At 56.6% G+C, this 56,900-nt stretch carries 53 protein-coding genes and 5 tRNA genes (2 of these 58 running past the window's edge); 38 read left to right on the top strand and 20 right to left on the bottom strand.

All coding sequences use genetic code 11. From position 1 onward, the window contains the following. On the top strand, positions 1-357 hold the 3' portion of the coding sequence (locus tag M3668_RS02925; protein ID WP_251379306.1) for an amino acid ABC transporter ATP-binding protein. The gene continues 405 nt to the left of window position 1, outside the view; 357 of the gene's 762 nt are visible here — the last part of the coding sequence; the start codon falls outside the window, past its left edge; the stop codon is at positions 355-357. A gap of 37 nt (positions 358-394) precedes the next feature. Here M3668_RS02925 and rarD read toward each other — a convergent pair whose 3' ends face one another. Together rarD and M3668_RS02915 are read right to left on the bottom strand one after the other, a co-directional pair. After that, the gene (rarD, locus tag M3668_RS02920; RefSeq protein ID WP_251379305.1) at positions 395-1,312 is read right to left on the bottom strand and encodes an EamA family transporter RarD; all 918 of its coding nucleotides are present in this window, start codon (positions 1,310-1,312) and stop codon (positions 395-397) included. 78 nt (positions 1,313-1,390) lie between these two features. Then, on the bottom strand, positions 1,391-2,728 hold the full coding sequence (locus M3668_RS02915; protein ID WP_251379304.1) for a DUF6882 domain-containing protein: 1,338 nt from the start codon (positions 2,726-2,728) through the stop codon (positions 1,391-1,393). A 200-nt stretch (positions 2,729-2,928) separates the two neighbouring features. Here M3668_RS02915 and M3668_RS02910 point away from each other — a divergent pair, with 200 nt between their 5' ends. Together M3668_RS02910 and M3668_RS02905 are read left to right on the top strand one after the other, a co-directional pair. Next, positions 2,929-4,233 (top strand): SseB family protein, encoded by a 1,305-nt coding sequence (locus M3668_RS02910; RefSeq protein ID WP_251379303.1) that lies wholly within the window; start codon positions 2,929-2,931, stop codon positions 4,231-4,233. Between the two features lie 29 nt (positions 4,234-4,262). After that, positions 4,263-6,722 (top strand): MMPL family transporter, encoded by a 2,460-nt coding sequence (locus M3668_RS02905; RefSeq protein WP_251379302.1) that lies wholly within the window; start codon positions 4,263-4,265, stop codon positions 6,720-6,722. Between the two features lie 69 nt (positions 6,723-6,791). Here M3668_RS02905 and M3668_RS02900 read toward each other — a convergent pair whose 3' ends face one another. Then, positions 6,792-7,319, bottom strand: a complete 528-nt coding sequence (locus M3668_RS02900; RefSeq protein ID WP_251379301.1) for a Fur family transcriptional regulator — start codon at positions 7,317-7,319, stop codon at positions 6,792-6,794. A 901-nt stretch (positions 7,320-8,220) separates the two neighbouring features. On the opposite strand from M3668_RS02900, the gene M3668_RS02895 reads away from it, so the two are divergent. Both M3668_RS02895 and htpX read left to right on the top strand, forming a co-directional pair. Then, complete coding sequence (locus M3668_RS02895) at positions 8,221-10,221, top strand: sigma-70 family RNA polymerase sigma factor (protein ID WP_251379300.1); 2,001 nt, start codon at positions 8,221-8,223, stop codon at positions 10,219-10,221. A gap of 132 nt (positions 10,222-10,353) precedes the next feature. Then, positions 10,354-11,250, top strand: a complete 897-nt coding sequence (gene htpX, locus M3668_RS02890; protein ID WP_345444126.1) for a zinc metalloprotease HtpX — start codon at positions 10,354-10,356, stop codon at positions 11,248-11,250. Between the two features lie 91 nt (positions 11,251-11,341). On the opposite strand, the gene M3668_RS02885 is transcribed toward htpX, so the two are convergent. Then, positions 11,342-11,833, bottom strand: coding sequence for a YajQ family cyclic di-GMP-binding protein (locus M3668_RS02885; protein ID WP_237202342.1), 492 nt, complete (start codon positions 11,831-11,833; stop codon positions 11,342-11,344). A gap of 172 nt (positions 11,834-12,005) precedes the next feature. Here M3668_RS02885 and M3668_RS02880 point away from each other — a divergent pair, with 172 nt between their 5' ends. The 5 genes from M3668_RS02880 (at position 12,006) to trxA (ending at position 15,180) form a co-directional block, all read left to right on the top strand. After that, the gene (locus M3668_RS02880) at positions 12,006-12,362 is read left to right on the top strand and encodes a hypothetical protein (protein ID WP_251379299.1); all 357 of its coding nucleotides are present in this window, start codon (positions 12,006-12,008) and stop codon (positions 12,360-12,362) included. 126 nt (positions 12,363-12,488) lie between these two features. Beyond that, positions 12,489-12,570: transfer RNA gene (locus M3668_RS02875), tRNA-Tyr, on the top strand. Between the two features lie 170 nt (positions 12,571-12,740). Next, the gene (locus tag M3668_RS02870) at positions 12,741-13,160 is read left to right on the top strand and encodes a Fur family transcriptional regulator (RefSeq protein ID WP_251379298.1); all 420 of its coding nucleotides are present in this window, start codon (positions 12,741-12,743) and stop codon (positions 13,158-13,160) included. A 19-nt stretch (positions 13,161-13,179) separates the two neighbouring features. After that, positions 13,180-14,670, top strand: coding sequence for a catalase (locus tag M3668_RS02865; RefSeq protein ID WP_251379297.1), 1,491 nt, complete (start codon positions 13,180-13,182; stop codon positions 14,668-14,670). A 126-nt stretch (positions 14,671-14,796) separates the two neighbouring features. Then, entirely contained in the window at positions 14,797-15,180 is a 384-nt protein-coding gene (gene trxA / locus M3668_RS02860) for a thioredoxin (RefSeq protein ID WP_251379296.1), read from the top strand. Positions 15,181-15,244: 64 nt separating this feature from the next. Here the strand turns inward: trxA and M3668_RS02855 are convergent, their stop codons facing one another. Further along, the gene (locus tag M3668_RS02855) at positions 15,245-16,243 is read right to left on the bottom strand and encodes a DNA-3-methyladenine glycosylase family protein (protein ID WP_251379295.1); all 999 of its coding nucleotides are present in this window, start codon (positions 16,241-16,243) and stop codon (positions 15,245-15,247) included. Between the two features lie 83 nt (positions 16,244-16,326). On the opposite strand from M3668_RS02855, the gene M3668_RS02850 reads away from it, so the two are divergent. The 10 genes from M3668_RS02850 (at position 16,327) to M3668_RS02805 (ending at position 25,183) form a co-directional block, all read left to right on the top strand. Continuing rightward, positions 16,327-17,904 carry a DUF2079 domain-containing protein gene (locus tag M3668_RS02850; protein WP_251379294.1) on the top strand — a complete coding sequence of 526 codons (1,578 nt, stop codon included), beginning with the start codon at positions 16,327-16,329 and terminating at the stop codon, positions 17,902-17,904. Positions 17,905-18,366: 462 nt separating this feature from the next. Then, complete coding sequence (locus tag M3668_RS02845; protein WP_251379293.1) at positions 18,367-20,403, top strand: DEAD/DEAH box helicase; 2,037 nt, start codon at positions 18,367-18,369, stop codon at positions 20,401-20,403. Between the two features lie 181 nt (positions 20,404-20,584). Further along, a tRNA-Thr gene (locus tag M3668_RS02840) sits at positions 20,585-20,656 on the top strand. Positions 20,657-20,702: 46 nt separating this feature from the next. Further along, positions 20,703-20,776: transfer RNA gene (locus M3668_RS02835), tRNA-Met, on the top strand. A gap of 1 nt (position 20,777) precedes the next feature. Beyond that, a tRNA-Thr gene (locus M3668_RS02830) sits at positions 20,778-20,849 on the top strand. A 122-nt stretch (positions 20,850-20,971) separates the two neighbouring features. After that, complete coding sequence (locus tag M3668_RS02825) at positions 20,972-21,418, top strand: MaoC family dehydratase N-terminal domain-containing protein (protein WP_251379292.1); 447 nt, start codon at positions 20,972-20,974, stop codon at positions 21,416-21,418. A 1-nt stretch (position 21,419) separates the two neighbouring features. Next, positions 21,420-21,875: a MaoC family dehydratase gene (locus tag M3668_RS02820; RefSeq protein WP_251379291.1), complete on the top strand. Its 456-nt coding sequence runs from the start codon at positions 21,420-21,422 to the stop codon at positions 21,873-21,875. Positions 21,876-22,339: 464 nt separating this feature from the next. Continuing rightward, positions 22,340-23,590 (top strand): MFS transporter, encoded by a 1,251-nt coding sequence (locus tag M3668_RS02815; protein WP_251379290.1) that lies wholly within the window; start codon positions 22,340-22,342, stop codon positions 23,588-23,590. Positions 23,591-23,677: 87 nt separating this feature from the next. Then, positions 23,678-24,769, top strand: coding sequence for a UDP-N-acetylmuramate dehydrogenase (locus M3668_RS02810; RefSeq protein WP_251379289.1), 1,092 nt, complete (start codon positions 23,678-23,680; stop codon positions 24,767-24,769). Between the two features lie 18 nt (positions 24,770-24,787). After that, positions 24,788-25,183: a PGPGW domain-containing protein gene (locus tag M3668_RS02805; RefSeq protein WP_251379288.1), complete on the top strand. Its 396-nt coding sequence runs from the start codon at positions 24,788-24,790 to the stop codon at positions 25,181-25,183. A gap of 37 nt (positions 25,184-25,220) precedes the next feature. On the opposite strand, the gene M3668_RS02800 is transcribed toward M3668_RS02805, so the two are convergent. From M3668_RS02800 to M3668_RS02765, 8 genes are all read right to left on the bottom strand, one after another. Beyond that, the gene (locus M3668_RS02800; protein ID WP_251379287.1) at positions 25,221-25,682 is read right to left on the bottom strand and encodes a GntR family transcriptional regulator; all 462 of its coding nucleotides are present in this window, start codon (positions 25,680-25,682) and stop codon (positions 25,221-25,223) included. A gap of 9 nt (positions 25,683-25,691) precedes the next feature. After that, entirely contained in the window at positions 25,692-26,831 is a 1,140-nt protein-coding gene (gene asd / locus M3668_RS02795; RefSeq protein WP_251379286.1) for an aspartate-semialdehyde dehydrogenase, read from the bottom strand. A gap of 102 nt (positions 26,832-26,933) precedes the next feature. After that, positions 26,934-27,515, bottom strand: coding sequence for a dihydrofolate reductase (locus M3668_RS02790; protein ID WP_251379285.1), 582 nt, complete (start codon positions 27,513-27,515; stop codon positions 26,934-26,936). Positions 27,516-27,523: 8 nt separating this feature from the next. Further along, a complete protein-coding gene (locus M3668_RS02785) occupies positions 27,524-28,345 on the bottom strand; it encodes a thymidylate synthase (protein ID WP_251379284.1) in 822 nt (273 codons plus the stop codon). Between the two features lie 93 nt (positions 28,346-28,438). Continuing rightward, on the bottom strand, positions 28,439-29,443 hold the full coding sequence (locus M3668_RS02780) for an NUDIX hydrolase (RefSeq protein ID WP_251379283.1): 1,005 nt from the start codon (positions 29,441-29,443) through the stop codon (positions 28,439-28,441). A gap of 103 nt (positions 29,444-29,546) precedes the next feature. Continuing rightward, complete coding sequence (locus tag M3668_RS02775; protein WP_251379282.1) at positions 29,547-31,769, bottom strand: RNA degradosome polyphosphate kinase; 2,223 nt, start codon at positions 31,767-31,769, stop codon at positions 29,547-29,549. A gap of 36 nt (positions 31,770-31,805) precedes the next feature. Further along, complete coding sequence (gene mshD / locus M3668_RS02770; RefSeq protein ID WP_251379281.1) at positions 31,806-32,780, bottom strand: mycothiol synthase; 975 nt, start codon at positions 32,778-32,780, stop codon at positions 31,806-31,808. 109 nt (positions 32,781-32,889) lie between these two features. Further along, the gene (locus M3668_RS02765; protein ID WP_251379280.1) at positions 32,890-33,576 is read right to left on the bottom strand and encodes a response regulator transcription factor; all 687 of its coding nucleotides are present in this window, start codon (positions 33,574-33,576) and stop codon (positions 32,890-32,892) included. A 143-nt stretch (positions 33,577-33,719) separates the two neighbouring features. Between M3668_RS02765 and M3668_RS02760 the strand changes: the two genes are divergently transcribed. The 3 genes from M3668_RS02760 (at position 33,720) to ygfZ (ending at position 36,583) form a co-directional block, all read left to right on the top strand. Then, positions 33,720-34,472: a hypothetical protein gene (locus tag M3668_RS02760; protein WP_251379279.1), complete on the top strand. Its 753-nt coding sequence runs from the start codon at positions 33,720-33,722 to the stop codon at positions 34,470-34,472. A 258-nt stretch (positions 34,473-34,730) separates the two neighbouring features. After that, on the top strand, positions 34,731-35,408 hold the full coding sequence (locus M3668_RS02755; RefSeq protein WP_251379278.1) for a heme-binding beta-barrel domain-containing protein: 678 nt from the start codon (positions 34,731-34,733) through the stop codon (positions 35,406-35,408). A gap of 23 nt (positions 35,409-35,431) precedes the next feature. Next, entirely contained in the window at positions 35,432-36,583 is a 1,152-nt protein-coding gene (gene ygfZ, locus M3668_RS02750; RefSeq protein WP_251379277.1) for a CAF17-like 4Fe-4S cluster assembly/insertion protein YgfZ, read from the top strand. Positions 36,584-36,690: 107 nt separating this feature from the next. On the opposite strand, the gene M3668_RS02745 is transcribed toward ygfZ, so the two are convergent. Together M3668_RS02745 and M3668_RS02740 are read right to left on the bottom strand one after the other, a co-directional pair. Then, positions 36,691-37,722, bottom strand: a complete 1,032-nt coding sequence (locus M3668_RS02745) for a 6-phosphofructokinase (protein ID WP_251379276.1) — start codon at positions 37,720-37,722, stop codon at positions 36,691-36,693. Between the two features lie 398 nt (positions 37,723-38,120). Next, the gene (locus M3668_RS02740) at positions 38,121-39,323 is read right to left on the bottom strand and encodes a pyridoxal phosphate-dependent aminotransferase (protein ID WP_251379275.1); all 1,203 of its coding nucleotides are present in this window, start codon (positions 39,321-39,323) and stop codon (positions 38,121-38,123) included. Positions 39,324-39,589: 266 nt separating this feature from the next. On the opposite strand from M3668_RS02740, the gene M3668_RS02735 reads away from it, so the two are divergent. The 12 genes from M3668_RS02735 (at position 39,590) to M3668_RS02680 (ending at position 50,151) form a co-directional block, all read left to right on the top strand. Continuing rightward, a tRNA-Trp gene (locus M3668_RS02735) sits at positions 39,590-39,662 on the top strand. Between the two features lie 74 nt (positions 39,663-39,736). Next, positions 39,737-40,000, top strand: coding sequence for a preprotein translocase subunit SecE (gene secE, locus M3668_RS02730; RefSeq protein ID WP_251379274.1), 264 nt, complete (start codon positions 39,737-39,739; stop codon positions 39,998-40,000). A gap of 100 nt (positions 40,001-40,100) precedes the next feature. Further along, positions 40,101-40,847, top strand: coding sequence for a transcription termination/antitermination protein NusG (nusG, locus tag M3668_RS02725; protein ID WP_251379273.1), 747 nt, complete (start codon positions 40,101-40,103; stop codon positions 40,845-40,847). A gap of 245 nt (positions 40,848-41,092) precedes the next feature. Continuing rightward, positions 41,093-41,521 (top strand): 50S ribosomal protein L11, encoded by a 429-nt coding sequence (gene rplK, locus M3668_RS02720; RefSeq protein WP_251379272.1) that lies wholly within the window; start codon positions 41,093-41,095, stop codon positions 41,519-41,521. Positions 41,522-41,658: 137 nt separating this feature from the next. Next, positions 41,659-42,354, top strand: coding sequence for a 50S ribosomal protein L1 (gene rplA / locus M3668_RS02715; protein WP_251379271.1), 696 nt, complete (start codon positions 41,659-41,661; stop codon positions 42,352-42,354). Positions 42,355-42,511: 157 nt separating this feature from the next. After that, complete coding sequence (locus M3668_RS02710) at positions 42,512-43,519, top strand: ABC transporter ATP-binding protein (protein ID WP_251379270.1); 1,008 nt, start codon at positions 42,512-42,514, stop codon at positions 43,517-43,519. Between the two features lie 263 nt (positions 43,520-43,782). Next, positions 43,783-44,292, top strand: a complete 510-nt coding sequence (rplJ, locus tag M3668_RS02705) for a 50S ribosomal protein L10 (protein WP_251379269.1) — start codon at positions 43,783-43,785, stop codon at positions 44,290-44,292. Positions 44,293-44,411: 119 nt separating this feature from the next. Then, complete coding sequence (gene rplL, locus M3668_RS02700) at positions 44,412-44,789, top strand: 50S ribosomal protein L7/L12 (RefSeq protein ID WP_251379268.1); 378 nt, start codon at positions 44,412-44,414, stop codon at positions 44,787-44,789. Positions 44,790-44,996: 207 nt separating this feature from the next. After that, positions 44,997-46,472, top strand: a complete 1,476-nt coding sequence (locus M3668_RS02695; protein WP_251379267.1) for a glycoside hydrolase family 32 protein — start codon at positions 44,997-44,999, stop codon at positions 46,470-46,472. A 147-nt stretch (positions 46,473-46,619) separates the two neighbouring features. Continuing rightward, a complete protein-coding gene (locus tag M3668_RS02690; RefSeq protein WP_251379266.1) occupies positions 46,620-47,180 on the top strand; it encodes a PTS sugar transporter subunit IIA in 561 nt (186 codons plus the stop codon). Between the two features lie 212 nt (positions 47,181-47,392). Then, positions 47,393-49,339, top strand: coding sequence for a sucrose-specific PTS transporter subunit IIBC (locus M3668_RS02685; protein ID WP_251379265.1), 1,947 nt, complete (start codon positions 47,393-47,395; stop codon positions 49,337-49,339). Between the two features lie 167 nt (positions 49,340-49,506). Next, a complete protein-coding gene (locus tag M3668_RS02680) occupies positions 49,507-50,151 on the top strand; it encodes a GNAT family N-acetyltransferase (RefSeq protein ID WP_251379264.1) in 645 nt (214 codons plus the stop codon). A 4-nt stretch (positions 50,152-50,155) separates the two neighbouring features. Here the strand turns inward: M3668_RS02680 and M3668_RS02675 are convergent, their stop codons facing one another. From M3668_RS02675 to moaA, 5 genes are all read right to left on the bottom strand, one after another. After that, a complete protein-coding gene (locus tag M3668_RS02675) occupies positions 50,156-51,166 on the bottom strand; it encodes a LacI family DNA-binding transcriptional regulator (protein WP_251379263.1) in 1,011 nt (336 codons plus the stop codon). A gap of 89 nt (positions 51,167-51,255) precedes the next feature. Next, positions 51,256-52,488 (bottom strand): molybdopterin molybdotransferase MoeA, encoded by a 1,233-nt coding sequence (locus M3668_RS02670; RefSeq protein WP_251379262.1) that lies wholly within the window; start codon positions 52,486-52,488, stop codon positions 51,256-51,258. 24 nt (positions 52,489-52,512) lie between these two features. Continuing rightward, the gene (gene mobA / locus M3668_RS02665) at positions 52,513-53,109 is read right to left on the bottom strand and encodes a molybdenum cofactor guanylyltransferase (protein WP_251379261.1); all 597 of its coding nucleotides are present in this window, start codon (positions 53,107-53,109) and stop codon (positions 52,513-52,515) included. Between the two features lie 2 nt (positions 53,110-53,111). Beyond that, positions 53,112-53,378 (bottom strand): MoaD/ThiS family protein, encoded by a 267-nt coding sequence (locus M3668_RS02660; RefSeq protein WP_251379260.1) that lies wholly within the window; start codon positions 53,376-53,378, stop codon positions 53,112-53,114. 1 nt (position 53,379) lies between these two features. Beyond that, positions 53,380-54,543: a GTP 3',8-cyclase MoaA gene (gene moaA / locus M3668_RS02655; protein WP_251379259.1), complete on the bottom strand. Its 1,164-nt coding sequence runs from the start codon at positions 54,541-54,543 to the stop codon at positions 53,380-53,382. A 133-nt stretch (positions 54,544-54,676) separates the two neighbouring features. Here moaA and modA point away from each other — a divergent pair, with 133 nt between their 5' ends. The 3 genes in view from modA to M3668_RS02640 are tightly spaced (at most 9 nt apart) and all read left to right on the top strand, a layout consistent with a single transcriptional unit that may run on beyond the window. Further along, positions 54,677-55,480, top strand: a complete 804-nt coding sequence (modA, locus tag M3668_RS02650) for a molybdate ABC transporter substrate-binding protein (RefSeq protein ID WP_346923597.1) — start codon at positions 54,677-54,679, stop codon at positions 55,478-55,480. A 9-nt stretch (positions 55,481-55,489) separates the two neighbouring features. Continuing rightward, entirely contained in the window at positions 55,490-56,320 is an 831-nt protein-coding gene (locus M3668_RS02645) for an ABC transporter permease (RefSeq protein ID WP_251379258.1), read from the top strand. Further along, a protein-coding gene (locus tag M3668_RS02640; RefSeq protein ID WP_251379257.1) for a molybdopterin molybdotransferase MoeA crosses the window boundary here: on the top strand, positions 56,317-56,900 show its start. 772 nt of this gene lie beyond the right edge of the window; 584 of the gene's 1,356 nt are visible here — the first part of the coding sequence; it begins with the start codon at positions 56,317-56,319; the stop codon falls past the right edge of the window. The genes M3668_RS02645 and M3668_RS02640 overlap by 4 nt, the downstream gene beginning before the upstream one ends.

Raw genomic sequence — 56,900 nt, 5'->3', positions numbered from 1 at the left:
GACAAGGCAGGCCGCCACCCCGATCAGCTCTCGGGCGGTCAGCAGCAGCGCGTGGCTATCGCCCGTGCCCTGTCCATGGACCCCCAACTCATGCTCTTTGACGAACCGACCAGCGCCCTGGACCCCGAAACCGTGGGGGATGTACTCAGCATTATGCGCCAGCTCGCCGCCGAGGGGATGACCATGATTGTGGTGACCCACGAAATGGCCTTCGCCCGCGACGTCGCTGACCGCGTGGTCTTTATGGACGGTGGTGTTGTTGTTGAAGAGGGTCCCGCCCATGAGGTCATCGGCAACCCCCAGCATCAGCGCACTCAGCTTTTCCTCTCGCGCGTACTCAACCCCACCGCCCAGTAAAAAGCGGGGCACACGCCCTGAAACCTCCCAGCGCCGGCTAGATTTTTCTCAGCCGGCGCTGTGCTTTTAGGACCTGTACCGAATCAGCGATAAAGAAGGCGGCAGCCACCCAGATCAGTATGAAGCCAGCCCAGCGGCCAGTATTGAGCGTCTCGTGAGTAACGAAAAGAGCCAGCACGAACTGCATGGTGGGGGTCAGATATTGAACCATGCCAAGCATCGAGAGTGGCACCCGGGAAGCTGCCCCGGCAAACATTAAGAGGGGGACGGCGGTGACCAAGCCTGAGGCTGCAAGAATCCAGAAGTGGGCGGTTCCCTGCGTGAAGAGAGTGAGCTGATCGGTGGCTGCGAAATGCCAGATAATAAAAATGGCAAGGGGTGAGAGCAGTAGAGTCTCAACGGTCAGTGAGACAACCGCTGGAACGTTTCCAGCCTGTTTTTTTAGCAGACCATACAGACCGAAGCTAAAAGCCAGCCCCAATCCCAGCCAGGGCACAGACCCGTAGAAGAAACACATGACGAGCACTGCTAGAGCTGCTATAGCGATACCGGCCCACTGCAACGTCCTCAGCTTTTCGCCTAGAATTACTACCCCCAGAGCTACCGAGACGATGGGGTTGATGTAGTAGCCCAAAGATGCTTCCATGACATTTCCACTGGTGGTTGCAATGATGTAGAGCAACCAGTTAGCAAAAATAAGCAGCCCCGCAATTCCCAGTAAGAGAAGGGTGCGCGGTCTGGCTAGCACCCTGCGAAGCGCTGGGTACTGGCGGGTGAGCGGCACCAAAATTGCGCAGAAAAGCAGGCTAAAGAGCACTCTCTCCGCCACGATTTCAAAGGGTGTGGCTGGGGCAGTCAGTAAGAAATAGAGTGGGAAAACACCCCAAATAAGGTAGCAAAGAAAAACATAGATTACCCCGCGGTTTGCAGGCTCTTTGCTCTCTGGGTGCGTCATGATTCCTGGTCTTACGCGGGGCAGAGAAGGGGCGGTAACACCTGTGTAGTGCTACCGCCCCATCTGGATGGTGGTGGTTTAGAGACCGAAGAAGCGGCTGAAGAAGCCCTTCTTCTCTTCCTTAGGCTGAGGCTTAGTTGCAGCCTCAGCGCGTTCGGCTTCAAAGTCAGGTGCTGCGCCTGCCAGGCGAATGTCGCCACCTGCCTGCTCCGTAGCCTGATCCTGGTTTGTTTCAAGATCGCCAGCAGCCAGCGAACCTGCGGTCTGCTCGGTCTGAACGGACTCTCCCTCGGAAGTCAGCAGCTCATTATCTTCATCTTCGGTTGCGGTGACGATGTCCTCATCAGCAATGGTGCTGGTAGTGACACGGCCGGGCTGAGCATCCTCGGTGGGCTCTTGATCAAAGGGCTGGTCAGCGTTGGGGTAGACGCGGTCGGTTGATACCGTACCCTCCACCTCTTCAGCCTTCGCCTTTTCTGCTGCACGAGCTTCAGCCTCAGCAAGTGCCTGCAGACGAGCTTCTTCAGCTGCCAGTTCCTCAGCCTCGGCTAGACGGGCAGCCTCGGCACGGGCCTCGTCTTCACGGGCGGCTTCTTCAGCAGCTGCCTGAGCCTGCGCTTCGCGTGCAGCCATTTGCTCAGCTGCTTCAGCTGCAGCTAGGCGCTCAACCTCGTCACGCTCGGCGACGAGCTGTTCCCTCTGGTCCTGAGCGGCTATAGCCAAGCGGGCCAATTCATCTGCTCCAACGGTAGGCTCGGCAGCTTCAATCCCTGAGATCTTGCCTTGATCAAACCAGAGGCGCAGCGCGCCGTCGGTAGCAGTAATGACAGCAGTTGCTTCGGTGTCCCACGCAATGTGGGCACCGCGTAGCTTGGCATAGGAATCTACGGCGCGCAGGTGGTTCACAGCAGTACCAGTTTGTAGAGCCTGCGCCATGACCTGACCCATACGGTTAACGGTGGGGGCATCGAGTTCTAGCTGTGACCCCTCTAGGAGAATCCAGGCACGCACACCTGCACCGGCGGTAACCGGGTAGTGCGCGTAAGCCCCGGTCAGGGTCTTAGCTGCCAGAGTGAGCTTACGAGCCAGACCCTCGTCCAAGGGGAGCTCATCGGTGGTCAGTTCGGAAATACCGTGTTGTGCGCCGCCAGTACGAGTCTGCACTGCCGCTGAGACCACGCGCTCGGGGAAATGCCCGAGCTCCTGCCAGGACCAAATCCAGGAACCGCGGTTCTCTGACTCTGTGCCGAGCAGATAGGGGGTCAGGGTGACGGAGTCATCAGACTGGAGGGTGAATGACGGTGCAGAGAAATCCACCGTCCATTCTGCGCCTCCTGAAATTTCAGCAAGGCGGGCCTGGTATTCGGTGGAAATAAAGATTGAATCGTCAATCAGATCCTGCAGTGTTGTAGTCATAGCCTTAAGGCTAACAACTGTTGCCGGGTTGGTGCACATTTTCTGCTACAAGACGTCCACTATTTACTACTTTCTTTATCTGCTCAGTAGTGAGCTGTGAGAAGAGCCAAAGACCTGGTGCTTACTTTCTTGGTTTAATGGGAGGTAAGAAGTGAAGAGCGGGCTTCACGAGAACCCCGCAAACCAAGGAACAGGTACTGATGAGTATGTCTGAAACCCGCCCCTGCTATAGACCAGAAGATCGCCCCGCCATGGTGCAGGAGGCCTTAAACGGTATTGGTAGCTGGATGCTGGGTGCGGCACGGCTGGAACCGGGCTGGGATGAGCTGACGCTAGATATAAAACCCTTATCTGACGCTATTTTTGTGAGAATCACCGAGTCGAGGGGCGGTCAAGATTACGTAGGGTCTACAGGGCCGGTGAAGCAAGACAGCCCGGTGGTCGCTGATATTGAAAAACTTCAGCATGCTGCTTTCGTTGAGGGGCAGGGCAGCTGGTTCACCGCATCGGTAGTGGTGATTGCTACCGGTTGGCCCTCGCCCCAGTATCAGATTGGGGCCTCCTATGATTACTCCCATGAACCTCAGGACTGGGGTGGTGAAGGAGGCCTGACCGGCAGGGATATTCGTTCCCACCTTAAGACCTTCCCTCGTTCCGAAGGTCAGCTGCCGCAGTGGGCAGCCACCCGTCTAGCCGGACGTCGCGGTTTGGGGATAGCTGATGCCCCCGCTGCATCCGGGGTAGACGAAGTGAACCCTTACCTCAACTCGGCCCTACAAGCATTTGCTGCCCAGCGCAGCGAGGCAGCGCTCGCTAACGTGGTAAGGGCATGCGAGGGCGGCAACGTCGTTATGGATATCTCGCAGAGCACTACGTCGGATAACGGTGCTCTCCAGGTGCGCTACCAGGTATTGAGCTTAACGAACGGCTTGAAAGCTCTCACGGCCTACTCCTCACCTGAACAGGCGAAGAACGCTGCTGCAAGGTTGGGTGGGGGAGACCTGCGGCTACAGGTAGAGCCTGCCATGAAAGTTTTCTTGCAGGTAGTCCATGATGAGGCCATTGATGTGCTGGTGCTTGACCCCCAAACACCGCAGGAGTGCTTTATTGAAAAAGCTCAGCTCCAGTGGGCAGTGAGCACCCCGCACAACGAGCCGGCCAAGAGGGCGCTGGTTGAAGGTGATATGCGCAGTCTGCTCACCGCTTTAGGGGCCCCTGCCTCAGTTCTTCTCATGGGAGTGCGTCAAGGTGATACCGCTGGCCGCCCCGTGGTGATGCGCAATGATGGCGCTGAGGAAGGAAAAACGGCTTTGGTCTTTACCTCAGCCACCGAAATAGCTGCCTTGGATCCCTCACTTGAAGTGCGCACCGCCCCGGCGATGGAGGTATTGAAACTGCTCGCAGCGGGTGATGCTGATCGGGTGCGCATCAACGCGCTTAACCCGCATGCAACTCTGCCTATGCAGCAGGTTCGAGAACTTATTTCAATAGTAGAATCTCAGTAGTTCATGATGCTTTTGGTCAGGAGTCTCTCATGACTGGTGCCCTGCGTGCCCTCGGCTTTTTTGTTGCTCGGCATGCCCGAGCGACGGTGTCAGTATGGCTGCTCCTTTTAGTGTTGGCCGGTGTTGGAGCACTGACCCTGTCCAAAGGCGCCACTGCCCAGTACACAATTCCCGGTGCAGCTTTTACAACGGTCCAAGAGGATTTACAGGCTAAGATTCCTGAAAAAGGAGTCGCTAGAGGCCAAATCATCATTGAATCGTCCACAGGCTTTTCACCGAATCAGCGCGAAGCGGTTGCAGATGCGCTTACCTCAGCCGCTGAATTGCCCGATATCGCCGGTGTGCTTGACCCCTTCATTACTGCTGAGAAAAGAGCTGACGCCGAGGAGGGCCTGGAGGCCGCCCGGCCTCAGCTTGCGGAAGCTCAGACCCAGCTAGAGCAGGGTAAGGCTGCTGCTGCCGTAGCTCGCTCAGCATTGCCGGAAGGGCTCAGCGAAGAGGCTATCGCAGACATTGCCCCGGAATTGCTGGCCCAGGAAAAGGAACTTGAGCGGGCGGAAGTCAATCTCAAACGGGAAGAAGACAGCCTAGTAACGGGCGAGCGTGAGCTAGCCCTCGCCGGTGAAACAGATACCATCAGCGCTGATGGTACAGCTGCCCTCGTTACCCTCGCTTTGAGTAAGGACCCTAACTCGCTGACTCCCCAAGAGCGAGAAAATATCTTTGCGGCCTTTAATGTTCTTGAAGATCAGGGGATGACGGTCAACTACAGCTATGAACTGGCTTCGGATGTTTCTGGTGTGGTTGGAGCCTCAGAAGCACTCGGCCTAACGGTCGCTTTCTTGGTTCTGCTCGTTACACTCGGAACGGTTCTAGCGGCAGGTTTGCCTCTGATTCTCGCGCTTGTAGGTGCGGGCGTGGGAGTTGGGTTCGTCTATGCCAGTACAGCTTTTGTGGGAATGACAGCGACTGACCCGGTGCTAGCTCTGATGCTAGGGCTGGGCGTAGGCATTGACTATGCCCTGCTCATCCTTTACCGCTTCCGCGAGGAACTCATATCGGGCAAGGGCGTACAAGAGGCGGTTGCAGATGCCAACTCAACTGCGGGGCATTCGGTGCTTTTTGCGGGTCTCACCAACATTATTGCGCTTGCGGCCCTGACCCTTACAGGCCTACCTTTTCTCTCCATCATGGGATTGGCCGGAGCCTTCGCTGTAGCCCTGGTTATTACTTCTTCTCTTACACTCGTTCCCGCTGTACTCTCGCTTCTGGGCTACCGTGTACTCACTAAAAAACAGCGGGAGACCGCGAGCTGTTCCCAACCAGCTCACAAGGACACTCAGCATCTGCCCCAAAATCGTAGGGAGGCAATTGCCCAGCTAGAGAGTGCCCGCGGTGGCTGGGGAGGCTTCGTCACCCGCCGCCCGGTGAGCATGATTCTGCTATCACTGGCAATCTTGCTCATTGCCATTATTCCCACCGCCTCGCTCCGTTTGGGTCTGCCCGATGGCTCCTACCAAACGCCGGACTCCACTGCCTTTGCCGCCTACAATTCCATCAGCGAGCACTTTGGCGAAGGGGCTAATGGCCCTATCTACGCGAAGGTTACTCTTGCAGTACCCACTGACGAGGATCGCCTGCGGGCTGTCGCCCTTGATGTGGCCGACCGGCTCACGACTAAGGACATCGATAGCATAGCAATTGGGGCAATCAGCAAAGACCAAAGCACCGCCCTCCTAGCCTTCTTCCCGGCAGAGGGACCTAGCGCCGATAGCACTGCTGAGACCGTGCACTCCATGGTAGAGAAAATAGAAGCCACGGAGAAAGCAACTGCTACGACTGTAGGGTTAACAGGTCAAACTGTCGCTAACCTTCAAATTTCAGAGCGCATCTCCAGCTCAGTGCCACTTTACCTGTGTGTAGTTATTAGCCTCTGCCTCGTTCTTATGGCTTTTGTTTTCAGGTCCCTGCTGGTGCCGCTCATGGCAACAATCGGCTTTTTGCTTTCTACCCTGGCGTCTTTTGGCGCTGTGGTGGCTGTCTACCAATGGGGATGGCTGGGGGATTTCTTCGGGGTCACTCAACCCGGCCCCATCCTGGCCTTTCTGCCCATCTTACTGATCGGCATACTCTTCGGGCTGTCGGTGGACTATCAGATTTTTATCGTCTCAGGCATGCGAGACGCTCACAGGGCTGGACATCTTGCGCAGGACGCCGTTTTGCTGGGGTACCGTCAGGGCGGCAGAGTCGTTACCGCCTGTGGGGTGATTATGATTGCCGTATTCGCCGGCTTCATATTCTCTCATCTTACGGCGGTACGGCCCATCGGCTTCGCCCTAGCGCTTGGAGTGGCCATGGACGCATTCCTGATTCGTACCACCTTCATTCCTGCCACCATGTACCTTCTAGGGGAGAAGGCCTGGTACTGGCCTTTCGGGGCAAAAGAAGGAGGCACGCAGGAAGAAAGTCCCAAGCATGTAGCCCAATAGGTTACGGATCCACAGCCTTGAATCAAAGCTCACGGGTGATTCAAAACTGTGTTAGAAATCCGCTGACCCTTAGCGTGCCTGCTGGTCCGCTAGCTCAGCTGCTGATTTGCTCTGACAACTGGTGCAGATACCCTGATAGAGGACGTCCGCGCTCAGCAAAGTCATACCGTTGAGGCTTTGGGGGGCCAGGCAAGGCGCGCTTCCGATGGCGCAATCGACATCCTCAATCCTGCCGCATCTAATACAGACTGCGTGGTGGTGATTATCGCCGGTTCTGGTTTCGAAGAGAGCAGCAGACCCCGGGGGATCAAACTTGCGCAACATATTGATATCCGTTAAATCAGCTAGGACTACGTAGACCGACTGCACGGTGATATGAGGAAGCTCTACTCTTACCGCTTTGACTATGGTATCGGCTGTAGAATGCGGGTGCTCGTGCACCGCTGTGAGAACAGCGAGCCTTTGCTTGGTAACCCGCCTACCTTTGGACCGAAGCTGGGCTGACCATCTTTCGTGATGGGCGCTCGCTGGCGCTGGGGTGTAACCAGGAAGGTGGTGGCAACCGTCTGCTGATGAGGTGTCATTGTAAGAGGTCATCCCCCCACTTTAAGCTTGTTCAGAATATTTCACAATAAGCGGCGTATGTGGATCGAGTTTTGACTTTGGCGGTAGTTTTTCTGTGAATCCCGGCTTTCTGAAGCTATCTCCAGAGAGATTGCTGTGCGTAAGCACTCTTCGTAACATCCCCTAAGGTGCTATTTTGCCTTGTCAGATGCTATAAGAAAAAAACTTTACAAAAAAATTATTCTTTTTCTGAATTTTCGCGTCATGTTTTACCCTAAAACCACTCTTTATCTATGACAGTACAAAACTGTCACTGAGCAGACCGGTGCTATTACTAGTCAGATGGCCCGGAGGCTCGGTTTCTCTGTGGTCTTGGGAAATCACAGAGATAGTAATAGCGGACAACATATGTGCAAAGGTCATGGAGACCAGCGCACTTGGGGCGGAAGACCTTAGCTGTACTGGGAAGCAGTTAAGGAACGAAGCTTGGTAGCATCCCCCGATGCTACCCGGGAGGCTACCTCCGCTGAAAAGAACGGTAGCCCCCCACACCTGACAGGCATAGTAAGTGCAGGGCCGTTCGCGGGCTCTGCATCGTACATGCTCGCTACATTAGAACTAGAGAAAAAGAGAGCAACAGGTAACACGACCGTTCGCGGGTGGTGATACCAGTAAGCGCTTGAACTGCATACTGAAAAGACCTACAAAGCCTAAGAGGAAAGAATGCTATCGCAAGCGTTCAGCCCGGAATACCGCGTGGTGTGTTCTGGCTCTAGGGTCGCAATAGTTTGGCTAAGGCCCGGGGCCTTAGCCAAACTACTTTTTTATCTACATCACTCTTTTGCTGTGACATTTTATTGAGTCTCATTTGTCGATAGACTGAAAGACAGCCCCTTTTTGACTAGGCGGGGCGTGTCTTTGATGGGGAGCTTTTATGCCGCAGCGTAACGCCACTACTACGGCGCATAGCGGGCCGTCTGATGAACTGTTGCTATCTGATATCCGTGAAGGGAAGCTGGATTCCTACGGTATTTTGTACGAGCGCTACGTCAGCATGGCCCGGGCCGTCGCTATCAAACATACTTCTAACCCCACTCTGTCAGAAGATATTGTTTCTGAGGCCTTTGTTCGCATACTCCAGGCGCTCAAAAATGGTAAAGGCCCCAAGACATTTATGGGCGGTTACCTAGCGACCACTATCGCCCACCTGGCAGCTGAAAACGGGCTTATTCGTCAGAAAGAAGTTCCCAGTGAGGATAACTACCTCGAGTCAGCTAGCTCCATAGATGAAACGGTGCTCCACCTGAATGACTCCGATGAGCTTATTGCCGCCTTCACATCCCTGCCCGAACGGTGGCAGACAGTTTTGTGGATGACCGAGGTTGAAGCAAAGAAGCCGCGCGAGGTCGCCATGAGCCTCAACCTTTCAGCCAATGCTGTGTCAGCTTTAGCTACCCGTGCCCGTGAGAGCCTCAGAGAAGAGTTTTTGAAGGCACACCAAAATGCTCCTAAAACCCGTGAATGTGAACAGTACAACCCGCACCTCAGCTCCATGGTTCGTGGGTCTCTCACCAGGAAGCGCACCGAGGCACTTCGGGTTCACCTGGCAGAGTGTAGCTACTGCACCTCTGAATACCTCACGCTATCCGGAATCAACAAGTCAATGCGTGTGTGGGTTTTTCCTGTTTTGGCCGGGCTACTGCCGATAGTTACCGACAGCTCACGCGTGCTAGTGCCCTTCCTTACCGGTGCTACAGCCACCGGCGTAACCGCCGGCGGCAGCGCGTCGCTAGGCGGAATGAATAAGAAGCCTATTCCACGTCACCCAACACTTGCAGGTACCGCCGCCGTTATCACCGCTGTGCTCGCTCTTGTGGGAGGCATCGTGATGGTCGGCAATTCACACGTGGATGATTCTGCCGAATCCACCACAGATTCCCAAGCAGCACAGGGCCTCTCAATACCTCAGACTGAGGAAGTATCAGACTCTGACGGTAATCAAGACAAGGGGGGAGGGGGAGCAGAAAATGACGCTGCCGGTGCCAGTGCTGCTGACAAGGTGCAGAGCCAGAATGCAAGCTCGGATAGATCTGACCGCTCTTTAGCTGATGAAGCAAGCAACCCTGAGATGGCCCCAGCTTCACAAGGACTAGATGGGGCGGTTGGGGCACAATCGCTCGAAGAAGATGTTGTTAGTGAATCCTCTGATGAATCTTCTGTTGGCAGTGCAGATGGTGCTGGGGGAAGCAACAGCACTTCCTCAGAGGAATCCTTGGAGGTTTCCGATTCCTTAGCACCCGGTCCCCAACTAGAGCAGGAATCCGCGAGAGATGGGGATGGAACTCCATCTGATGCAGGATTACCTGGCAATGTTGAGGGTAACGGGGCAGCTACTGATCCTTTATCTCCCGCGGTTTCAAATGACCCCGATAATCCTATTGATCCCACCAATCCGATTGCCCCCCTGCCGCCAGCAGAATCTGCTGAGCCTGTGGAACCGGTTGAACCGGTTGAACCGGTTGAACCGGTTGAACCGGTTGAGCCTGTGGAACCGGTTGAGCCGGTTGAGCCTGTGGAACCAGTTGAGCCAGCTGAGCCTGTGGAACCGGTTGAGCCAGTGGAACCAGTTGAGCCGGTTGAGCCCGTGGAACCAGTTGAGCCGGTTGAGCCTGTGGAACCAGCTACCCCGGCTGATCCTAACGATTGGGTAGGAACCCCTGAATACCAAGAATTTATGCAGAGCGTGCCCTGGGATGCCTTCGGTCAACCCATCGCCGGCAACAGTCTTTGCATCATTCGTTATTCGGTCTGGGATGAACAAGTATTCTTTATAACCTATATCCCCCAGGTGGTTTTGGAGCACCCCCATGCCATCTATATTCTTAAGGAATTTCTGGGTTTACCCTCTATTGATGTGGTAGCTTGCTACCGCTAAAGGTATGGGCTGGTCGTCAGCAGCCCATGGGTTGATAGCCCTCAGCTGACAAGCTCCCTCCACGGAGTGATGAGGTTTATTCTTTAATAAAGACCGGCACGCTGGCGGTCATCAACAGTAGAAAGGCTAAAAGTGCAGCACCACCACAATAACGGCCTAAAAACGGCGCTACTCCTGGGCTCCATGATTGGCTTCTTGCTCCTCATCGGCGCTGGTCTCGCGGCCTTTACCCGTAGTTCAATTTGGATTCTGCTGTTCGGTTTGCTGGGTGTGATTACCGTTGCCTACACCTACTGGAACTCCGATAAACTGGCTATTAAGTCGATGAAGGCCTACCCCGTTACCCGTGAACAGGTACCAGGTCTTTACTCCATTGTTGAGGAACTTTCAGCTAAAGCCGGCCAGCCTATGCCACGCCTCTACGTGGCCCCCACAATGACCCCTAATGCCTTCGCTACCGGCCGTAACCCGCAGAATGCTGCTGTGTGCTGCACCGAGGGCATCCTCCAGCTTTTAGATGAGCGCGAAATGCGAGGGGTGTTAGGGCATGAACTGATGCATGTTTATAACCGTGATATTTTGACCGGTTCTATCGCAGCAGCGGTTGCCTCGGTGATTGGTACGGTAGCCAATTTTGCTTCATTTGGCATGATGTTTGGTGGCGGCGGCAATAACGAAAACCGTGGTGGTGGTCTTCTCTTCTCACTGCTGATTGCCCTCTTTGCACCTCTCGCTGCTGGTATCATGCAAATGGCTATTAGCCGTACCCGTGAATATGATGCTGATGAGGACGGCGCGCAGCTGACCGGTGACCCGCTGGGGCTGGCTTCTGCTCTGCACAAACTTGAAAACGGCATTTCACGCTATCCCATGAACCCCAATAACCGGCAGGTGGCGGGAACTGCCTCCATGATGATTGCCAATCCCTTTCGTGGGGGTAGTGTGAAGAACATGATGTCCACTCACCCGCCCATGGCTGACCGCATTGCTCGTCTTGAAGCGATGGCTCGGGGGAACGGTCAGCTCTAAGCTCTCGGCACTCTACGTCTAATAAAACCAACCCCTACCGGGTAAACCCGGTAGGGGTTGTGAGGTTCTGCGAGGCTAGGCCAATTGGCCTTTAGCGGTAGTTCATAAACTGAAGATCTACCTCAAGGTCAGCACCCTTTAGCAGTGCGATAACGTCCTGCAGATCGTCGCGAGATTTTGAGGTAACGCGCAACTCATCACCCTGAATGGTTGCCTTAACGCTCTTGGGGCCTTCATCTCGGATAAGTTTCGTGATTTTTTTAGCCTGGTCTTGGGCGATACCTTCTTTGATAGAAGATTCGATACGGTATTCCTTACCAGATGCATAGGGGTCACCGGCGTCCAGAGATTTGAGCGAGATGCCACGTTTAACCAGTTTGGACTGGAAAACATCGAGCACAGCTAGAGCTCGCTCCTCTGAATTAGCCTTAATGAGAATTTTCTCGCCCGAGAAATCAATCTCAGCGCCAACGCCGCGGAAGTCGTAGCGCTGCGCTACTTCTTTTTGAGCTTGGTTGAGCGCGTTAGAAATCTCTTGTTTATCAACCTTAGAGACAACGTCGAATGATGAATCGCTAGCCATGAGCGCGCCTTCTTTCGTGGATAGATAGAGCGGTATAGGCCCCACGGGTGCGGGGTGGTGTTACCTATAACGGTACCTTGTCTTAGGGCCTTCTCGCTCAGAATATAAATCGTTATGAAACTGTCACTAAATTCTCAGGAAGGATTAACCTTGATGGACGAGAATAGGGGGTATGTTCGAAAACAGAAAAGAGATACGGGCACCCCACGGGGGCAATGCACTGTCATCTGACCCGCTCGCTGAAATGAAGGTGAGCGAAGAACAGGTTCAACGCGACTACAAAAACCTGATTGCTGAACTTGACCAGGAGAGTTTCTCTCAAGAGACTGAACCTCTAGATTTTGCGCCTAATCTTGGCTCAACACTCTATGTTGAAGCCCTCCGCGCACGCTTTGAGGGCGTCAAAGAAAATCTCGGTCGTGAAATTCTCAGCGGTATGTGCACCGTGGAGCAGGCTTATACCTATCTTGAAAACATGGAGATTTCGCTCTTGCTAGAGCAGGAGCTGTCCCTCACGGTTACCTCCTAAAACAGTCGCCCAAGCCTCTGGTTTCGTAGGCTTAGTCACAGATACCACCTAGAGTTTGCAAACTCTGCAAAGGCGTGTAAAGTATTCTACTGTTCGCTCAAACGAACGGTTCAAGAAATTGAACACGGCAGATTACCCGAGCGGCCAAAGGGGGCTGACTGTAAATCAGCTGGCATTGCCTACGGGGGTTCAAATCCCTCATCTGCCACAAACAATCCCGGTTCTTATGAACCGGGATTTTTTGTTTAAACTTCCCTTTACTCACCGGGTAAGGGCTACCGGTGCTACACCAGGATCTCAGACGTTTACTCAAAGTTAATTTAGACAGAACCCTCCGTAATCTTGAATGATTCCAGAAAACTGATTTAGAATGGGAGTATGGAAAGCAAGCAAATTACGGAGGCCCTCAGGGGTGCCGGCTTGCGCGTAACTGCCCCTCGCGTAACGACGATTGGCGTGGTCGCTGAGCAACCCCATCTGCAGGCTGATGCCATCGCAGCGGAGGTGCGCAAGCGGCTGGGTTCAGTCTCGACGCAGGCTATTTACGACATTCTCAACGCCCTCACAAGCGCTGGGATTCTGCGACGGGCCGCAGTGGACGGAAGGACATCGCGGTTCGAATTGGATTCAGGGGATAACCACCACCATATTGTCTGCACCGTGTGCGGGCGACTGGAGGACATTCCCTGCTTCGAGCAGGCGACACCCTGCATGCACCCGCCAAAGGGCACAGGCTTCGATATAAAAATCGCTGAAGTGCTCTTTCGGGGAGTGTGTGCCGATTGTCAAACCCCTTAACACAAGAAGGAGAACGACCTTGAAGTTCGACCCCACCATCCCCTCGACGACCGAAACCGGTGAGCGTCGTCAGTCAGATGCTCACTCACTATCTGTGGGCAATGACGGCCCCCTGCTGCTGCACGACGTAGCTCTGGTACAGAAGCTAGCACGCTTCGACCGTGAGCGTGTGCCCGAGCGCAGCCCCCACGCTAAGGGCTCCGGCGCCTTCGGTGAACTGGAAGTCACCGAAGACGTTTCCCAGTACACCAAGGCAGACTTCCTGCAGCCCGGTCAGAAGACCCGCATGCTGGCACGCTTCTCCACCGTTGCAGGTGAGCTCGGCTCACCCGATACCTGGCGCGATGTGCGCGGTTTCTCGCTGAAGTTCTACACCGAAGAGGGTAACTTCGACATGGTGGGTAACAATACCCCCATCTTCTTCGTGCGTGATCCCATGAAGTTCCCCGACTTCATCCACTCCCAGAAGCGTTTGCCCGATTCAGGACTGCGCGATGGCAACATGCAGTGGGACTTTTGGACTCGTTCACCCGAGTCCGCTCACCAGGTCACCTACCTGATGGGCGACCGCGGTCTGCCTATTAGCTGGCGCCACATGAACGGTTACTCATCCCACACCTACATGTGGGTCAACGAGAGTGGCGAGAAGTTCTGGGTCAAGTACCACTTCCTTACCGACCAGGGCGTAGAGAACTTCACTAACGAAGAAGCTGAAGCGCTCGCTGGTAAAGATGCCGACTATCACCGTCGTGACCTCTTTGACTCCATCAAGAAGGGCGACTTCCCCAGCTGGACCATGTACGTTCAGATCATGCCTTACGAGGACGCCAAGAAGTACCGCTTCAATCCCTTCGACCTGACCAAGACCTGGTCAAAGAAGGACTATCCACGCATCAAGGTTGGACGTTTCACTCTGAACGAGAACCCCGTCAACCACTTTGCACAGATTGAACAGGCTGCATTCTCGCCCTCCAACACCGTTCCAGGTACCGGCATCAGCCCCGACAAGATGCTCATCGGCCGTGTTTTCTCATACCCCGATGCTCAGCGTCACCGCATTGGCACTAACTACAACCAGCTGCCAGTGAACGCTCCCATCAACGCGGTAAACTCGTACGACAAGGAAGGCCACATGCAATACTTCCACAGCGGCGATGCTCCCGTTTATGCACCCAACTCCTACGGCCGCGGTCATCAGAGCGATGACAACGCTGTTGTAGATAACGGCTGGGAAGCAGATGGCGCCCTGGTGCGCGCAGCTTACACCCTGCACGCTGAGGACGATGACTTCGGTCAGGCACGCACCTTGCTGCGCGAGGTTTACACCGAAGAGCAGCGCGAGCGTATGCTGGACACCCTGGCAGGTCAAGCACCTGACCTGGACGACATCATCTACCCCCGCTTCATCCAGTACTGGAAGAACGTGGATGCTGACTTCGGCGCCAAGCTCGAAGCCCGCGGCCGCGATGGCCAGGGTGGGGATGACCCCGTTGGTGCCGGCGAAGCATAAGCTTCACCCTTGCTAGCTCAGAAGCCCACCTTCTCAGGGAGAAGGTGGGCTTCTTGCTGGTCGTTGAGAGTTCTTTCAAAGTGAAACCGCTTGGAAAAACACCGCTAAACCTGTAGCGTGTTTTTCATGGCAACCATTGAAATCACGCAAGAAAACCTCACCCAGAACGTCGAATCATCAGACATTCTCTTTCTCGACTTCTGGGCCGACTGGTGCGGCCCCTGTAAGCAGTTCGCTCCTATCTACGAAGAGGCTTCGCAGAAGCACGAGAACATCACCTTCGGCAAAGTAGATACCGAGGACCAGCAGCAGCTCGCAGCCGCTGCGGGCATCACCTCTATCCCCACCATTATGGGCTTCCGTGAAGGAGTGCTCGTTTTCTCTCAACCCGGCGCGTTGAACGCTCAGCAGTTCGATCAGGTTATCGAAGCCGTTCAGGGCCTCGATATGGCTGAAGTTCACCAGCAGGTCGCTGACGCCGAAAAGGCTCAGCAAGAAAACGCCGAATAAGCTTTCAACAAGTTTTCTGGCCGCCACCGGGTGCTACCCGGTGGCGGTTTTTCTATGGGGAAAGTTAGAAGGACCGGTGATCTTCTGGAGCTAGACGAGCTGCGCGGCGTGGCTCAGAAATGCCCGCAGCCTTAATTAGGCTAACGACCCGTTGCCGATGCCCTCGATAGGGGGCTAATAGCTCAACCATGCGCGCATCGTCCCCGCGCCTGCCGTCAAAGGCATAGGTTACATGGTGTGCCAGGTGGTAGTCACCCACCGATACCGCATCGGGGTGCCCGCAGAAACGCTGTAGAGTCTCAGAGATCGTCCATGGCCCTACACCGGGTAAGGACGCCAAGGCCCGCGCTAGGGGTGCCACATCACCTGCTGATGCCAGGCGTTCAAAAGAATTTGCGGTTCGCGCGTACTGCACAATGGCATCAGACCGGGCACGGTCGTAACCGGCCCGATGCCAGGTCCACGAGGGGATACTTGTAAATACTGAGGCTTCAGGGAAGATGAGCATACCGGCAGGCTGGTCCGGCTCACCGGTGGCAGGCACCGGCTGACCATACTGACGCAGCAGGGCACGCATGCCGCCCATCGCCTCGATACCTGTCACCCTTTGCTCGGTAATCGCCTGAATCAGGTTCTGGCTGAGCAGACCGATGGCAGGTAACCGTAAACCCGGATTGTGCGCACGAGTAATTTGTAGGCGCTGGGGGAGGAGCTCCCAGGTATCCGACCCGTAGAAAGCAGACCAGTGGTCATCTTCACCCAGCCAGGCGGGAACCCTGCGGGCAAAAGACTCAAAATCAGCAACGGCCTGGGCGCCAGTAGCCTCAGACCAGAGGGTGACCGCCACTGGAGCTTCTAAACCTCCCCCGGCTTCCCGGCGAAAGCGAACCAGAAGACCGGTGCTGCCCTCGCGGGCTGTAGCCCAGTAAGCCTGTCCGCGAACATCCTTCACCGATCTGAAGAGCGGGTCAAAAGTGCCACGCTGCAGGGGAGCAAAGGTCTGCCCCAGGTGCAACCTGTGGCTTGGCTCAAGGGTGAAGGACGCCCGCAACATGGTCACCATTTTCTCATGACTACCAATGGATAAGTTGAAGAGAGCCTCCTCTATACTGGGACGGACAGATTTTAGCCGCATCTAAGAGGCTCATGGCACCGTTAGCTTTACTCCCGGAGACACACCGCACCCGCGCGCGGGCGCTCGCTGCTGCCCTTGCGTTGGTCGTTTTTGCGCTCTATAGCCTTTACTCCTGGTTTCAATGGCGCCATTTTGTCATCCCCTCTTGGGACTTGGGAATCTTTGCTCAGCTGGCCAAGGCTTATGCCAACAGCCAAGCCCCCATCGTCCCTATTAAGGGTGAGGGCTTTAATCTGCTGGGGGACCACTTTCACCCCATCACACTTCTCCTGACGCCCTTCTACTATGTGTGGCCCAGTCCAGCAACCTTGCTCTACGTGCAAAATGCTCTGATTGCGTTATCGGTCTACCTGCTGGTGCGGTTTGCTCAGCAGGTGCTACCTACCGTCTCAGCTCTCTGCCTGGGCGTTGCGTATGCACTCAGCTTTGGGGTGCAACAGGCCGTTTCCGTGCAGTTCCACGAGGTGGCTTTTGCTTTGCCTCTGCTGGTCATGTCCCTGGGCTACCTGGTAATTTCAAGGGTGACTGATCAGCCTGCAAAAGCGCTGCGGAGGGCCGTCTACTGGGCCGCCCCGCTTGTCTTTGTCAAAGAGGATATCGGTATTACGGTCACCGCTATAGGGCTGGTCGCCCTGCTTCGTACCGGCTGGTTGAGGCAAGCTACTGACCTAGTGTTCCCCTCAGCGAGTAAAGACCCCACCACTGTGCGTCAGCGTCTGCGCACCGCTCTTTCATCCTGGATCAGTACCCCTGCTGTTGCGGAAACAAGCGTGCTGGCGCTGTGGGGCCTCACCTGGTCCCTGCTCGCTGTAGGGCTGATTCTGCCCTACTTCAACACCGGGGGAATCTTCGACTACTCCGATAAACTGGATGTGGGAGCTGCTATCGGTAACCCACTGGGTGCTCTGGCCCAGTTCTTCTACCCCTGGCAAAAATCAGCCTCCCTGGGGCTCATTCTGCTGGTCGGCGTCCTCGCCTGGGTAGCTAGTCCTCTAGCCCTCATTGCCCTCCCCACCCTCCTTTGGCGTTTCCTCTCCCCGCAGGAGGGCTATTGGCTTTCGACCTGGCACTACTCCCTGGTGCTCATGCCCATTGTTTTTCTAGCGCTACTGGATGTCTGTGCGCGGCCCCAGCGAACTGAAGGTGGGGGAACGGGCAGGAGCGCTCGCTTCCGGCAGTCTTACCGCCGCCTAGCACCCCAGGGTCTGCCCGCGCTAGCACTAGCCGTAGCGGTGGCACTCACCCCGCAGCAGCCCCTCTGGCAACTAACAGACCCTAGTTTTGCTACCTCCCAGCTCTCAGCATCGGACGCCGCTAAATACAAGGTACTGGCCTCTATTCCGGAAGGTACCACCGTTGCTGCTGACCTCTCGGTGCTTACCTACCTGGTCGAGCCGAACACCGTCTACTGGATTGGGCACGAGGGTAAACCTGCCCCCGACTATGTGGTCATTGACAGGCTGGGAAGCGCCTGGAACGGCAAAGCTCCCACCGACATCGCCGCTTACGCCTCAGAGCGCTACCAAGCTACCTACCTGCCCCACCACAGCGTCGGTACTATCGATGTTGTGTGCAAAATCAGTGACTAGAAGAGGTAGATAAGGTGTGCTGTACCTTCCATCACCACAGCACCTTAAACAACAAAACCTCCTGTACAGTTGAGACCGTAAGTATCGGGAACCCCCGACGATTCTCTTAGCGCCCATGCCCATTTTCTGGCACAGACAGGGCTACGCGCGTTCAACTTTCACCCCATGGCACAGGTGAGACGGTTGAGCCACCGATAGAGAAACTGATAAGTATCAGCTCGCCCAAGCGCGCCTCCTTCACCTGCACACACGTGCAGAGACACGTTAGCTCCGTTGCCACGAGATCTAACCCACCTGTCACTGGCTTCTAGAAGTTAGACCGGTTGCAGCCGTTCACACGGCTACCGAAACAGACGAAGAATAAGCGCCCACGATGAAGACCTCACCTGAGGCCCCTCGCGAGCAACCAGGGGAACAACCCGTGCAGCGCAACCAACGACAACAGCGCTGAACCCCCACTCGATGAGGAAAACATTGACTGAAAATACTGCTGTTAACGCAGAAACCGCAACCAACGACCTATTCAAAGAACCGGTTGCAGACACCACCACTCATGTTTCAGAAAACACCGAAGCACCCGCTGAAGAAGCAGGCATACGCTTCACCGACCTGGGCCTGGACGCCCGCGTCCTAGCGGCCCTTGAAAAGGTTGGCTACGAGAAGCCCTCACCCATCCAGGAACAGACCATCCCCCTGTTGCTTGACGGCCGCGACGTTGTGGGTCTGGCGCAGACCGGTACCGGTAAGACCGCTGCCTTCGCTGTACCTGCTCTCTCACGTCTGGCAGAACTGGCCGACGTCAATGGTCACACCAAGGACACCCAGGTGCTTGTTCTTGCACCCACCCGCGAACTCGCCCTGCAGGTAGCAGAAGCCTTTGGCTCCTACGCCACCGAAATGGACGACTTCACTGTGCTACCCGTCTACGGTGGCTCACCCTACGGTCCCCAGCTGTCCGGCCTCAAGCGCGGTGCACAGGTTGTCGTAGGTACCCCCGGCCGCGTCATTGACCACCTCAAAAAGGGTTCACTAGACCTCTCTAACCTGCAGTACCTGGTGCTCGATGAAGCCGACGAAATGCTACGCATGGGCTTCCAGGAAGCCGTTGAAGAAATCTTCGAGCAGACCCCTGCTACCAAGCAGGTAGCCCTCTTCTCGGCGACCATGCCCAAGAGCATCCGCAAAATCGCTGAGCAGTACCTCAATGACCCCGAAGAAGTTCGCGTTAAGTCAAAGACCACCACTAGCTCCAGCATCCGCCAGCGCTACATGCAGGTCATGCACTCCCACAAGCTGGAGGCAATGACCCGCGTGCTTGAGGTTGAAGATTACGACGGCATCATCGTCTTCGTTCGCACCAAGCGCGAAACCGAAGAGCTCGCAGACAAGCTCAAGGCCCGCGGTTTCCAGGCTGCTGCCATCAACGGCGACATCCCCCAGAACCAGCGTGAGCGCACGGTTGAGTCCCTGCGCGATGGCCGCATTGACATCCTGGTAGCAACCGACGTCGCGGCCCGCGGTCTTGACGTTGAACGTATCTCCCTGGTCGTTAATTACGACATCCCTCACGACACCGAATCCTACGTGCACCGCATTGGCCGTACCGGCCGCGCAGGCCGTACCGGTGAAGCGATTCTGTTCATGACTCCCCGCGAAAAGTACATGCTGCGCCAGATCGAAAAGGCAACCCGCCAGCCGGTCGAGCAGATGCACATGCCTTCAGTAGATGATGTGAACGAAAACCGCAAGCAGAACTTTGCTCAGCAGATCACTGACACCATCGAAACCGAAGACCTCAGCTTGTTCCGTGAGCTCATTAACGCTTACGCCTTGGAACATGATGTTGAAGGTGAAGAAATCGCAGCAGCTCTGGCCTTTATCGCCCAGGAAGGCCGATCCTTCCTCATTGAGGACCTGCCCGAGCCCAAGCGCAAGAGCCGCGACCGCGACTTCGATCGTGACTCTGACCGTGACGATAAGCCCCGCGGCGGGCGTCGTGGCCAGGAAGAAGGCATGGTTGACTACAAGCTCAACGTTGGTCGCTCTTCCCGCGTAAACCCCGGCATGATCGTAGGCGCACTGACCAACGAAGGTGGCCTTAACGGCAAGCAGGTTGGTTCTATCGATATCCGTGACCACTTCTCCATTGTTGGTCTGCCTGAAGATCTACCCGGCGACTTCTTTGACCGCTTAGAAAATACCCAGATTAACGGTGAATTCATCAACATCAAGCGCGATCGCGGCCCCAAGGGTGGCGGCGGACGCGGTGGTCGCAGTTTCGGCGGCGGGCGCGGCGGCTATGGCGATCGTGATCGCGGTGGCGACCGTGGTGGTCGTGGTGGCTACGGTGACCGTGGTGGACGCGGCGGCGACGGTGGCGGCGACCGCGGTGGTCGTGGCGGTTACAGTGACCGTGGTGGACGCGGCGGCTACGGCGACCGCGACCGCGGTGGACGCGACTTCGGCGGCAGGAAATTTGGCGGCCGCAAGAGCTACTAAAGCTTAATGAGTGGGCTGCTGCCGGGGTAACCGGTGGGCAGCCCACTTCCATGGAGCAAGGCGCAGAGGTGACCGGCTTCCTGTGTTATCTCAACACAGAAAGCTGTGGGTCAGAACACCTGTAAAAGGTGCTAGCAAAATTTGCGCCTCGCGGCAGAAGTATCGTAGAGTATTATCTGTTGCCCCGATAGCTCAGTGGTAGAGCGCCATCTTGGTAAGATGGAGGTCCCGGGATCGATTCCCGGTCGGGGCTCTCGCAAGAGCTCATAAATAAATAAATATGTTCATGGCGATTGCATGGCGGTGTAGCTCAGCTGGTTAGAGCGCACGACTCATAATCGTGAGGTCGACGGATCGAGCCCGTCCACCGCTACGCCCCGATAGCTCAGTGGTAGAGCGCCATCTTGGTAAGATGGAGGTCCCGGGATCGATTCCCGGTCGGGGCTCAGCATTAAAACCCCTTCAACATTATGTTGGAGGGGTTTTCTGTATGCTTGGTCGGTCGCACATTTTGGTCAAAGGTGCCCATAATTTCAAATAAGACCTTGGCTGGCTCTAGAGTGGTGTCATGGCTATTAACCAAGACATTGTGGGGCGTATCTACCCGCCCGCTGGCACCTATACGGTAGGGCGAGAGAAAATTCGTGAATTTGCGGCAGCTGTTAAAGCTGAGTCCGCTCTGCATTTTGACGTGGAGGCAGCTCAGGCAGCGGGCTACGCTGACCTGATTGCTCCACCTACTTTCGCTATTATTCTTGCGCAGAAGGCTGATGCCGCCCTCATTCAAGACTCTGAAGCTGGCATTGACTTCTCCCGCGTGGTGCACGCTGAGCAGCGTTTTACCCACCATCGACCCATTGTGGCAGGGGATGAGCTGCTGACTGAGCTGCACGTTGACTCCGTGCGTGTCATGGGCGCCGGTGCCATGCTGACCACCCGCGAAGAAATTATGACCCTAAACGGCGAAGCGGTAGCTACCTGCATCTCGTCGCTTCTTGTACGAGCTGAGGACTAGAATGCCTACTTTTGCCGATCTTGAAAAGGGCGCCGAAATCGGGTCCCGCCAGATTCCTGTAACCCGTGCTGACCTTGTTGCCTACGCGGGCGCGTCCGGGGACTTCAACCCCATTCACTGGAACGAACGCTTTGCTACCGAGGTCGGACTGCCGGGTGTTATTGCCCACGGTATGTTCACGATGGGGGCGGCGGTGCAGCTGGTGACCGATTGGGTCGGTGACGCCGGTGCCATCGTGGACTACCAGACCCGCTTCTCCAAGCCCGTCCCTGTCCCTGACGCTCAGGACGCAGCCAGCCCGGCAACCGGGGGCAACGTCATCACGGTTGCCGGTAAGGTAGGCGCCCTGCACGAAGAAAGTCAGACCGCCCGAATTGACCTGACGGTTACCGCCCCTGACACGGACGGCAAGGATCAGAAGGTGCTGATGAAGGCACAAGCGCTGGTCAAACTCTAGAGAATATAAATACCCCGTACCGCCCCAGGTACGGGGTGTTTATTGTAAGGGGTAGAAAGTTCTTTGGTCAGAATGAAAAAATTAAACGGGTAAGCGATGAGCAGATTTTATAATCCATCACCCAACTGGCCCAACCCGCCCGTCTTGATCGCGAGAATAAGGGGGATGCCTGGGGCAAGGGGTGGCACCTGACCCCCCACAATACTGAGTTCAGTCTCGTCTAAGCTCAACAGAAATTTATTAAGGTACCGACGGGCGGCGGTGAACCTTCCAGCTCGGGGTAACCTTTGGGCGTATGAGCAGAGACACCTTTTCAGTATAGCGGCAGGTTCACAGGGGACTTTCCTCTTTCAGATAGTGGTGCGTCAAGAAGTAAGGTGGTCGGCGGCTATATTTGCTGACTAGAATACAGAGGGAAGCACACCGCTATCTCTCAACATTCTCTCTAAGGGGCCTCATCTTTTATGGCACAGCGCCTTCAGCTCTCTGAACGTGAAATAACTGTCTGGTATCGCGCTGTGCTGGGGCTCTTCTTCTCCAGTGGGCTCGTCATCGCAGCTCTGCTGACTCGCCTTCCGGATGTCGCGCACGGTTTGGGATTAAGCTCCGGACCCATGGGTATGTTGCTTTTGGGCATGACCTTGGGGTCCTTCACCGCCGTCAGTTTCTCGGGTGCTGCAGTGGCAAAATTTGGCTCCCGCACCTGTATCGCAGCCGCCTATGCAGTAACCATCGTAGGCATGGTGCTCATCGGTGTGGGTGTGCATCTTTCGAGCTTCCCTCTTGTCCTTGTCGGCCTGATTTTTCAGGGCCTCAGCAGTGCTATTTCTAACGTTGCCTCCAACGTCCAGGGAGTTTCCAACGAGCGTGCCCTGGGCCGCTACGTCACACCCATCATGCACGGCTTCTTTTCCATCGGTACCGTAGTGGGTGCCGCTATTGGCACCTTGGATACCGCCCTGGGTGTTCCTTTCATGGTGCACATGTTCTACTTCGCTGCTGCCGTTGCTTTTATCGTCTTCTTTTCGTTGCGGAAGTGTCACAGCGAAAGCTACGGGCAGGACGACACCAGAGCACTGGCGACCGTGGGCACCTACCGGGTGCGGGATGCCTGGCGCGATAAGCACACACTGCTGATTGGTCTCTTTGTCATGGGCATGGCACTGGCTGAAGGATCAGCCAACGACTGGGTCGCCCTGGCGCTCACTCACGACTACGGGACCAGCAGTTCAGTGGGATCCGCTGGCTACTTCACCTTTGTGGCAGCGATGATGGTGGGCCGTTTAGCCGGCACTGCCTTCCTTAACCGGTACGGCCGCGTCAAAGTACTGCGGGTAACCTGTACTCTTGCCTTAGGTGGCCTCACCCTCTTTATCTTTGCACCCAATGTGCCCTTGGGCTTTGCTGGGCTCCTCATCTGGGGCCTAGGAGCTTCCCTAGGGTTCCCCACCGGTATGTCAGCTGCCTCCGATGACCCCCTCAAATCAGCGGTGCGGGTCTCGGTAGTCTCCACCATCGGCTATGCAGCCTTCTTGGGCGGCCCGCCTCTGCTGGGCTTGCTGGGTGAACACTTCGGCATTCGCAATGGTCTACTGGCGGTACTTATCTTCGTTGCCGTTTCTCTCTACCTCACCCGCTACCTTGAACCCCGCAAAAAACCTGCGGTCTACACGGAGTCCCTGCCCGTCATCCGCGATATTCGCACCCAGGACTAGCCATCCCGTCATCCGTGCTTGCTTCACCGGTAGAAGGTAGAGCTACTGCACAGTCAATAGTCAGCCTCACCCTGTAAACTTAGGGGCGTGACTGACATGCTTTTGAGTGAACTAACCACCGCCCAGATTGGTGGCCCCGCCCGCACCTACGTGAAAGCGACGAGCGAGCAAGAGATTATTGCCGCCGTGCGCGCTGCCGACGAGGCCGGTGACCGGGTGCTGATCGTTGGTGGCGGGTCAAACCTGCTGATTGCCGATGAGGGTTTTGACGGAACCGTAGTGCATGTAGCCTCTCAGGGCATCGAGAATATCGGGAACTACTCCTGCGGTGGCGCTAACCTGCGTGTGCAGGCAGGCCATAGCTGGGATGCTCTCGTTGCCTATGCGGTACAGCAGGGTTTTTCGGGCATTGAGGCACTCTCGGGCATCCCCGGCACCGTTGGCGCCACCCCGGTGCAAAACGTGGGTGCCTACGGCGCTGAAGTTGCACAAACCATCTCTTCGGTACGCACCTGGGACCGTGAAACCGGAGGCTACAAGACCTTCGCCAACGCAGACCTCCAGTTCTCCTACCGTGATTCGGTGCTTAAACAGTCCACCGTGGATGGCAGCCCCCGCTATGTGGTGCTGACCGTTGACTTCCAACTACCTCATGGCACCCTTTCAGCCCCCATTCGCTACGCTGAACTGGCACGCCAGCTGGGTGCTGAGGCCGGTAATCGTGTAGAGATGACGCTCCTTCGTGAAACCGTGCTGCGACTGCGTGCCGGTAAGGGCATGGTACTGGATGCTGCAGACCGCGACACCTACTCCACCGGCTCTTTCTTCACCAACCCTATTGTCAGCGAACAGGCTGCAGCGCAGCTACCCCAGGACGCCCCGCGCTTCCCCGCTACCACAGCCACCGGCCAACCCATTGAAGGTATGGTCAAGCTGAGCGCTGCCTGGCTGATTCAGCACGCAGGTTTCGATAAGGGCTTCGGGTTAGAAGGCGAAAGCCGTAATATCGCCGGTGGACGGGCCTCCCTCTCCACCAAGCACACTCTGGCTATCACCAACCGCGGCGGAGCCTCCACCGCTGATGTCGCCGCTATCGCACGCGCTGTGCGCGCTGGAGTAGAAGAGAGCTTCGGGGTGCGCCTGGTTGCTGAGCCGGTCACTGTTGGGTTCGAACTCTAACACTGCTGGGCTGAGCTCTTGGGTCTAGATAAAGAAATTGCCTCGGGGCAGGGCGGCCCCCTGCACCGCGCCATGCAACGCCACCGGGCCTTCATGGGCCGGCACCTCATTCTGCTGTGGGTTTACCGCACCCTGGTTATTGCACTAGGCTTTATCTGCATTGTTGCGGGGCTCGTCATGCTGGTAACACCTGGCCCTGGCTGGCTTTTCATTTTTATGGGCATGAGCCTCTGGGGTACCGAATTCCACTGGGCGCACCGCCTGAATCTCTGGGCCAAGGCGAAGGTCCTAGCAGCTTGGCGTACGCTGGAACGCCGCAGGCATCGCCGGGGCCGTGCTCGGCAAACTGCCCGTTGGGCACACAGGCCCAATAAACAGCATTACTGCCCCTCGAACTGTCACTACCATCTGTAGCCCAGCCTTAACCTAAGAGCTAGCAGACAGATACTATCTAGCTTGACCCCGGGCTTTGCGCTTTGCTTGACAGCTCGCGGTCTAGCCCCAGCATGTGGTCTACGGTATCGTGGATCTGCTGGTCTTCGTAGCCCAGCTTGCGCATAGCTACAATGAACTTTTCGGTCAGAAGCTGTGCCTTGTGAGAGGTTGCATCGAGGGCAGTCACGAAGGAGCCGGCGCGCCCATGAGTTTCGATAGCACCAGCTGCTTCGAGCTCCTTATAGGCTTTTGCCACCGTGTTCACGGCTAGCCCGGTTTGCGTGGCCAGTGTGCGCATGGGGGGCAGACGGTCGCCGGCGGCGAGCGTCCCGTCAGAACGAGCGGCAATAATAGCGCGGCGTAGCTGGGAGTAGGGCGGGACGTCCGACTCCTTATCAACCTTGAAATTTAAAGCACAGATGCCCCCGCACAACTCCTCATGGGGACCGTGTGCTAGAGGCATCTCGTGTGAAGTCATGGCTCCAGTTTACAGAGTGCCGGTGGCAATTCTAAGCATTCTGCGCACGGGCTCTGCGGCACCCCAGAGTAGCTGGTCGCCTACAGTGAAAGCACTGATGTACTGAGGGCCCATGCTGAGCTTGCGGATGCGGCCTACGGGGATATCCAGGGTGCCGGATGCCGCCACGGGGGTGAGATCGCGCATGGTGGCTTCGCGTTCGTTGGGCACGACCTTTGACCACTCGTTGTCGTTATCAATAATCTTTTCGATTTCTTCAACGGTCAAGTCTTCGGTGAGCTTGAGGGTCAGTGCCTGGGAGTGGGAGCGCATGGTGGCAATGCGGACGCAAAGACCGTCGAGGGCTACGCGTTCGTCACCGTCAAGACCAAGAATCTTATTGCTTTCTGCCTCTGCCTTCCATTCCTCGCGGCTTTGACCATTGCCCAAATCTGAGTCAATCCAGGGAATGAGGGAGCCGGCCAGGGGCACACCAAACTGGGTGGTATCCAGATCGCCGGAGCGCTGCTTCTCAAGAATCTTACGGTCGATTTCAAGGATAGCGGATGCCGGGTCAGCCAGTTCACCCGCAACGGTGCCGTTGAGCTCGCCGAACTGGGCGAGAACCTCACGCATGTGGCGGGCACCGCCGCCGGATGCAGCCTGGTAGGTCATGGAGGTTCCCCACTCGACCAGACCCTGCTTCCATAGGCCGCCTAGACCCATGAGCAGGCAGGAGACAGTGCAGTTGCCGCCCACGAAGTCTTTGATGCCGGAATCCAGGCCACGGTCAATGACATCACGGTTGATGGGATCTAGCACGATGACGGCGTCATCGTTCATGCGTAGGGTGGAGGCAGCATCAATCCAGATGCCGTCCCAGCCGCGTTCACGCAGTGAGCTGTGCACAGCTTTGGTGTAGTCCCCGCCCTGGGCAGTGACGATGACAGGTAGCTTGACCAGCTCATCAATATCGTGGGCGTCCTTGAGGGTGCTTTCTTCCAGAACGCCGCCCAGGGTGGGAGCTGGTGAGCCTGCCTGAGAAGTGGAGAAAAAGACGGGGGTAATGCCCTCAAAGTCTCCCTCATCGACCATGCGTTGCATGAGCACGGAGCCGACCATGCCGCGATATCCTACAAAACCAACTGAGTCACCGGGTGTAAAAGTCATGCTCCCAGTCTAACGTGCCTGCCTCAAAATGAGATGGGGGCGTTCACTGTTCGAAACACAAAATCTGATGCGCGATATCTCTCGTAGGCAGCGGAGAAAAAATTATGGTGCTGAGGTATGCTTCAGGGTCTGGAAACGCATAACTAGCGGTAGCTTGGTGCCATCTGCTGAAAGGCCGTACCCTTTTTCTGAGAGGACGCGCTCGCCCTCAGTTACCAGCTGCCAGGAGTTATCGAGGGCAGGAGCGTGGGTGTCCCCGGTGAGCTCAAGATCAAAGACGGTGCGCTCCACCCGCTGTATGCGCCCACCGTCAATCACGGGCACATCAGCCCTGTCTAAGGCTTCAGCGTAGACTGAGCCACCCCCAATGACCCAAATAGTCTGGGGTTGCTCAGCAACGGCCGCCCTAAGGGCATCATCGAAGGAGGGCACCCAGAGAGCCCCATCTTTCTCTACCTGAGAGGCTGCAGAAGAGGTAATCACAATATTGGTGCGCCCGGGCAGGGGGCGGAAGCGGGGTGGGAAGGACTCCCAGGTCCTCCGGCCCATGATGACCGGCGCACCCAGAGTCACCGTTTTGAAGTGTGCTAAATCCTCGGGGGCATACCAGGGCATATCTCCGCCCCGACCGATGACCCCGTTGAGGCTTTGTGCCCAGATTGCACCCAATACCGGCTTGCTCATATCCACCCCTAAACAGCTATGGGCGCTTTGATGGTGGGGTGGTGGCGGTAATCCACCAGCTCGAAGTCCTCAAATTCGTAGTCAAAGATAGAGGCCTTCTTATTCTTAATGCGCAGCTGAGGGTAGGGATAAGGTTCCCGGGAGAGCTGCTCTCCAACCTGTTCGTAATGGTTGGAATAGATGTGGCAGTCACCCCCGGTCCATACAAATTCGCCGGGTTCCATGCCCACTTCTTGGGCGATGAGCTGGGTGAGTAGAGCGTAGGAGGCGATGTTGAAAGGTACGCCAAGGAACATATCGGCGCTTCGCTGGTAGAGCTGGCAGGAAAGCTCCTGGACCCCGTCCTGGCGAGTTTTGACGTAAAACTGAAAGAGGGCATGGCAGGGCGGTAGTGCCATGTCATCAACCTCAGCCGGGTTCCAGGCGCTGACGATGTGCCGGCGGGAATCTGGATTAGTTTTCAAGGAGTCGATGACCCTAGCAATCTGGTCGATTGTTTCCCCGTGGCCAGCAGGCCAGGAACGCCACTGCACGCCGTAGACCGGCCCCAGTTCACCGTCTTCATCAGCCCATTCATCCCAGATACTCACACCGCGCTCCTGTAGCCAGCGCACATTCGATTCACCGCGCAAAAACCAGAGCAGCTCAATAGCAACCGATTTAAAATGCACCCGCTTAGTGGTGATGAGAGGGAAGGACTCGGAGAGGTCAAAGCGCATCTGGCGCCCAAAAACACTCTTGGTGCCGGTGCCGGTGCGGTCGCCTTTTTCGTCCCCGCTGTCCATAATCTCGCGCAACAGGTCTTCATAGGGGGTGGGGATGGTGCTCATGGCAATCTTTCAATCAAACGGCGGTCAAGGTAGGGATGTCTGAACCTAACTCAGTATTCATTGGGGGCCCCTAGGGCGCCCGCAGAGGAAGAGCTAGTCGTCGAAGGGTTTAATCTGCTCTAGGCTCACCACGGTCTTTTCCTGGCCAGTTACCTGTAACACCCACATTTCACCGGGTTTCAGGTAGGGATCTTCGGTGGGGAGGTGCCGAGAAAGAGAGAGGGGCAGACGCGGGGTAAGAACCCCCAGAATAGTGGGTAGTACAGGTCTGTGGGTGCAGAGAGCTACCGGCTTATCGTACTTGTCAAAAAGGGATTCTACTATCTTGGCAGCTGCTTTAGGTGAACGCTCGTTAGCTGCCTCTGTTAAGGCACGCTTTTCTTTGATAGGTAGCCCTTGGTTCTTAGCATAGGGGTAAAGGGTCTGCATGCAACGCACCCAGGGTGAGGAGATAAGTTTCTCAGGCCCCCAGGCTTCCATGAGACGACCAGCGGCAAGTGCCTGACGTTTACCGGTTGCAGCGAGGCTTCGTTCGCCTTCGGCTCCAGCCCAGGTAGAACGAGGCTTCGCTTTTGCATGGCGGATGACAATCACGGGGCGGGTGCGCAAGAGGCCTTTTTTGTAGAGGCTGATCAGGGCATCCAGGGGCTCACAATCGGTAGGGTTGGTGAGCATCTCTCGGGCCTGCTGGGGGCTAACCCACCGCAGTTCATCCACTTCACCCTCATCTGCTTTAGCCTTGGCACCGTGGGGCAGCTCTGCCGCCCAGTAAAAGACCTCTTTGGAGCGTTTCTTAACGCGGTAGGCAGTGACAGCCAGCGGTACACCCAGGGTGATCTGCAGCCCTACCTCTTCCCTGACCTCTCGCACCGCAACCTCAGGCAGCGTCTCTCCCGGGTCCTGTTTGCCCTTGGGCCACGACCAGTCATCATAGTTGGGGCGGTGAATGACTAAAACCTGCAGTTGATCACGGCGGTAACGCCAGATCAGGGCGCCAGCTGCATTAATCTCTGCACTGTTGCCGGCTCCACGTTGAATACTGAGGGACTCGTCTGCGCTGTGCGCTGCATAGACGAATTCTGTGGTTGCTTTGGGCATAAGCTGAGCTCTCTGTGTGACGGGCAGGGCCATGCCCTTGGGCTAACCCTGCGTTAACCCAAGGACATTCTATCTGTCGGAGTAAGGGCGGTACGCCTTCTGTCTACTTCTTCTTCTTATCCCTACTTGATAGGTAGGAAGCCTGGACGTCGAGGAGCGGCTGACCGTCCTTGTTAAGGTGGTGCCTTTCCCATTTACCATTGGCGTCCAAGTGCCAGTTGCTGGTCTTGGGAGAGAGGTAATTATCAAACATATCCAGGAGATACTTCACGTGGGCGGGTGCCTTGACCTGAACCAGTGCCTCGACACGGCGGTCCAGGTTACGGTGCATCATATCGGCTGAACCAATGTAGGTCTTAGGCGATCCGCCGTTCTCAAAGGTGAAGACACGGGAGTGCTCCAGGAACCTGCCCAGCACAGAACGCACCTTGATATTCTCAGAAAGGCCAGGGACTCCGGGGCGCAGAGCACAGATACCGCGAACAATCACGTTGACCTCAACCCCTGCCTGGGAAGCGCGGTAGAGGGAATCAATGATAGCTTCATCCACCATGGAGTTGCACTTAATCTGAATTTTGGCTTTTTGACCTGCCAGCTTGTGCTCAATCTCCTTATTGATGTTGTCAATTAGACCTGAGCGCAGGGAACGCGGAGCCACCAAGAGCTGCTTGTAAGTGGTCTTGGGGGCGTAGCCGGATAGCTGGTTGAAGAGACGAGAAACGTCCTCCCCAATCTGCTGATCACAGGTAATCAGACCCAAATCCTCGTAGAAACGAGCAGTGGAGGGGTGGTAATTGCCGGTACCAATGTGGCAGTAGCGGCGCAGACCGTCAGCCTCTTTGCGCACCACCAGTGAGAGCTTACAGTGGGTTTTCAGACCCACGATACCGTAGACTACATGCACGCCTGCGCGTTCGAGTTTGCGGGCCCATTCGATGTTGGCCTGCTCGTCAAAGCGCGCCTTAATCTCAACCAGCGCTAGCACCTGCTTGCCTGACTCTGCTGCCTCAATGAGAGCGTCCACAATGGGGGAGTCACCCGAGGTGCGGTAGAGGGTCTGCTTGATGGCCTGGACGTTGGGGTCAGCTGCCGCCTGCTCCAAAAAGGCCTGCACACTGGTAGCAAAGGAATCGTAGGGGTGATGCAACAGTACATCGTGTTCACGTGCTGCCCCAAAGACGTCAGCAGCCTTGGACGTTTCGTTAGCGTTGAGCCAGCGGGACGTATGCGCCACGTGCTTGGGATAGTGCAGAGCTGGGCGATTTGCCTTGGCAATAGCAGCAAAGCCGCGCATATCCAGGGGAGCGGGCAGCTTGTAGATTTCGTGACCGTCGATCCCCAGTTCAGAGACGAGAAGATCAAGGATATTGGGGTTGATGGTGTCTTCGACCTCAAGACGCACGGGCGGGCCAAAGCGGCGGCGTAGCAACTCCTTTTCTAGAGCTTTGAGCAGGTTCTCAGCGTCGTCCTCTTCCACCTCCAAGTCTTCGTTACGGGTCACGCGGAAGGCATGATGCTCTACGACCTCCATGCCGGGAAAGAGGACATCCAGATGCTGGGCGATAATAGCTTCCAGAGGGATGAAGCGTGCCTCTGATGAGGAAGAGTTAACGGCGCGGGAGCCGTCGATAGAGATCATGCGGTCGATGGTCTCGGGTACCTTGAGACGGGCGAAGAGCTCTTTGCCGGTTTGTGGGTTACGCACGATAACGGCTAGATTCAGAGACAGTCCAGAGATGTAGGGGAAGGGGTGTGCCGGGTCCACGGCCAGGGGAGTGAGGATGGGGAAGAGCTCAGCGCGGAAGAAGCGGGTGAGTTTCTCCTTGGCAGCATCTTCAAGGTCATCCCAGCCCACAATACGGATTTTCTCTTTTTCCAGCTCGGGGTAAACCTGCTCGTGAAAGACACGGGCCTGGCGCTCCTGCAGAGCGTGGGCTGCCTCAGCAATTTCTTCCATCTGCTCTTCAGGAGTCAACCCTGAGGGCGCAGGTACCGCGATACCGGTAGCGATACGACGCTTCAACCCTGCCACACGCACCATGAAGAACTCGTCGAGGTTGCTGGTCACAATTGAAAGGAAGTTGAGGCGCTCTAGCAAGAAGAGATGGGGGTCCTCTGCCAATTCCAGAACGCGGGTATTGAACTCAATCCAGCTGGTTTCACGGTCCAAAAAACGGTCACTGCCAAAGTCACCGGCAAGGTTAGGTAGCTTAATCTTTTCGCCGATATCGATGCGGTCTACGCGGGTCTCTGCACGTTCGATCTTGTTGATGTCACCGCCGATATGGTTGCTGGTCTGAACCCGAGTATCAGGTTGAGTAGTCATGGAGTCCTTTTCCTACTGTGTGGGATTGAATGAAGTTTAGCGTTCTGTGGTAGCCAGATATTGGCGATCAATCGTCAGCGGTGAGAAACCGAGAGAGCGGTAAAGGGTAACAGCAGGGGAGTTCTCTGCATCCACGTAAAGCACGATCCGGTCGAGTTTCTTACCCGGGGCATAGTCAGTCTGCGCTAGATATGCCATACCGGCTAGAGTCAGCGACCGTCCTAGCCCCTTGCCTTGCCAGTCAGGAGTAACACCCACGGCATAGACCTCCCCCTCTAGCACCCCGGTCTGGTGGTGCGGAATCTTGGTCCAGTGGGAACCGGCAATGCTCCCCGTACCATCTTTGGCTAAGAAGAAACCCTCGGCTCTGAACCAATCAGAACCGGTACGTTCCTCAAGATCTTTGAGGGTCAGCTTTCCCTGCTCTGGGTGGTCAGCAAAAGCCGTTGCATTAGCCTCTACCCAGCCGCCGGCGTCCTTCTCGGTGTAGGTCTCCAAGGTGATGTCAGCAGGTAGAGGAGCAGCCTCAGCTGCAGCGAGGATGCTCGCACGTGTCTCATCAGTCAAGGCAAGCCCCATCTTGAAAAGCTCACGCTGAGCCACGAATCCCTGGCTCTTAGCCAGCTTTTGGGCTGAAATCATTGCAGAACTTGAAGCATCAGGTCCACCGTGCACCCAGGCGGCTACCTCTCCATCCACCCGCGTCAAGGCTTCGGTAATGAGGGCTGTGCCCAGGCCGCGCTCGCGGGCTGAGGGATCCACTGCGGCCTCAAGAAGACAGCTATCACCATCGGTGACCAGAGCGGCAAAACCTCTGGTTTCGCCAGCCTCACACACTTCGAGAATGCGCACTGCGCTACTCTCCCCGCGAGACCACTTGCGGGCTTCAACCAGGGTCTGTTCCGAGAAGGGCTGAGCCTCATCAATGCTAAAGGCTCGTTGGGCTAGGGCTTCAAGCCGCTCGACAGTCTCACTGCTCGGTTCTTGCCATATAAAATCTATTGAACTCACTGGTGTGTCCTCCTGCACTTCTTTACCTAAAACCACTCTACTAGCAGCGGCCCCCCGCTTACGAGGTGGGTTTGCCTAAAATAGGTCAAAGATTTATCGCGAACCCCGTCTAACGATCAGTGAGTCGGGGGGAATTGAAGCTGTAACCCACATTGCGGACCGTGGTGATGAGCTGCTCATGATCAGGGCCCAACTTGGATCGCAGACGACGAATGTGGACGTCCACGGTGCGGGTGCCACCGTAGTAGTCATACCCCCACACCTCGGAGAGCAACTGGGCCCTGGTGAAAACACGCCCTTGATGCTGCACCAAGAACTTCAGAAGCTCGAACTCTTTATAGGTCAGGTTGAGAGGGGAACCCTGCAAACGCGCGGAATAAGAGGCTTCATCCACCGTGACGCCGCCGGCACGAATCACGGTTTCATTCGGGGTTTCTGCCGGTGCGCTGTGTGTCACCAGTAAACGTAGCCTGGCTTCTAACTCCGCTGGCCCAGCACTGGCCAGCATGATGTCATCTACCATCCACTGTGCTGAGACAGCGGCTAGACCGCCTTCGGTGAGTACCATCATCAAGGGAGTCGTTAAACCGGTACCTTTGAGCAACTGGGCGCAGTTGCGGGCAGCTACCAGCTGCTCGCGGGCGTCCACCATCACCACATCGGGTGAATGCGAGCTCACCACTGGCGCTGCTGCGTTCAGCGGCAAGACGGTCAGACCGTGAGTTAGTAGACCTAGGGACGGGGCGACATCGCTGCCCTCAACCGCCGAATCGCTCAACAGAACAATCTGCACCATACCGCTCACAGCCTTTCTGCGCGCTCAACGCTCCAACAGTAAGTATAAAACGCCTCACCCAAACATTGATAAAAAGGTTCGGTATACGGGAAGATGATATGAATACTGAACGCGCACCCCACTACGTAAGAAGAACGGCCCCTGTGTCTACCAAAGAACCCACCTCCACCCGAGCCATGCGCACTTTCGTGCCAGAGTTGAGTAGGCTACGCCGAGCCCGTCAAAAAACGGTTTATGAGGGTCCCCTGGGGAAAATTGGGGCTACACCGCGTTCGCGCTACCTGCTGGTTGCCATTTCTGCGGTGGTAACCCTGGTGGGGTTAGTACTTGCCGCCTCCATCGCGCCCTGGGCTGCTGCTCTCGTGGGCTTTATCGCCGTTCTCTTTATCGCTGGCGGGTGGCCAGCGGCAACGGGTATTGCCGAGCTGCGAGGCCGTACCCGTATTACCTCTCACTCGGTCATTGTTTTATTGGCAGGCACCACCTCTGTGCTATATTCCTGGCTCACTGAAGGTCCCCTTCCCCTTGAGGCCCTACCAGCCATCGCAGCTGTGGGTGTTGTTGCCAGCTTCCTGGTAGAGCTGATGCGCGGTGAAGGGGCAGTGGGACGCCTAGAGTCAGTGATTAGCTGTGTTACCGGGGTGCTGGCGTCGGTATCAGTCGCGGGGTGGGTAGGGCTTGCTGCCCTGACCCGTCTTGAAAACAGTAGCCTGCCTGTGGTTTCCATTGGCATCATCGTTGGTGTGCTGTTGGGCCTCATCGGGGTACGCGTTATCTCTGCCGGCCCCAAAGAAGGCCCCCGTCGCGGGGCTATTACGCTGGGCGTAACACCGGTGGCATTTATTGGCGTTATCGGTTACGTATGTGCGACATTCCTCACTCGCATGGTAGGGTAGCCGTATGAGTATTCTTGCACTTGAAATCTTCTTTCTGACCCTCTTGGGCCTGGCAGGTCTAGCAATTTTCACCTGCATCGGCTTTGTGCTGACCGGATTGTTCCGCGGCCAGAAGTAACAAGCCCTTTACCGCAAGACCCCGTGCACCGTTGCGCGGGGTCTTGTGCGTACCCGTAAACGGCTTTTGAAGCCTGAGCCCTGTTTCGCCCGCCGCCTAAGCCGCTGACCAGCGCCCCACCCCGGGCTAAACTGGTGGCTATGGCTATTGAAATTCCTTCAAATCTCACCCCTGAACTCGTGCCCCTCTCCTGGCTGCTGGGCACCTGGGAAGGCACCGGTTCTCTCTGGTATGAGGGAGCTGAGGAAACCCCCTTCGGGCAGATTATTACCTTCACCCAAGACGGCCTTCCTTTTGTGGAGTACCGTGCTGAGTCCTTCTTACTCGATGATCAGGGGCAAAAGCTGCGCCCGCTGACCGTCGAGACTGGGTTCTGGCAGATTGACCGCCCCCAGGTCGATGGGGACGTCGGTCCGGGCCTTGTACCCGCTGACGTGGTGCCCGTCCACAAGGACGCAGATTCCGTTGAAACTCTGCGCAATGAGGATGACGGCTTCAACATCCTTGCCACCATCGCCCACCCTGGCGGTCTCACCGAGAACTACGTGGGTATGATCAAGGGGCCGGTGGTGCGCCTGCAGACCGGCAACATGTTGCAGGATGACATCACCAAGGAGTACGCCGGTTCGGTGCGTCTTTGGGGTCTAGTCAACGGCAATCTCATGTGGGACTGGGAAACAGCTAACCCCGTTACCCGCAAGCTGGAGAAGCACGCTTCGGCTGAGCTTCGTAAGACCTCGTCCATGACCGGTGATGATTTGGGTGCAACCATGTTTGGCAGCCTGGATGATGAACCCGGCGACGGCGAGTCCAAGTAAAACCCGGCTGGAAAAGTAAAAACATGACTAAGACTGATTACCGCAGCCCCCTGCTCAGCCGAAAGGGTGCTTTTGGCGCCCTGGGGCCGGACGCGGGCGTCGCTGCCCATTACGGGGATCCCAACGCCGAACAGCGCGCCCTGGCACGTAAGGTGCACCTGACTCTGGTGGACTATTCCCAGTTGGGTGTAGTGACGGTGGAAGGGCCCGACCGACTATCCTGGCTCACTACCCTCTCTAGCCAAGTGCTGACCAACCTAGACGAGGCGCAGAGCGCTGAGTTACTACTGCTGTCGCCCCAGGGGCGCATTGACTTCTGGGCTGCGGCGGTGGAGAACGACGGCGCGGTCTGGCTTATCACTGAGAGGTCGGCTGCCGCGGAGCTCACCGCCTACCTGGAGCGCATGAAGTTTATGCTGCGGGTTGAGGTGACTAACCGCACCGATACCCACGCGGTACTGGGCAGCACCCTTGACACCCGTACCGTTGAGAGTGCGCCGGCTGTCCTGCGCGAGGGTATCGTCTGGCAGGATCCATGGGCTAACGGTGTGGCGGATGGCGGCTACACCTATACACAGGCAGGGGTAGAGCACCCCGGCTCTGGCTACAGCTGGTACCTGACTGTCGTGCCCTCTCACCAGCTGCTGGATGCCACCGAAGGGGTGGCTCTCGCCGGTTCCTGGGCTGCCGATGCTCTGCGTATTGAGGCGTGGCGGCCACGGTTAGGCAATGAAGTTGATGAGCGCACCATCCCTCACGAACTGGATTTGATGCGCACAGCCGTTCATATGAACAAGGGCTGCTATAAGGGGCAGGAAACCGTGGCTCGCGTGCACAACCTGGGCCACCCGCCTCGCCGCATGACCTTCCTCGATCTTGACGGCTCTGAACACACCCTGCCCCGGGTGGGCACCCCAGTTTTCGCCGGTGAGAAGAAGGTGGGCTATATCAGTTCGGTTGCCCTGCATCATGAGGCTGGCCCCATTGCACTGGCTCTGCTCAAGCGGTCGGTTGACCCGGCCTCAGAGCTACGCGCTATCGATGACGGTGATTTTGATGGGGACGGCAACCCGGCACCCGCCACCCACTACGCCTGCTCCCAGACAGTTATCGTTGCTCCGGATGCCGGCCAGGTGGCTGGCCGTCGCAACATGGGAGACTTCTTCCGAGGTTAACTGCCTGAATCGGAGAGCTTGAAGCATTCTCAAACAGTTATCAGCTTTAGAAAAGCCGCCTGCCCCTTTGGGGGCAGACGGCTTCTCTCTCTGCTTAGTTTTGCTACTTAGCGGCCGAAGAGCACCTTAGCTTCTTCGTAACGGTAGGCGGGAACGGTCTTGAGACCGTCCAGTGCCTCTGAGAAATCAACGCGTTTGATATCGGTGCCCTGCATAGCAACCATCTTGCCCCACTCCTTATCGTGAATCATATCCACGACCTGAATGCCCAGGCGGGTGGAGAGCACACGGTCAAAGCCGGTAGGTGCACCACCGCGCTGGATGTGGCCCAGAGTGGTGTTACGGGTTTCGATACCGGTGATTCGCTCAATCTCCTGAGTGACGTACTCACCAATACCGCCTAGACGGGGCCGTCCGTCCTTCTCTTCACCCTTGCCGGCAAGAACATCATCGAAGCCTTCGGGGATGAAGCCCTCAGCGACTACAACCAGGGGGGAGCGTCCGCGGTCGTGAACTTCCTTAACCCAGACAGCTACCTCTTCCATAGGAACCTTGACCTCAGGGATCAGAATGGCGTGGGCGCCACCGGACATACCTGAGTGCAGAGCAATCCAACCCACGTGGCGGCCCATGACCTCTGCAACCATGGCACGGTGGTGAGATTCACCGGTGGTGCGCAGACGATCTAGAGCATCAGTTGCGATAGAAACCGCAGTGTCAAAACCGAAGGTGTAGTCGGTGGCCTGCAGGTCATTATCAATGGTCTTGGGGACGCCTACCACGGGGAGGCCAGCGTCAGCCAGACGCTTAGCGCCAGCCAGGGTGCCTTCGCCGCCGATGGCAACAATAGCGTCAATGCCGTTGCGTTCCATCATAATTTCGATCTTTTCAGCACCACCCTTGGGGCCGTCAAAGGGGTTGGTGCGGGAGGTGCCCAGAATGGTGCCACCCACACGAGCCAGACCGCGCACCTTGGTGCGGGGAAGGTCCATGAAATCACCCTCGACAACACCACGCCAGCCATCGCGGAAGCCAACGAATTCGTCACCGTAGGTTTTGATACCATTGAGCACCGCACCGCGAATAACAGCGTTGAGGCCGGGGCAGTCGCCGCCGGAAGTGAGCAGACCGATCTTCATGGGAGGATCTCCTAAAATATTCCTGAAAAGGGAATGATGGTTTCTATAACCAACGCATCGGGGCGAGTCAGTTAACCTGCCTCAAACATGTTGGTCTTTGTTGGTTTCTATTCTAGTAAATTTGGTCTTGAGTGGGTAGCTGTGGGCTGGGTTGGGTTGTATGTTTCTAACCTCTGCCTTAGGGTCAAAAGCGACTTTATTGGCAAGTCGCGAGCTAAGGCTGAAAAGCAGGCTGGCACCTCACCCCAACAAGATTTAAATAGTTCGACCGCTAACCAGCACAGCAAGAGCAAGCTGACCCTCTCGCCCGGTTCGCTGGCACTCACGAGGCGATTTACGCCAGCCCCAGCCAGCTTGCTTTTTTGCTGTGCTGATCAGCGGTCTTGGACCTCTGTCTCCTACTTGGCGGTGCCCAGCAGCTTTTGAATACGCGCTACACCCTCAGTCAGGTCCTCATCGCCCAGGGCGTAGGACAGGCGCAGGTAGCCTGAAGGGCCAAAAGCCTCACCGGGAACTACCGCAACTTCGGCTTCTTCAAGAATGATTTCAGCCAGCTCAGCGGAAGTTTCAGGGCGCTTGCCCGCAATTTCTTTGCCCAGCAGCCCGGTGACGTCCGCGTAGACATAGAAGGCACCCTTGGGGGTGGGGCAGTGCACACCTTCAATGGCGTTCAGACCTTCAACAATAGCCTTGCGGCGGCGGTCAAATGCAGTGTGCATTTCATGGACGGCATCCAGGGAACCAGAAACGGCAGTGAGAGCTGCCATCTGGGCTACGTTGTTAACGTTGGAGGTCATATGGGACTGCAGGTTGGTCGCTGCCTTGGTGATATCGGTAGGGGCAATCATCCAGCCCACGCGCCATCCGGTCATAGCGTAGGTCTTTGCAACACCGTTGAGGATGACGGTGTTCTCGGCAAGAGCAGGAACAGCAGCAACAATGGAGGTAAAGGGCACGCCATCGTAGGTCAGGTGCTCGTAAATCTCATCGGTCAGTACGATGATTCCCTTTTCCAGCGCCCACTCACCGATAGCCTTGGTTTCCTCGGGGGTATAGACCGCACCGGTGGGGTTGGAGGGGGAGACAAAGATCAGTGCCTTGGTCTTTTCGGTGTAGGCAGCCTCAAGCATGTCCGGGGTGACCTTGTACTCCAGGTCGCTGCCCGCAAAAACTTCCACGGGGTTGCCACCAGCTAGGCGGATAGCCTCGGGGTAGGTGGTCCAGTAGGGGGCGGGGAGTAGGACCTCGTCGCCTTCGTCAATGACGGTAGCGAAAGCCTGGTAGACAGCCTGCTTGCCACCATTGGTCACAATGACCTGAGAAGCGTCGATGTCGATGCCGGAATCGCGCTTGGTCTTTTCGACAATGGCCTGCTTAAGGGCGGGTAGGCCGGCTGCCTGGGTGTAGCGGAAGTTTGCGGGGTCGTTCAGGGCCTCGCGAGCCGCGTCAACAATGTAGGCCGGGGTGGGGAAGTCTGGCTCACCGGCGCCGAAACCGATGACGGGGCGGCCCTGGGCTTTGAGCGCCTTGGCTTTGGCGTCAACGGCTAGAGTGGCTGAGGGGGCGATTGCGCCAATACGGCGTGAAACGCGGGCAGACATTGGGGAATCTCGCTTTCATCCCATAAAAGGGTGGCTCGGGGGTGTGGTCGCTTGCCTGAGGGGCTTTACCTCTAGCATAGGAGTTCCAGCGGGTGAGTACATCTTTATAGGGGGCTTTGGCTAATAAACACCGAACTTATGACCCTGCTAGCCAGGTTTTGCCAAAGCAAGAAAAGATGATGTACAGTAGGTACCGTTGTTCGCAACCGAACAACGCTGGTTTGTGCCCTAAGAAGTACAGACGCTTTGAAGACAGATGTTTTCAAAGGGCGGTGGCTCAATTGGTAGAGCAGCGGTCTCCAAAACCGCAGGTTGCAGGTTCGAGTCCTGTCCGCCCTGCTCAAGCCTCACAGGTTTTCTTTCAACCGAACATATCTGTTCATAGGTAAGAAGTAGAAAGGGGCGGGCCCCATATGGCTAAATCAATCGCCGCTCGGACCGCCGATTCTGACGAAAATGGCGTAGAAAAGACCCCCGGTTTCTTTGGTCGCATCTTCCAGTTCCTCCGCGAAGTTATCGCCGAACTCAAAAAAGTAACCACACCCACCGGTAAAGAACTGGTGCAGTACGTGATCATCGTTCTTCTCTTTGTGGCCTTTATGCTCCTACTGATTTCAGGTCTTGACTACCTTTTCGGTCAGGGAGCCTTCTGGATTTTCGGTAACGGCGTAGCCTAAGGGTCCGCTTAGTTGGGCTAAAGCAGCCTTAACCCCGTAAAATCATTTACCAAGACGAACGCGCACGTGCGCGATAGACAACAGATGAAAGCAGGAAAGCGTGTCCGAGCAGGAAATGCAGCACGAAGCCGATGAGGTTGTAGAACCTGCCCAGCAGGCAACCGAAGAGGGCCACGAAGCTGTAGAAGTTGCAGCAGCAGAAGTGGTTGAAGAAGTTGAAGCCGCTGAGGCTAACGACGAGCCCACCGTTGATCCCCTTGAAGAATTCAAGTCCAAGCTTCGTCGCCAGGAAGGCGAATGGTTTGTTATTCACACCTACGCCGGCTACGAGAACAAGGTTAAAGCTAACCTCGAATCCCGTGTGCAGACTCTGAACGCTGATGAAGATATCTTCGAAGTTCAGGTGCCCATGGAAGAGGTCATGGAGGTCAAGAACACTTCTAAGAAGATGGTCCGCCGCGTTCGTATTCCCGGCTACGCACTGGTGCGCATGAACCTTACTGACGAAAGCTGGGGCGTTGTACGCCATACCCCCGGTGTGACCGGCTTCGTAGGTCAGGACGCCTACAACCCCGTCCCCCTGCGCCTTGATGAAGTTGTTGAGATGCTGGCTCCTGTCTTTGAAGCTGAGCAGGCTGAAGCCGGTGTTGCGCCGGCAGCTGTGCCTGTTGTCGAAACCGGTTTCGAGATCGGCGAGGCAGTTACCGTCAAGGACGGCCCTTTCGAGGGTATGCCCGCAAGCATTTCAGAAATCAACGCTGCTTCACAGCAGCTGGTGGTTCTCATCTCTGTCTTCGAGCGTGAAACCCCTGTGACCCTGAACTTCGCTCAGGTCACCAAGGTCTAAGACCTTTCGGTGTAGCTTAAGAGCCGCTTTCCCTGTTTGGGGGAGCGGCTCTTTTGCTCCCGCTGTGAGCAAGAGCTAGCCCTGGCCGTCCGCGACCACCTAGCTTAAGGCCGGCAAAACTACTAAGATATAAGTTTGTGTGTGCACCTACGCTTGGTGCCTCCACACAGGCGACCGCGCCACGGCCGCCACCGGCCGACGCATACTCCTGTGCGCCGGTACACCAGCTAAGAAAAGGACCAAGAATGGCTCCCAAGAAGAAGGTCTCAGGCCTCATTAAGCTGCAGATCCAGGCAGGCGCTGCTAACCCGGCTCCTCCCGTTGGCCCCGCACTCGGTGCGCACGGCGTCAACATCATGGAATTCTGCAAGGCATACAACGCTGCAACTGAATCACAGCGCGGCAACATCATCCCCGTAGAAATCACCGTTTACGAGGATCGTTCCTTCACCTTCATCACCAAGACCCCTCCCGCAGCGCAGCTCATCAAGAAGGCAGCTGGCGTTCCTAAGGGCTCCGGTGTTCCCCACACCCAGAAGGTCGGTTCACTCAACATGGACCAGGTGCGCGAAATCGCACAGACCAAGATGGATGACCTGAACGCTAACGACCTTGATGCAGCATCAAAGATCATCATGGGCACCGCACGTTCAATGGGTATCACCATCGACTAATCTCAGCCTCTCGCTGAGACGAGGCTACCGCCTCACCCAAGACAAATTATTAGAAGCCTAACCCCGGCCACGGGGAAGGCAAGTGGCAGAGCCGAGCGCGGCTCATAAGAGACCACACCTGCAAAGGAGAAAAGCAGATGGCAAAGCGCAGCAAAGCGTACCAGGCAGCTGTAGCAAAAATCGACGCGGAGAAGCTTTACGCACCCGCAGAGGCTATTGCAGTTGCAAAGGAAATCGCAGCAGAGAAGCCCCATTCAACCGTTGAGGTTGCACTGCGTCTGAGTGTTGACCCCCGCAAGGCAGACCAGATGGTCCGCGGCACCGTAAACCTGCCCAACGGCACCGGTAAGACCGCTCGCGTGGTTGTTCTGGCTGAGGGCGAGAAGGCTGCAGAAGCTGAAGCAGCTGGTGCAGACTTCGTTGGTTCAGATGACCTCATCGCAAAGATCGCTGGCGGCTGGGTTGACTTCGACGCAGCGGTTGCTACCCCCAACCTTATGGGCAAGGTAGGCCGCCTGGGTAAAGTACTTGGTCCCCGTAACCTCATGCCTAACCCCAAGACTGGCACCGTGACCATGGACGTCACCAAGGCTGTTAACGACATCAAGGGCGGCAAGATTGACTTCCGCGTTGACCGTAACTCCAACCTGCACTTCATCATCGGTAAGGCTTCCTTCACCGAGCAGCAGCTGACCGAGAACTTCGAAGCAGCTCTTGAAGAGATCAACCGCCTGAAGCCCTCTTCGTCTAAGGGTCGCTACATCTCAAAGGTTACCGTTGCAACCACCTTCGGCCCCGGCATCCCCGTTGACCCCGCGACCGTAGCTGCATAAGTCTAGTTTTCTAGTCTTAGCCTTTGAGGCAGGCTTTCCGCTCAGGCGGGGGCCTGCCTTTGTTTTGAGCTAGTCATCGTGCACCTTGCCGCCCAACGTGCCTCTTAGGGCTGCACAGTCGTCAATAAGGTGCACATGCTCGGGGATAATAGAGACCATGAATCAACCAGGACTGCACCTAACCGGTATCAGTAAAAACTACGATGGCACCATCGTTCTAGGCGGTCTTAACCTATCTTTGCCTGCCGGTCAGATGCTAGCCCTGCTGGGGGCTTCTGGAGCCGGTAAATCTACTCTGCTTCGTCTTATTGCAGGGCTGGAAGAGCCAGATTCAGGCGTCGTCAGCTTCGCTGGGCAGGCTATAGAGCCGGGCCAAACTGCCCTGGTCTTTCAGAAACCCGTGCTCTACCCCCACCTGAGTATTGAAGAGAATATCCTTTTTGCCTTTCGCCTCAAAAAGTCTGCACCTTTAGACAGGGAGCATTACAGCTCTCTGGTGCACACCCTGGGGTTGGGAGACCATCTGAAGAAGAAACCCACTCAGCTATCGGGCGGGCAGGCACAGCGGGCAGGTATCGCCCGCGCTTTGGTGCGGCTCACACCGGTGGTCCTCTTCGATGAGCCGCTTTCAAGTGTCGATGAAACAAGCAGCGCCAGTATTCGCTCTGATGTGCAGCTTTTGCATACGCAACTAGGTTTTACCGGTATTTACGTCACCCACGACCAGAATGAAGCCCTCCAGATGGGCCAACGGGTAGCGGTTTTATCGGGCGGACGTCTAGCCCAGGTGGGCACCCCAGAGCAGCTTCTGGCGTCTCCTGCCTCTGCGGAAGTAGCTCACCTGGTGTTCCCTCTTTACAACTCGTTTGATGCGCTGCTAGCGGGGCGGGCCGTCCGCGCGGGACTGAACGCCTTTGCTTTTTCACCCGGTCATCAGCTGGGGAGCCTCACCGCTGTAGTCCGCAGCAGCTGGCAGCATACAGCTGGCCTACGGGTAGAAATAGAGGTTGTTCAGGATGCTCTGGTCACTACTGATGCAGGAGAACTTACTATCCCTGAGGGCACCGTACTGACAGCCCTGCTCACCGGAAGCCGGCATGTGGAGACGGGGCATCGCCTTAATGGGGAAATAGACCCCGCTGGCCTTCATCTCTTCTCGGCATAAGGTTAAAGAACGTGATTAAGCCCGCTTAAGGATAAAAACAGCTTGCCTAGCCGCCGTAATCCGTGGTTAGATGGAGTAACCAAAGACCGCCGGTCTGTGCCTTCTTCACGGAAGAACACGGTAAGGGCTCACAAGGAGCCACCTGCGTAGGTGCCGATAAAACAATACTTACTAGGAAATTTTCTGGTCTGTATTATGCCTCGATGCCTGCGCGTCGGGGCATTTTTTGTTAGCCCGGCGGGATAAGAACTGGAAGGAACACCATGGCAACACAGGAAAAGATTGCTGCTGTTTCCGAGCTCAAGGAACTCCTTGAAGCTTCAAACGGCGTAATTCTCACCGAGTACCGTGGTCTCACCGTTGCGCAGATGAAGGATCTTCGTCGCGCGCTGGGCACTGAGACCGAGTACGCCGTGGTAAAGAACACTCTGACCGCTATCGCGGCCAAGGAAGTTGGCATCGACGCATTCGATGGCCAGCTCCACGGCCCTAGCGCAATCGCATTCATCAAGGGAGACTTCATTGATGCTGCGAAGGGTCTGCGTGACTTTGCCAAGGCTAACCCCCAGCTGATCGTTAAGAGCGGTTACTTCGAGGGCGAATCCCTCGACGAAGCTGGTATCAACAAGTTTGCAAGCCTCGAATCACGCGAGGTACTTCTTGCAAAGGTCGCAGGCGGCGCGAAGGGTGCAATCGCTAAGGTTGCTCGCACCGTTGACGCTCTGCGTATCAAGCTCGAAGAGCAGGAAGGTGCTGCACCCGAGGCTGAGTAATCACCCGGTTGTCTGTCACTTTTTATAGACTTTTGGCCCCATATGGGTCAGCATAATTTTCAAGCTCGCAGGCTGAAAAATTTAGGCTTGCAACTGAATTAAAAGAAGGAGCCAATCTCATGGCTAAGCTTTCAATCGAAGAACTCATTGAAGCATTCAAGGAACTATCACTCGTTGAGGTTTCAGAATTCGTCAAGGCATTTGAAGAAGAATTCGACGTAACCGCTGCAGCTCCCGTTGCTGTTGCTGGTGCCGCTGGCGGCGAAGCTGCTGATGCTGAAGAGCAGACCGAATTCGACGTTATCCTCGAATCAGCTGGCGATAAGAAGATCGGCGTTATCAAGGAAGTTCGTGCACTGACTTCACTCGGCCTGAAGGAAGCTAAGGACCTCGTTGACTCAGCTCCCAAGGCTGTCCTCGAAGGCGCTTCCAAGGAAGACGCTGAGAAGGCTAAGGAAGCTCTCGAGGGCGCAGGCGCAACCGTTACCCTCAAGTAAAGTTTCTAACTTTTCTTATCTTTGGCGCAGGGGCGGCACTCCTTTCGGAGTGCCGCCCCTGCGGCATTTAAGGCAAAATGTGGCCACTGGCTAGGGCTGAGCTAGAGGGGGCGCGCTGTAGGCTAGGTTGTAACAATCGTTTGACAGATACGGGCCACTTTTTCTTTTCTTTGAAAGAGCCTGGCCCGCACCAAGGAGACCAGTCCCGTGACAAAGCCCGGACGTCCTGACGCCGCCGACCTACTGGCAGCGGCGGAAGAAGCCTACCAAGACCACCACGCAACCGTTCTTGCTGACCCTGACTACCCGGCACTACACCTTGCACCCCCGGTAGGCCGCCTCAATGACCCTAATGGGCTGATCTATAAAGACGGGGTCTACTACGCCTTCTACCAGTACTCACCGGTACACCCCACCCGCGCCGTCTTCTGGCGTCAGGCCACCAGCACTGACCTCACTCACTGGGAAGATCGTGGCACCACCATCGCCCCCACGGACTGGTTCGACAAGAACGGCTGCTATTCCGGTTCCGGTTTTGTGGGCGAGGGCGGAACCCTCGAATTCTTCTACACCGGCAACGTCAAAGATGAGCAGGGTAACCGTGAAGCCTACCAGGTGCTGTTTACCTCAGAGGATGATGGCGCCACCTTCACCAAGCAGCAGGTGCTGATTGATGGCCCAGAGGCTGGCTACACCGCTCACTACCGTGACCCCCATGTCTTTGAACGCGATGGACACTTCTACGCCGTTATCGGTGCTCAGCGGGAGGATGAAACCGGTGCCGTAGTGCTTTACCGCTCCACCGACCGCCGCACCTGGGTCTTCGCCGGCGAAATTTCCTTTACCGACCCTGCTCTGGCAGATATGGGCTACATGTACGAGTGTCCGGGGCTGATTCAGCTGCGTGACACCGACGGTCAGCTCAAGGACGTTCTCATCTTCAGCCCTCAGGGCATGGAAGCAGACGGGGAGAAATACAACAATATCTTCCAGACCGGCTACCTGGTGGGCACCCTCAACTTTGATACTCTGCTCTTCACAGTCGAGACTCCCTTCACCGAGCTGGATTCTGGCACCGAATTCTATGCCCCGCAGTGCTTCCACGGGGTAGGAGCAGACGGTTCTCACGCAGTTTTGCAGGGCTGGCTGGGTAATGCTGACCAGGATGATCAGCCCTCCTGGGAAAACCACTGGGTACACATGCAGACCTACCCTCGCACCCTGACCCTGCGCGGTGGGCAGCTACTGCAAAACCCTGTGCGCCAGCTTGATAGCATACTGGATCCAGCGCCTGTGACCCCGGCGCCCGGTGGAGAAATTGTTGAAGCTAAGGATGCTCGTGTCTTTAGGCTACGGGGTACCGTGAGGGTTGCAGAGAGCCCTGCCCATATCACGGTGGAAGACGCCGCCGGGCAGGCTCTAGACATCACCCTAGATGCTACCGGTGCCGCCCTTTCCCGGGCAGGTTCCCGCTACACGGTGGGGGGCACTGACCGCCGCCGAACCTTGGGAGAAGCCGCAGAACGTACCTTCGATTTACTCATTGACGCCTCAGCTACTGAGTTTTTTGTTGACGGAGGGACCGCTGCCTTTGCATCCCGGGTTTATTTCACCGGTAGCAAGCGAACCGTCCGGGTGCAGGGGGCGGTGCTCTCGTTAGAATTCGCTCGACGCGCGGAGTAAACCCCTCGTGGATGCCAGGCGAAACTTTTGTTACTTTATGGCAAGTGTTGCCGGGTAAAAAACTGCAATCCTTTTATCAGTAATGATAGTGTGACAGAAGATACCGCATAGGCGGTAGCTCACAAACCATAGAAAATGAGGTGCACCGTGGCAGGCTTTTTCAAAAAACTCTTTGGCGGTAACGAGCAGGCAGAGCCTGCGCCAGTACTACCGGCTGAAACCCCTGCGGTGCAGACCGTAGCTCCTAATGATCTCAGTGCTCCCCTGGGAGGCACCGTGGTAGAGCTGTCGGGCGTATCTGACCAGATGTTTGCTTCCGGTGCCTTGGGCCCCGGTGCGGCAATCGAACCGGTCAGCGGCACCGTAGTAGCACCTGCCGATGGCATTGTAACGGTCGCTTTCCCCACCGGTCACGCCTTCGGCATCCGTACCACTGACGGTCTAGAAATCTTGATTCACGTAGGCTTTGACACCGTTGAGCTCGATGGTAAGTTCTTCAACGCTAAGGTTGAAAAGGGAGCCACCGTCAAGCGTGGAGACGTGCTGGTGGAGTTTGACTTAGAAGAGGTCAAGACAGCGGGATACCCTGTTACCACCCCGCTGGTTATTACCAACGCTAAGGCCGCCATCTCATCGGTGCAGGCGCTCAACGTGGGCAGCCAGGTAGCCGCAGGCGATGCTTTCCTCGCCGTAGAACCTAAGGGATAACCCCATCACTAGTTATAGGGATATATAACCTGCACATAAGCGCCGCACCCTTCTCAGAAATAGAAGGGAGCGGCGCTTTTTCGTTTCTGTCATAACACTGCCTGAACCGCGCTAAAGATGCTAGTATGTCAAACGATTGGCATATTATCTGGCTCACATCACCACACCTGCCACCAGGTTGACCTCGGTGGCTCATACACCAAGGAGACGGCATGGATCATCAATCCGTGGCTGAACGCGTGCTGGCCAACGTCGGCGGCGTTCATAACATCCAGGCAGGCGCCCACTGCGCCACCCGCCTGCGCCTCGTGCTCAAAGACCCTAAAGCAATCAATCAAACTGCGTTGGATAACGATGACGATATTAAGGGCACCTTCCAAAACGCTGGCCAGTTCCAAATCATTGTGGGCCCCGGCGACGTCAATGAGGTCTATAAGCACCTTGTAAACAAGGGGATGAAGCAGGCATCCAAGGATGAGCTTAAGAGCGTGGCGGCGTCTAAGGGTAACCTGGGCACCCGTTTCCTCAAAACCGTCTCCGATATCTTCTTGCCCATCATCCCCGTGCTGGTAGGCGCGGGTATGCTCATGGCGCTGAACAACGTGTTAACCTCAAAGGATCTCTTCTGGGGTGAAGGCGCAGCTCCTCTGGTTGAACAGTTCCCCTCTTGGGCTGGCTTCGCAGAAATCGTTAACCTACTTTCGGCAGCGGCTTTCGCCTTCCTGCCTGTGCTGGTAGGCTACTCGGCTACCAAGGTCTTTGGCGGTAACCCCTACCTGGGCCTCACCATGGGAGCAGCCATGGTCTTCCCATCCCTGGTCAACGGTTACAACGTGGCCGCTGCCCTCGAAAATGGCACCATGACCTACTGGGATGTTTTCGGCCTCCAGGTGCAACAAGCAGGCTACCAGGGCACCGTTCTTCCTATTCTTTTCGTAGCGTACATTCTTGCTAACGTCGAGAAGTTCTTCCACAAGATTCTCAAGGGCGTTATCGACTTTATCTTTACCCCCACTCTCACCTTGCTCATCACCGGCTTTATTACCTTCCTAGCTGTTGGTCCCGTGATGTTCAAAGCCGGTACTATGCTGGGTGACGGCATCAACTGGCTGTACACTACCGCTGGCCCTGTTGGCGGTTTCCTCTTTGGTCTTATTTACTCACCTATCGTGATTACCGGCCTGCACCAGTCCTTCCCGCCCATCGAGCTCATGCTCTTCGATAACGGCGGCTCCTTTATCTTCGCGACTGCTGCAGTTGCTAACGTAGCCCAGGGCGGTGCAGCACTGGGCGTTTACCTTTCAACTCGCGATGAAAAGCTCAAAGGTATCGCAGGCGCCTCAGCGCCTTCAGCATTCTTGGGTATTACCGAACCTGCTATCTTCGGCATTAACCTGCGTTTGCGCTGGCCCTTCTACATCGCGATGGTTTCTTCTGCAATTGGCTCAACTATCATCGCCTTGCTGGGTGTTAAAGCGGTGGCTCCCGGCGCTGCTGGTTGGATTGGCTTTGTTTCCATCGGTACTCAGTATGGTGCTGGCTGGCCTGGCTTCTTCCTGGCCGTAGCAGTTTCAACCGTTCTGGCAACCGCTGCCACCTTCATCTACGGCAAGCGGGTAGCTGCTAAGGCTACCGTTGATACCACCGCCGCTCCTGTGCTTGCGAGTAGCACCCCCGGTTACGAGCTGACCTCCCATATGAAGGGATCTGCCCTGCCCCTGGCCTCTGTCTCTGACCAGACCTTTGCCTCTGGCGCGCTAGGGCCCGGCGTAGCTGTTGAGCCCACTGAAGGCAAGCTCTACGCACCTGCAGACGGTACAGTTACTGTCGCTTTCCCCACCGGTCACGCTATCGGTATGCGCACTGAACAGGGCGTTGAACTGCTCATGCATATCGGCTTTGATACCGTGGAGCTCGACGGCAAGTTCTTTACCCCCAAGGTAGAAAAGGGTGCTGAGGTCAAGCGCGGGGATGTGCTGGTGGAGTTCGACATGGACGCCATCGCCGCTGCAGGTTACCCTCTGACGACTCCTTTGGTCATTACCAATGCCAAGAAGTCTATTGGTTCAGTAGAACTGGCGGTTGCTCCCAGTAGCACTGTTGTATTAGATGACATTTTGGTCGCAGTAACTGCCCCCAAGCGGGTTCCTGCCTCCTAGATTTCACCGCCAGAATTACTTATTTACCGGTAAAGAACTGGGCCCGGCTGTACTACAAGCCGGGCCCAGTTTGTTTTTTGCGCGTCATGCCCCTAGCACGGTCTCTCGGTGGATAATTAGAAATATTTACAGGATTACGTGCACCTTGAGAACCAGAGGAAAGAACCATGGCAGAAGAAAACCGCTATACCTTTACCGTCCGTCAGGCAACCGAAGATGACTGGCCAGGCGTCATCGACGCTCTCACGAGTGCTTTTGAGCATGACCCGGTGATGAACAACGTCATGGGAGGTGGTGGCAAAAGCCAGAAGGTGCGGGACCTCTTCGGCTTCCAAATCCATCACACCTATGGCCCTAAGGGCACCATTGATGTGGCAGTGACCGAGGAAGGCAAGATCTTGGGCGCAGCTCTCTGGCTCTCTGCGGAGGGGCAGAAAGGCGGCTTGATGGATGAGATCAGGTCACTGCCCGAATATGCAAAGATTCTAGGGCCGGGTCTACTACGAGCCGCTATTGTCGATTTAAAACTTCTCGCCGCGCGGCCCAAGTTCCCTCACTGGCTCCTTTACACCATCGGTGTGCATGAGGACGCTCGTGGGCACTCCATCGGTTCTCATTTGCTCGATTTCCGCCGCTCTCAGCTGGGTGAGCTACCTGCCTACCTAGAAGCATCCACTTATCGCAGCGCCAAACTTTACGCCCAGCACGGTTTTGTGGAGCTCTTCCGCTTCAAGAGTGGTAAGCCGGTTCTGGGGATGTTGCACCCGGCGCCGGTCACCCAGGTCTCCAAAAATAACCTTGCCGGGCGCTAGAAAGCTAGTCTAAAGAGACCCGGTCGGGCTGTTTCTGGCGCAGTGTGCTCCCCTCGTATACGTTGACCGGTAGGACGTCAGCCCCGTCCAGATCATCCTCCTTCCCTGCAATAGCGTGGAGTAGGCGCGCAACTGCGCGCTGGGCAATCTCATCGATAGGTTGCATCACGGTGGCTAGATGGGGGAGCATAGCGCGGGTATAAGGAGCCCCGTCAAAACCAATCACCTGTAGGTCCGTGGGAACTTCTAGGCCCAGCCTCTGGGCACAGCTGAGTACCATTGCCGCGTATATATCGTTAGACGCAAAGACCGCATCGAGGGTGGGGTATTGGTCGAGATAGCTGGCAATCATTTCCATTTTGTGGGCGTGGGGAGTATCAAACCCCAGTTCGAGAGTGCGGCCTGTAATGCCGTGTTCAGCCAGGGCATCACGGTAGCCTCGCAGTCGCAGGTTAACCTCAGACGCAGTTGAAGTGATGTGTACCGGCTCTTTCGCACCGCGTTCTAGCAGTAGAGAAGTAGCCCGGTAACCGCCGTCGTAGTTATCGCAGCGCACGTTAGGAGCCTTGCCCGTTTCAGCACGATCGATGGTGACCAGGGGTGCACCCATGAGCGGGAACTGGGCCACCAGCTGGGAATGAGCGCCGGTGATGACGCCGTCCACCTGGTTGGCTAGTAGCATGTCAAGGTAGCGCTGTTCAGCTTCTGGTCGGTCCCCACTGTTACAAAGGATGGTTTTGTAGCCGGCATCCGCGAGGTGGGACTCCAGACGGTAGGCCATTTCACCGTAGAAGGGGTGGGCAACCGAAGGAAAAACCAAACCGATGAGCTGGCTCTTGCGGCCTTGCAAAGAACGGGCGATCGCGTTGGGCCGGTAGCCCAGGGTTTTCATTGCTTCGAAGACGTTGGAACGGGTTTTTTCTGAGAGGTAGCCGCGGTTATTGAGCACACGGGACACCGTGGTGGGAGAAACCCCCGCAAGTGCAGCAACATCACTGAGTTTGGGCTGAGACATGTGTCCCTTGGCTGATAGATAAAAAATGTACTTCTTCAGTATAGGGGCGTGCCGAGAGCGTACGGGAGTATGGCGGCACCTTCATCTGCTTAGACGGGTAGTCCCAAAAATTGGCAGTTTTTTTCTGCCTCTGCGCCTTCAGGAGGAAGCAGTGCCAGCGCATCAGCTGAAGCGAAGCCGGTCAGCATGTGGGAGCGGGTTTTATCTTGTGGAGTGAGACGGACGCCCCCCGGTGTTACCTCGATGGTCACGGGTATCAGACGCAGATCTTTTGTGCTGTAACCGGGGACCGCTGCGGTGAGGGTTCCGGTGGGTAACTGCGCTAGTGGTTGACCGAAGATACCGGCAAGGACGGCGGGCAGGTAAGAGTAAAGGGCGACGTGGGCTGCTAGGGGGTTCCCAGGCAAGCCTAACACCAGGCGTCCGTCCGGTAGGAGGGCGGCGAGCGCCGGGTGGCCGGGGCGGATAGCTACTGATTCGAAGATGTAGGTAGCACCTAGTTCTGTTAGGACGCGGCGTACCCAGTCTACGTCTGAGGTGCTGGAACCGCCGGTGAGCATGAGGATATCGGCGGCTGTGTGGTCCAGCCAGTGGTGGAAGTTTGGGGCGCTGTCCTGCAGACGAACCGTAGAGGTTACTCTGGCCCCGAAAGATTCAATGATGAATGGGAACTGGGGCGAGAAGGCGTCGCGTACTTCGCCCGGGCCTGGCAGACCACCGGTGATGATTTCGTTGCCGGTGTAAGCTAGCGCCACGGTGGGTTGGGTATAGACCGGCAGGCTATCGAAACCCAGAGTTGCCAGTGAACCGATATGGCGGGCACCCAGGCGGATACCGGCTGCTAGCACCGTGGCTCCGGCTGCTAGTTCTTCACCGGCGCGGCGAATATCGTCGCCAACTGCTGGTTGCTGGTGAGGGGATCTTTCAAAGAAGTGGGGGAGGGCTTCAATCATAGCCAGGTCGCCGTCATTGGACAGCCGGGCATGTTCTAGCCTGAGCACGGCGTCCGCACCGGGTGGCAGGAGCCCACCGGTCAGAATAGGGGTGGCCTGCCCTGCCTCAAGTGGCACGGTTTTACGGTGGACGTTCTCGCCGGGTTGGGATTCTTGGCTTGCAAGCAGTTGCCAGGGGCCCCGGCCGGCCAGAGCATAGCCGTCCATAGCAGAGGAATTATAGTGGGGCACCGGTAGCGGACTCTTCAGGGGCTCCGCTAGAACCCTGCCGATGGCTGAAGACAGCGCTACCCGCTCTGTGGCAGCTGCATGCAGGCTACCTTCAGCGTGCAAAAGGGTGCGGGCATCGAACCAGGAAACATGCTGCATAGGGTTCCTTAAGAGTGGGAGAAGTTAGGCGGACGGTGCGGTGGACGTATCGCGGGTGTAGCCACTGGCCTGGGCCTGTTGCCAAGTGTCCACATCGGCAGTTAGCTCTGAGGTGAGCTGCACCGGCTGGGGGGACAGGGGTGCTAGAAAGCGGCGCACTGATGCGTTGGCGGTATCACCGGCAAAAGCCTGCGCCAGCTGGTCGGTGCGGTAGATACCCAGCAGGGGCTGGAAGGTTCCATCGGCAACCCCCCAGAACCCCAGGGTCTCGGGGGTAGCTGAGGTCGCCGCCTCAGTCAGTTGTTCAACGGCACCTGCGACCCCGGGAACATCCACCGACAGTAAGAGCGTCCAGGGTGCGCGATGCTGTGCCAGGGCGTCTAAACCCGCGCTAATAGCGGCAGCGGGGCCAGAGAAGGCCGGCTCTTCGCGGGTCAGTAACACACCTGATGGCAGGGGTAAGTCTGAGGGGCCAACGACCACACGTGCAGCAGCCGTACCGGCAGCGTCCAGAGTGGACGCCAGCAAGGTCTGTTGCCCGTTGGAGAGCAGGGCTTTGGGTACACCGCCCAAGCGGGAGGAACGCCCACCTGCAACAATCAGAGCGTTAAAAACGAGCACGTTTACCCGCCGGCAAAAGGAGGCAGAACGTCAAGACGCTGGACGTCCTCCAGCGATGCATCTGCCGGGGAAGCCTGCCCGTCGAGCAAGAAAGAGCACTGGGGCAGAATATCTGCCAGACTCTGGCCTGAGGGGGTGGTGCCGGTCAATGTTTGTCTCAGGTGATCGAGCAGGGCTGCCAGCGTGGGTTCAGGTAACTGAGAAATCTGGCACTGGGTTTCTGCCGCACCGGCAGCAGCGCGTGCCGCTGCAAAAAAATGAATCTGCATTTTAGCCTCCGATAGCGCTCATACTGCGAGCGGGTTGCTGAAAATCTGCTGACTCAAAACCGGCTGAGTCTTTGCCGTGAGCCTTGGGCTTGCCCCACATGGCATCGCGCCAGATCTGTGCAAACTCCTCATCGGTGATGCCGGCTCTGAGCGCTGACAGAAAATCGGTTTCTGTCAGCGAGAAGAGGCAGGATCGAATCTTACCGTCTGCGGTAATGCGAGTGCGGGTGCAAGCGGAGCAGAAAGGCTCGGTCACCGAGGCGATAATCCCCACCTGGCCTAGTGCCGGTGCATCTGTTGTCTCGCTGCCTTCAAGCGCGGCCTGGGTATCGGTAAAGGTGCCCTTGGGGTACACATTCCATAACTGGGCTGGAGACGAACCCCGCGGCTTCTCAAAGGGTGCCAAATCAACGTCAGCCAGCAACTTCTCACGAATCTCACCGGCAGTAATCGTGCCCTCGCGGGTCCACTGGTGGTCAGCATCCAGAGGCATCTGCTCAATGAAGCGCAACTGGTAGTTACCGGCAAGAGCCCATGCTAGAAGCTCCCCACCTTGGCTGTCATTGATACCGGGCATGAGTACAGCGTTAATTTTAATGGGGTGCACGCCTGCTGCCGCTGCGGCATCCACACCCGTCAGTACCTCCGCCAGTTTGTCCCTGCGGGTCAGCTCGGCAAAGGTCTGAGGGCAAATGGTATCGAGAGAAACGTTGATACGGGAAAGGCCGGCTTCTTTAAGGGCACCCACCTTCTTTTCCAACCCAATACCGTTGGTTGTCATAGAAATCGGCAGGTTGGGGTGGGCACGGTGGATCCGCGAAATAATATCGACCAGATCTGCACGTACCAGCGGCTCACCACCGGTAAAACGTACCTCTTCAACGCCAAGTAGCCGAACGCCAACATCAGCAATACGGAAGATTTCCTCGGCACTCATGAGGCTGGCACGAGGCAACCAGTCTAGACCCTCTGCGGGCATGCAGTATTGACAGCGCAGATTGCACTTATCTAACAGTGAGATACGTAGGTCACTAGCAACTCTGCCCCAGCGGTCAGCTAACCCTCCGCGGGTGGGCGCGCCCGGAGTAGAGGATCCCCGCCTAACAACCGGGATGCTGGCCCCCAGGGGGACAGACCCGGTAGAAGCATTGGATAAGTGTGCCATACCTGCGCTTTCATAAATCTGGTATTGAGAATGTAAAATAAAGCCTAGCTAAACTAGTGCCGCAACACCACTTCATACCACCCTACCGCGGATGCCCAGTTCCGGCGCAAGATAATCTTTCAAGGATAGAACCATCGAAACCTCCGCCCTGCTCAAAAATTCGCGTCTGCTCGCCGGCGCTGTCGCCGTCACCGTACTGGGACTTTCAGCCTGCAACAGCTCAGCGGACCAGGGTGCCGGCGCACAGCAGAGCGCGACGGTAGAGGTTTTTGCCGCGGCCTCCCTCAACAACGCCGGTGCCGATCTTGAAGCCACCTATGAGAACGCCAACCCCGGGGTTGATATCATCTTTAACTTTGCCGGTTCCTCCAAGCTGGTACAGCAGATTCAAGAAGGTGCCACCCCCGATATGCTGATTACCGCTGATGCTCCCACCATGAGCGGCGCCATCGAGAAGACCGAGGAACTGAAGGGGGTCAGCACCGAAGTCATCGCCACCAACGCTCTGGTCCTTGCCACTGCTCACGGTAACCCTGCAGACATCAGCGCTCTGGATGATCTCACCCGCCAGGGAGTCATCACCGCCCTCTGCGCTGCTGAGGTGCCCTGTGGCAAACTTGCTCACCAGGAGCTAAAGGGCAAAAATATTGTGCCTGCTACCGTAACCGAAGAGGCAAACGTGACCGATGTGTCCACCAAGGTCGCCACCGGTGAAGCAGATGCCGGCTTCATCTACACCACCGATGCCGCCTCCATCAAGATGCAGGGCCAGGACATCACCGTGCTTGAGCTACCCGCCTTGGAACGCAACGCCTACCCCCTGGCAGTAACCAAGAGCGGTTCTGTCAATGATGCCGCCAAGAGCTTTGCTGACTGGTTGGCGCACTCTGACGAGGCTTCTGTAATCATGACCGACTACGGATTCACCACCGCCTAAGCTAGAAACGTGAGCAAAACCAGCGCCTTTAGATCCGTACCAGGATTCCTGCTAGCCCCATCACTCCTTGCCTTTCTTGTAGTGCTGGGGCCCATGCTGGGTCTGTTCACCCGTATACCCTGGGCGGACGTCCCGGCTTTGTTCGCTGAACCGGCCATGCTGCAGGCAGCCCGGTTATCCATTGTGACTGCCACCGTCTCAACCCTTATCTGCGGTCTCCTGGGAGCACCCACTGCCTTGATTCTGACTAAGGTACTGGCGCGTAGCCGCTTTGCCTCCTTCACCTTCCCCCTTTATTGCCTGATTTATGCGCCGGTGATTTTCTCCCCGGTGGTTTCTGGTCTGGCGCTTATCTTCTTTTGGGGCCGGCGCGGGGTGCTGGGTTCTTGGCTGACCGAAATGGGAATCTCGGTGGCCTTCAGCCCCCTTGCGGTTATCCTGGCCCAGGTTTTTGTTGCCCTGCCTTTCTTCGTAGCAACTGCCGTCACCACCTTGCGTGCCCTGCCGGTCAGCTATGAGGAAATAGCTCTGGTGGAGGGCGCCAGCCCCGCTGAGGTGACGCGCAAGGTTCTGCTACCGCTGGCCGCCCCCGGTTTGCTCACCGCTTTTTTGCTCTCCTTCGCCAGGGCGCTGGGCGAGTACGGAGCCACCGTCACCTTTGCCGGCAATGTTGCCGGTGCTACCCGCACCATCCCGCTCAATATTGAGTTGGCACTCAGCTCTAACCACATGGACGCCGCGCTTGGCTCCGCTCTGATGCTGATTAGTCTCTACATCCTTATTCTTGGCATCCTGGCGCTTGCCGCCTGGCTGCGCCGTCTGAAAGGAGTTAGCCTGTGAACCCCCTACCCACCTTTCCCCGCCAGAGCACGGTGAGCCCTGCTGATTACCGCCACCTGATTGAAGCGACCCTAGCTGCCACCGTGCAGTGCAGGAGCGAAAAGCTCCCCCTGATTGAGACCTCCGGTAGGGTGCTAGCTCAAGATTTGCGTGCGCTGCGCTCGGTGCCGCACTTCGATAACTCCCAAATGGACGGTTATGCCCTCACAGCCCTGGGCGCTGCCAGAGATGACCGCACCTTCATAGTGGGCGCAGACGTACCCGCAGGGTCTGATGCTCGAGACCTGCCCATCAGAGACGATATTGCCTACCCGATTATGACCGGCGCGCCGCTACCTGCGGGTTATGACGCTGTGGTCCCGGTGGAACGCTCCCGGGTCTTGACGGGGGAGCAGGACGCCGCAGGCTTTGCTCAGCGGGGCGGGCAGATTGACCTGCCGCGGGCAGCTTTTGGGGACTTTGTACGCCGGGTGGGTGAGGACATCGAAGCCGGTGAGCTACTGGCAACAGCCGGCTCCCCGATCACCTCGGCCCTGATTGGCGCACTCGCCTCCCAAGGAATCGGTTCCCTCAAGGTGCG

The organism is Rothia sp. P100 (assembly GCF_023712425.1).
Classification (GTDB): domain Bacteria; phylum Actinomycetota; class Actinomycetes; order Actinomycetales; family Micrococcaceae; genus Rothia; species Rothia endophytica.
The sequence above is the reverse complement of the archived record's forward strand: the minus strand, read 5'-3'. Positions and strand labels throughout refer to the sequence as shown.

Excerpts from the sequence above, each read along its gene's own strand:
- rarD (WP_251379305.1), bottom strand. The coding sequence starts at position 1,312 with ATGACGCACCCAGAGAGCAAAGAGCCTGCAAACCGCGGGGTAATCTAT.
- M3668_RS02915 (WP_251379304.1), bottom strand. The coding sequence starts at position 2,728 with ATGACTACAACACTGCAGGATCTGATTGACGATTCAATCTTTATTTCC.
- M3668_RS02910 (WP_251379303.1), top strand. The coding sequence starts at position 2,929 with ATGAGTATGTCTGAAACCCGCCCCTGCTATAGACCAGAAGATCGCCCC.
- M3668_RS02905 (WP_251379302.1), top strand. The coding sequence starts at position 4,263 with ATGACTGGTGCCCTGCGTGCCCTCGGCTTTTTTGTTGCTCGGCATGCC.
- M3668_RS02900 (WP_251379301.1), bottom strand. The coding sequence starts at position 7,319 with ATGACCTCTTACAATGACACCTCATCAGCAGACGGTTGCCACCACCTT.
- M3668_RS02895 (WP_251379300.1), top strand. The coding sequence starts at position 8,221 with ATGCCGCAGCGTAACGCCACTACTACGGCGCATAGCGGGCCGTCTGAT.
- M3668_RS02885 (WP_237202342.1), bottom strand. The coding sequence starts at position 11,833 with ATGGCTAGCGATTCATCATTCGACGTTGTCTCTAAGGTTGATAAACAA.
- M3668_RS02880 (WP_251379299.1), top strand. The coding sequence starts at position 12,006 with ATGTTCGAAAACAGAAAAGAGATACGGGCACCCCACGGGGGCAATGCA.
- M3668_RS02870 (WP_251379298.1), top strand. The coding sequence starts at position 12,741 with ATGGAAAGCAAGCAAATTACGGAGGCCCTCAGGGGTGCCGGCTTGCGC.
- trxA (WP_251379296.1), top strand. The coding sequence starts at position 14,797 with ATGGCAACCATTGAAATCACGCAAGAAAACCTCACCCAGAACGTCGAA.
- M3668_RS02855 (WP_251379295.1), bottom strand. The coding sequence starts at position 16,243 with ATGGTGACCATGTTGCGGGCGTCCTTCACCCTTGAGCCAAGCCACAGG.
- M3668_RS02850 (WP_251379294.1), top strand. The coding sequence starts at position 16,327 with ATGGCACCGTTAGCTTTACTCCCGGAGACACACCGCACCCGCGCGCGG.
- M3668_RS02845 (WP_251379293.1), top strand. The coding sequence starts at position 18,367 with ATGAGGAAAACATTGACTGAAAATACTGCTGTTAACGCAGAAACCGCA.
- M3668_RS02825 (WP_251379292.1), top strand. The coding sequence starts at position 20,972 with ATGGCTATTAACCAAGACATTGTGGGGCGTATCTACCCGCCCGCTGGC.
- M3668_RS02820 (WP_251379291.1), top strand. The coding sequence starts at position 21,420 with ATGCCTACTTTTGCCGATCTTGAAAAGGGCGCCGAAATCGGGTCCCGC.
- M3668_RS02815 (WP_251379290.1), top strand. The coding sequence starts at position 22,340 with ATGGCACAGCGCCTTCAGCTCTCTGAACGTGAAATAACTGTCTGGTAT.
- M3668_RS02800 (WP_251379287.1), bottom strand. The coding sequence starts at position 25,682 with ATGACTTCACACGAGATGCCTCTAGCACACGGTCCCCATGAGGAGTTG.
- asd (WP_251379286.1), bottom strand. The coding sequence starts at position 26,831 with ATGACTTTTACACCCGGTGACTCAGTTGGTTTTGTAGGATATCGCGGC.
- M3668_RS02790 (WP_251379285.1), bottom strand. The coding sequence starts at position 27,515 with ATGAGCAAGCCGGTATTGGGTGCAATCTGGGCACAAAGCCTCAACGGG.
- M3668_RS02785 (WP_251379284.1), bottom strand. The coding sequence starts at position 28,345 with ATGAGCACCATCCCCACCCCCTATGAAGACCTGTTGCGCGAGATTATG.
- M3668_RS02780 (WP_251379283.1), bottom strand. The coding sequence starts at position 29,443 with ATGCCCAAAGCAACCACAGAATTCGTCTATGCAGCGCACAGCGCAGAC.
- M3668_RS02775 (WP_251379282.1), bottom strand. The coding sequence starts at position 31,769 with ATGACTACTCAACCTGATACTCGGGTTCAGACCAGCAACCATATCGGC.
- M3668_RS02765 (WP_251379280.1), bottom strand. The coding sequence starts at position 33,576 with ATGGTGCAGATTGTTCTGTTGAGCGATTCGGCGGTTGAGGGCAGCGAT.
- M3668_RS02755 (WP_251379278.1), top strand. The coding sequence starts at position 34,731 with ATGGCTATTGAAATTCCTTCAAATCTCACCCCTGAACTCGTGCCCCTC.
- ygfZ (WP_251379277.1), top strand. The coding sequence starts at position 35,432 with ATGACTAAGACTGATTACCGCAGCCCCCTGCTCAGCCGAAAGGGTGCT.
- M3668_RS02745 (WP_251379276.1), bottom strand. The coding sequence starts at position 37,722 with ATGAAGATCGGTCTGCTCACTTCCGGCGGCGACTGCCCCGGCCTCAAC.
- M3668_RS02740 (WP_251379275.1), bottom strand. The coding sequence starts at position 39,323 with ATGTCTGCCCGCGTTTCACGCCGTATTGGCGCAATCGCCCCCTCAGCC.
- secE (WP_251379274.1), top strand. The coding sequence starts at position 39,737 with ATGGCTAAATCAATCGCCGCTCGGACCGCCGATTCTGACGAAAATGGC.
- rplK (WP_251379272.1), top strand. The coding sequence starts at position 41,093 with ATGGCTCCCAAGAAGAAGGTCTCAGGCCTCATTAAGCTGCAGATCCAG.
- rplA (WP_251379271.1), top strand. The coding sequence starts at position 41,659 with ATGGCAAAGCGCAGCAAAGCGTACCAGGCAGCTGTAGCAAAAATCGAC.
- M3668_RS02710 (WP_251379270.1), top strand. The coding sequence starts at position 42,512 with ATGAATCAACCAGGACTGCACCTAACCGGTATCAGTAAAAACTACGAT.
- rplJ (WP_251379269.1), top strand. The coding sequence starts at position 43,783 with ATGGCAACACAGGAAAAGATTGCTGCTGTTTCCGAGCTCAAGGAACTC.
- rplL (WP_251379268.1), top strand. The coding sequence starts at position 44,412 with ATGGCTAAGCTTTCAATCGAAGAACTCATTGAAGCATTCAAGGAACTA.
- M3668_RS02685 (WP_251379265.1), top strand. The coding sequence starts at position 47,393 with ATGGATCATCAATCCGTGGCTGAACGCGTGCTGGCCAACGTCGGCGGC.
- M3668_RS02680 (WP_251379264.1), top strand. The coding sequence starts at position 49,507 with ATGGCAGAAGAAAACCGCTATACCTTTACCGTCCGTCAGGCAACCGAA.
- M3668_RS02675 (WP_251379263.1), bottom strand. The coding sequence starts at position 51,166 with ATGTCTCAGCCCAAACTCAGTGATGTTGCTGCACTTGCGGGGGTTTCT.
- M3668_RS02670 (WP_251379262.1), bottom strand. The coding sequence starts at position 52,488 with ATGCAGCATGTTTCCTGGTTCGATGCCCGCACCCTTTTGCACGCTGAA.
- M3668_RS02660 (WP_251379260.1), bottom strand. The coding sequence starts at position 53,378 with ATGCAGATTCATTTTTTTGCAGCGGCACGCGCTGCTGCCGGTGCGGCA.
- moaA (WP_251379259.1), bottom strand. The coding sequence starts at position 54,543 with ATGGCACACTTATCCAATGCTTCTACCGGGTCTGTCCCCCTGGGGGCC.